This is a genomic window from Streptomyces sp. NPDC017529 (genome assembly GCF_044329785.1).
Lineage (GTDB): Bacteria > Actinomycetota > Actinomycetes > Streptomycetales > Streptomycetaceae > Streptomyces.
In genome coordinates this window covers 57,672-112,813 of sequence record NZ_JBIRJY010000017.1, presented here as the reverse complement: position 1 = coordinate 112,813, position 55,142 = coordinate 57,672, and the positions used below count along the sequence as shown (strand labels likewise).

At 72.1% G+C, this 55,142-nt stretch carries 56 protein-coding genes (1 of these 56 only partly in view); 22 read left to right on the top strand and 34 right to left on the bottom strand.

Translation table 11 applies throughout. From position 1 onward, the window contains the following. Window positions 1-254: 254 nt before the first annotated feature. From ACH4K4_RS30925 to ACH4K4_RS30910, 4 genes are all read right to left on the bottom strand, one after another. Window positions 255-635 carry a VOC family protein gene (locus tag ACH4K4_RS30925; RefSeq protein ID WP_398171797.1) on the bottom strand — a complete coding sequence of 127 codons (381 nt, stop codon included), beginning with the start codon at window positions 633-635 and terminating at the stop codon, window positions 255-257. 242 nt (window positions 636-877) lie between these two features. After that, the gene (locus tag ACH4K4_RS30920) at window positions 878-1,783 is read right to left on the bottom strand and encodes a glycoside hydrolase family 19 protein (RefSeq protein WP_398171824.1); all 906 of its coding nucleotides are present in this window, start codon (window positions 1,781-1,783) and stop codon (window positions 878-880) included. A 251-nt stretch (window positions 1,784-2,034) separates the two neighbouring features. Next, window positions 2,035-2,328 (bottom strand): hypothetical protein, encoded by a 294-nt coding sequence (locus ACH4K4_RS30915; RefSeq protein WP_398171796.1) that lies wholly within the window; start codon window positions 2,326-2,328, stop codon window positions 2,035-2,037. Then, on the bottom strand, window positions 2,325-3,014 hold the full coding sequence (locus ACH4K4_RS30910) for a TNT domain-containing protein (protein WP_398171795.1): 690 nt from the start codon (window positions 3,012-3,014) through the stop codon (window positions 2,325-2,327). The genes ACH4K4_RS30915 and ACH4K4_RS30910 overlap by 4 nt, the downstream gene beginning before the upstream one ends. Window positions 3,015-3,226: 212 nt before the next feature. On the opposite strand from ACH4K4_RS30910, the gene hypF reads away from it, so the two are divergent. Next, a complete protein-coding gene (hypF, locus tag ACH4K4_RS30905) occupies window positions 3,227-5,551 on the top strand; it encodes a carbamoyltransferase HypF (protein ID WP_398171794.1) in 2,325 nt (774 codons plus the stop codon). A 26-nt stretch (window positions 5,552-5,577) separates the two neighbouring features. Here hypF and hypE read toward each other — a convergent pair whose 3' ends face one another. The 14 genes from hypE to ACH4K4_RS30835 form a co-directional block, all read right to left on the bottom strand. After that, window positions 5,578-6,657 carry a hydrogenase expression/formation protein HypE gene (gene hypE / locus ACH4K4_RS30900; RefSeq protein ID WP_398171793.1) on the bottom strand — a complete coding sequence of 360 codons (1,080 nt, stop codon included), beginning with the start codon at window positions 6,655-6,657 and terminating at the stop codon, window positions 5,578-5,580. Further along, entirely contained in the window at window positions 6,654-7,781 is a 1,128-nt protein-coding gene (hypD, locus tag ACH4K4_RS30895) for a hydrogenase formation protein HypD (RefSeq protein ID WP_398171792.1), read from the bottom strand. The genes hypE and hypD overlap by 4 nt, the downstream gene beginning before the upstream one ends. After that, window positions 7,781-8,053, bottom strand: a complete 273-nt coding sequence (locus ACH4K4_RS30890) for a HypC/HybG/HupF family hydrogenase formation chaperone (RefSeq protein WP_398171791.1) — start codon at window positions 8,051-8,053, stop codon at window positions 7,781-7,783. Before ACH4K4_RS30890 ends, hypD begins: the two co-directional genes overlap by 1 nt. Beyond that, a complete protein-coding gene (locus ACH4K4_RS30885) occupies window positions 8,031-8,318 on the bottom strand; it encodes a hydrogenase maturation nickel metallochaperone HypA (protein ID WP_398171790.1) in 288 nt (95 codons plus the stop codon). The genes ACH4K4_RS30890 and ACH4K4_RS30885 overlap by 23 nt, the downstream gene beginning before the upstream one ends. Next, a complete protein-coding gene (locus ACH4K4_RS30880; RefSeq protein ID WP_398171823.1) occupies window positions 8,311-8,829 on the bottom strand; it encodes a hydrogenase maturation protease in 519 nt (172 codons plus the stop codon). The genes ACH4K4_RS30885 and ACH4K4_RS30880 overlap by 8 nt, the downstream gene beginning before the upstream one ends. Before the next feature lie 5 nt (window positions 8,830-8,834). After that, the gene (locus ACH4K4_RS30875; protein ID WP_398171789.1) at window positions 8,835-10,037 is read right to left on the bottom strand and encodes a hypothetical protein; all 1,203 of its coding nucleotides are present in this window, start codon (window positions 10,035-10,037) and stop codon (window positions 8,835-8,837) included. Further along, window positions 10,034-10,708, bottom strand: coding sequence for a DUF6084 family protein (locus tag ACH4K4_RS30870; RefSeq protein ID WP_398171788.1), 675 nt, complete (start codon window positions 10,706-10,708; stop codon window positions 10,034-10,036). Before ACH4K4_RS30870 ends, ACH4K4_RS30875 begins: the two co-directional genes overlap by 4 nt. Then, window positions 10,701-11,345 carry a DUF5947 family protein gene (locus ACH4K4_RS30865; protein ID WP_398171787.1) on the bottom strand — a complete coding sequence of 215 codons (645 nt, stop codon included), beginning with the start codon at window positions 11,343-11,345 and terminating at the stop codon, window positions 10,701-10,703. Before ACH4K4_RS30865 ends, ACH4K4_RS30870 begins: the two co-directional genes overlap by 8 nt. Next, window positions 11,342-11,881, bottom strand: coding sequence for a NifU family protein (locus ACH4K4_RS30860; protein WP_398171786.1), 540 nt, complete (start codon window positions 11,879-11,881; stop codon window positions 11,342-11,344). Before ACH4K4_RS30860 ends, ACH4K4_RS30865 begins: the two co-directional genes overlap by 4 nt. Window positions 11,882-11,884: 3 nt before the next feature. Next, the gene (locus tag ACH4K4_RS30855; RefSeq protein ID WP_398171785.1) at window positions 11,885-13,669 is read right to left on the bottom strand and encodes a nickel-dependent hydrogenase large subunit; all 1,785 of its coding nucleotides are present in this window, start codon (window positions 13,667-13,669) and stop codon (window positions 11,885-11,887) included. Continuing rightward, entirely contained in the window at window positions 13,662-14,699 is a 1,038-nt protein-coding gene (locus ACH4K4_RS30850) for a hydrogenase expression protein HypE (RefSeq protein ID WP_398171822.1), read from the bottom strand. Before ACH4K4_RS30850 ends, ACH4K4_RS30855 begins: the two co-directional genes overlap by 8 nt. A 68-nt stretch (window positions 14,700-14,767) precedes the next feature. Further along, on the bottom strand, window positions 14,768-15,478 hold the full coding sequence (locus tag ACH4K4_RS30845) for an SIS domain-containing protein (RefSeq protein ID WP_398171784.1): 711 nt from the start codon (window positions 15,476-15,478) through the stop codon (window positions 14,768-14,770). Continuing rightward, entirely contained in the window at window positions 15,471-16,358 is an 888-nt protein-coding gene (locus ACH4K4_RS30840) for an SIS domain-containing protein (RefSeq protein ID WP_398171783.1), read from the bottom strand. Before ACH4K4_RS30840 ends, ACH4K4_RS30845 begins: the two co-directional genes overlap by 8 nt. Before the next feature lie 50 nt (window positions 16,359-16,408). Continuing rightward, window positions 16,409-18,721 (bottom strand): SpoIIE family protein phosphatase, encoded by a 2,313-nt coding sequence (locus ACH4K4_RS30835; protein ID WP_398171782.1) that lies wholly within the window; start codon window positions 18,719-18,721, stop codon window positions 16,409-16,411. A gap of 332 nt (window positions 18,722-19,053) precedes the next feature. Here ACH4K4_RS30835 and ACH4K4_RS30830 point away from each other — a divergent pair, with 332 nt between their 5' ends. Both ACH4K4_RS30830 and ACH4K4_RS30825 read left to right on the top strand, forming a co-directional pair. Next, window positions 19,054-20,109 (top strand): NAD(P)-dependent alcohol dehydrogenase, encoded by a 1,056-nt coding sequence (locus ACH4K4_RS30830; RefSeq protein WP_398171781.1) that lies wholly within the window; start codon window positions 19,054-19,056, stop codon window positions 20,107-20,109. Window positions 20,110-20,148: 39 nt separating this feature from the next. Next, entirely contained in the window at window positions 20,149-20,949 is an 801-nt protein-coding gene (locus ACH4K4_RS30825; RefSeq protein ID WP_398171780.1) for a DeoR/GlpR family DNA-binding transcription regulator, read from the top strand. Between the two features lie 16 nt (window positions 20,950-20,965). Here ACH4K4_RS30825 and ACH4K4_RS30820 read toward each other — a convergent pair whose 3' ends face one another. Further along, window positions 20,966-21,304, bottom strand: coding sequence for a hypothetical protein (locus ACH4K4_RS30820; RefSeq protein ID WP_398171779.1), 339 nt, complete (start codon window positions 21,302-21,304; stop codon window positions 20,966-20,968). A 189-nt stretch (window positions 21,305-21,493) separates the two neighbouring features. Between ACH4K4_RS30820 and ACH4K4_RS30815 the strand changes: the two genes are divergently transcribed. Both ACH4K4_RS30815 and ACH4K4_RS30810 read left to right on the top strand, forming a co-directional pair. After that, window positions 21,494-21,634: a lasso RiPP family leader peptide-containing protein gene (locus tag ACH4K4_RS30815; RefSeq protein ID WP_398171778.1), complete on the top strand. Its 141-nt coding sequence runs from the start codon at window positions 21,494-21,496 to the stop codon at window positions 21,632-21,634. 6 nt (window positions 21,635-21,640) lie between these two features. Further along, window positions 21,641-23,476 carry an asparagine synthase-related protein gene (locus tag ACH4K4_RS30810; RefSeq protein WP_398171777.1) on the top strand — a complete coding sequence of 612 codons (1,836 nt, stop codon included), beginning with the start codon at window positions 21,641-21,643 and terminating at the stop codon, window positions 23,474-23,476. Window positions 23,477-23,516: 40 nt separating this feature from the next. On the opposite strand, the gene ACH4K4_RS30805 is transcribed toward ACH4K4_RS30810, so the two are convergent. Next, window positions 23,517-24,389 carry a serine protease gene (locus ACH4K4_RS30805; protein ID WP_398171776.1) on the bottom strand — a complete coding sequence of 291 codons (873 nt, stop codon included), beginning with the start codon at window positions 24,387-24,389 and terminating at the stop codon, window positions 23,517-23,519. A gap of 547 nt (window positions 24,390-24,936) precedes the next feature. Here ACH4K4_RS30805 and ACH4K4_RS30800 point away from each other — a divergent pair. The 3 genes from ACH4K4_RS30800 (at window position 24,937) to ACH4K4_RS30790 (ending at window position 26,972) form a co-directional block, all read left to right on the top strand. Next, window positions 24,937-26,028 (top strand): acyltransferase family protein, encoded by a 1,092-nt coding sequence (locus ACH4K4_RS30800; RefSeq protein ID WP_398171821.1) that lies wholly within the window; start codon window positions 24,937-24,939, stop codon window positions 26,026-26,028. 163 nt (window positions 26,029-26,191) lie between these two features. Then, window positions 26,192-26,515 (top strand): YkvA family protein, encoded by a 324-nt coding sequence (locus tag ACH4K4_RS30795; protein WP_398171775.1) that lies wholly within the window; start codon window positions 26,192-26,194, stop codon window positions 26,513-26,515. Next, window positions 26,412-26,972 (top strand): pentapeptide repeat-containing protein, encoded by a 561-nt coding sequence (locus ACH4K4_RS30790; RefSeq protein WP_398171774.1) that lies wholly within the window; start codon window positions 26,412-26,414, stop codon window positions 26,970-26,972. Before ACH4K4_RS30795 ends, ACH4K4_RS30790 begins: the two co-directional genes overlap by 104 nt. On the opposite strand, the gene ACH4K4_RS30785 is transcribed toward ACH4K4_RS30790, so the two are convergent. Both ACH4K4_RS30785 and ACH4K4_RS30780 read right to left on the bottom strand, forming a co-directional pair. After that, window positions 26,872-27,534: a hypothetical protein gene (locus ACH4K4_RS30785; RefSeq protein ID WP_398171773.1), complete on the bottom strand. Its 663-nt coding sequence runs from the start codon at window positions 27,532-27,534 to the stop codon at window positions 26,872-26,874. The genes ACH4K4_RS30790 and ACH4K4_RS30785 overlap by 101 nt on opposite strands. Window positions 27,535-27,596: 62 nt before the next feature. Further along, window positions 27,597-28,682: a LacI family DNA-binding transcriptional regulator gene (locus tag ACH4K4_RS30780; protein ID WP_398171772.1), complete on the bottom strand. Its 1,086-nt coding sequence runs from the start codon at window positions 28,680-28,682 to the stop codon at window positions 27,597-27,599. Window positions 28,683-28,863: 181 nt separating this feature from the next. Here ACH4K4_RS30780 and ACH4K4_RS30775 point away from each other — a divergent pair, with 181 nt between their 5' ends. From ACH4K4_RS30775 to ACH4K4_RS30740, 8 genes are all read left to right on the top strand, one after another. Then, complete coding sequence (locus tag ACH4K4_RS30775) at window positions 28,864-29,892, top strand: SIS domain-containing protein (RefSeq protein ID WP_398171771.1); 1,029 nt, start codon at window positions 28,864-28,866, stop codon at window positions 29,890-29,892. An 85-nt stretch (window positions 29,893-29,977) separates the two neighbouring features. Beyond that, on the top strand, window positions 29,978-30,811 hold the full coding sequence (locus ACH4K4_RS30770) for a PfkB family carbohydrate kinase (protein ID WP_398171770.1): 834 nt from the start codon (window positions 29,978-29,980) through the stop codon (window positions 30,809-30,811). Window positions 30,812-30,836: 25 nt separating this feature from the next. Then, window positions 30,837-32,177, top strand: coding sequence for an ABC transporter substrate-binding protein (locus ACH4K4_RS30765; RefSeq protein WP_398171769.1), 1,341 nt, complete (start codon window positions 30,837-30,839; stop codon window positions 32,175-32,177). A gap of 36 nt (window positions 32,178-32,213) precedes the next feature. Beyond that, window positions 32,214-33,095 carry a carbohydrate ABC transporter permease gene (locus tag ACH4K4_RS30760; RefSeq protein ID WP_398171768.1) on the top strand — a complete coding sequence of 294 codons (882 nt, stop codon included), beginning with the start codon at window positions 32,214-32,216 and terminating at the stop codon, window positions 33,093-33,095. Continuing rightward, window positions 33,092-33,988 (top strand): carbohydrate ABC transporter permease, encoded by an 897-nt coding sequence (locus tag ACH4K4_RS30755; protein ID WP_398171767.1) that lies wholly within the window; start codon window positions 33,092-33,094, stop codon window positions 33,986-33,988. The genes ACH4K4_RS30760 and ACH4K4_RS30755 overlap by 4 nt, the downstream gene beginning before the upstream one ends. A gap of 79 nt (window positions 33,989-34,067) precedes the next feature. Further along, the gene (locus tag ACH4K4_RS30750; protein WP_398171766.1) at window positions 34,068-35,657 is read left to right on the top strand and encodes an ATP-dependent DNA ligase; all 1,590 of its coding nucleotides are present in this window, start codon (window positions 34,068-34,070) and stop codon (window positions 35,655-35,657) included. Window positions 35,658-35,938: 281 nt separating this feature from the next. Next, the gene (locus tag ACH4K4_RS30745; RefSeq protein WP_398171765.1) at window positions 35,939-36,886 is read left to right on the top strand and encodes a nucleoside hydrolase; all 948 of its coding nucleotides are present in this window, start codon (window positions 35,939-35,941) and stop codon (window positions 36,884-36,886) included. Then, on the top strand, window positions 36,883-38,322 hold the full coding sequence (locus ACH4K4_RS30740) for an MFS transporter (RefSeq protein WP_398171764.1): 1,440 nt from the start codon (window positions 36,883-36,885) through the stop codon (window positions 38,320-38,322). The genes ACH4K4_RS30745 and ACH4K4_RS30740 overlap by 4 nt, the downstream gene beginning before the upstream one ends. Window positions 38,323-38,394: 72 nt before the next feature. Here ACH4K4_RS30740 and ACH4K4_RS30735 read toward each other — a convergent pair whose 3' ends face one another. Beyond that, a complete protein-coding gene (locus tag ACH4K4_RS30735; RefSeq protein WP_398171763.1) occupies window positions 38,395-39,183 on the bottom strand; it encodes an aminoglycoside adenylyltransferase domain-containing protein in 789 nt (262 codons plus the stop codon). Between the two features lie 199 nt (window positions 39,184-39,382). Then, window positions 39,383-40,816, bottom strand: coding sequence for a selenium-binding protein SBP56-related protein (locus ACH4K4_RS30730; protein ID WP_398171762.1), 1,434 nt, complete (start codon window positions 40,814-40,816; stop codon window positions 39,383-39,385). Between the two features lie 276 nt (window positions 40,817-41,092). Between ACH4K4_RS30730 and ACH4K4_RS30725 the strand changes: the two genes are divergently transcribed. Continuing rightward, window positions 41,093-41,659 carry a hypothetical protein gene (locus ACH4K4_RS30725; RefSeq protein WP_398171761.1) on the top strand — a complete coding sequence of 189 codons (567 nt, stop codon included), beginning with the start codon at window positions 41,093-41,095 and terminating at the stop codon, window positions 41,657-41,659. An 87-nt stretch (window positions 41,660-41,746) separates the two neighbouring features. Here the strand turns inward: ACH4K4_RS30725 and ACH4K4_RS30720 are convergent, their stop codons facing one another. After that, window positions 41,747-42,322, bottom strand: coding sequence for a TetR/AcrR family transcriptional regulator (locus tag ACH4K4_RS30720; protein WP_398171760.1), 576 nt, complete (start codon window positions 42,320-42,322; stop codon window positions 41,747-41,749). A gap of 163 nt (window positions 42,323-42,485) precedes the next feature. On the opposite strand from ACH4K4_RS30720, the gene ACH4K4_RS30715 reads away from it, so the two are divergent. Then, on the top strand, window positions 42,486-43,070 hold the full coding sequence (locus tag ACH4K4_RS30715) for a dihydrofolate reductase family protein (protein ID WP_398171759.1): 585 nt from the start codon (window positions 42,486-42,488) through the stop codon (window positions 43,068-43,070). A 49-nt stretch (window positions 43,071-43,119) separates the two neighbouring features. On the opposite strand, the gene ACH4K4_RS30710 is transcribed toward ACH4K4_RS30715, so the two are convergent. From ACH4K4_RS30710 to ACH4K4_RS30690, 5 genes are all read right to left on the bottom strand, one after another. Next, a complete protein-coding gene (locus ACH4K4_RS30710; RefSeq protein ID WP_398171758.1) occupies window positions 43,120-43,278 on the bottom strand; it encodes a hypothetical protein in 159 nt (52 codons plus the stop codon). 120 nt (window positions 43,279-43,398) lie between these two features. Beyond that, complete coding sequence (locus tag ACH4K4_RS30705) at window positions 43,399-44,364, bottom strand: cytochrome c oxidase assembly protein (protein ID WP_398171757.1); 966 nt, start codon at window positions 44,362-44,364, stop codon at window positions 43,399-43,401. A gap of 110 nt (window positions 44,365-44,474) precedes the next feature. Continuing rightward, the gene (locus ACH4K4_RS30700) at window positions 44,475-45,500 is read right to left on the bottom strand and encodes a 6-phosphofructokinase (RefSeq protein ID WP_398171756.1); all 1,026 of its coding nucleotides are present in this window, start codon (window positions 45,498-45,500) and stop codon (window positions 44,475-44,477) included. A 186-nt stretch (window positions 45,501-45,686) separates the two neighbouring features. Continuing rightward, window positions 45,687-46,415: a glutamine amidotransferase gene (locus ACH4K4_RS30695; protein ID WP_360129275.1), complete on the bottom strand. Its 729-nt coding sequence runs from the start codon at window positions 46,413-46,415 to the stop codon at window positions 45,687-45,689. Between the two features lie 37 nt (window positions 46,416-46,452). Next, window positions 46,453-47,691, bottom strand: coding sequence for a MurT ligase domain-containing protein (locus tag ACH4K4_RS30690; RefSeq protein ID WP_398171755.1), 1,239 nt, complete (start codon window positions 47,689-47,691; stop codon window positions 46,453-46,455). A 211-nt stretch (window positions 47,692-47,902) separates the two neighbouring features. On the opposite strand from ACH4K4_RS30690, the gene def reads away from it, so the two are divergent. Then, a complete protein-coding gene (gene def / locus ACH4K4_RS30685; RefSeq protein WP_398171754.1) occupies window positions 47,903-48,463 on the top strand; it encodes a peptide deformylase in 561 nt (186 codons plus the stop codon). Between the two features lie 16 nt (window positions 48,464-48,479). Here the strand turns inward: def and ACH4K4_RS30680 are convergent, their stop codons facing one another. Further along, window positions 48,480-49,208: a TetR family transcriptional regulator gene (locus ACH4K4_RS30680; RefSeq protein WP_398171753.1), complete on the bottom strand. Its 729-nt coding sequence runs from the start codon at window positions 49,206-49,208 to the stop codon at window positions 48,480-48,482. Between the two features lie 172 nt (window positions 49,209-49,380). On the opposite strand from ACH4K4_RS30680, the gene ACH4K4_RS30675 reads away from it, so the two are divergent. Next, window positions 49,381-50,607, top strand: a complete 1,227-nt coding sequence (locus ACH4K4_RS30675) for an acyl-CoA dehydrogenase family protein (RefSeq protein WP_398171752.1) — start codon at window positions 49,381-49,383, stop codon at window positions 50,605-50,607. 121 nt (window positions 50,608-50,728) lie between these two features. Here the strand turns inward: ACH4K4_RS30675 and ACH4K4_RS30670 are convergent, their stop codons facing one another. Then, window positions 50,729-50,926, bottom strand: coding sequence for a hypothetical protein (locus ACH4K4_RS30670; protein ID WP_398171751.1), 198 nt, complete (start codon window positions 50,924-50,926; stop codon window positions 50,729-50,731). A 79-nt stretch (window positions 50,927-51,005) separates the two neighbouring features. Between ACH4K4_RS30670 and ACH4K4_RS30665 the strand changes: the two genes are divergently transcribed. Beyond that, complete coding sequence (locus ACH4K4_RS30665) at window positions 51,006-51,506, top strand: hypothetical protein (RefSeq protein WP_398171750.1); 501 nt, start codon at window positions 51,006-51,008, stop codon at window positions 51,504-51,506. Between the two features lie 171 nt (window positions 51,507-51,677). Beyond that, entirely contained in the window at window positions 51,678-53,456 is a 1,779-nt protein-coding gene (gcl, locus tag ACH4K4_RS30660) for a glyoxylate carboligase (protein WP_398171749.1), read from the top strand. 73 nt (window positions 53,457-53,529) lie between these two features. Here gcl and ACH4K4_RS30655 read toward each other — a convergent pair whose 3' ends face one another. Together ACH4K4_RS30655 and ACH4K4_RS30650 are read right to left on the bottom strand one after the other, a co-directional pair. Further along, a complete protein-coding gene (locus tag ACH4K4_RS30655; RefSeq protein WP_398171748.1) occupies window positions 53,530-54,357 on the bottom strand; it encodes a S1 family peptidase in 828 nt (275 codons plus the stop codon). A 201-nt stretch (window positions 54,358-54,558) separates the two neighbouring features. Further along, a protein-coding gene (locus tag ACH4K4_RS30650) for a GNAT family N-acetyltransferase (RefSeq protein WP_398171747.1) crosses the window boundary here: on the bottom strand, window positions 54,559-55,142 show its 3' portion. The gene runs 13 nt beyond the window's last position; the window shows 584 of its 597 coding nt (coding positions 14-597); the start codon falls outside the window, past its right edge; it ends in the stop codon at window positions 54,559-54,561.

Here is a 55,142-nt window from a genome sequence, read left to right as displayed (position 1 = left end):
GATGGAACCCCCCGTTCCGTTCCCCCGTGGGTCGCGCCAAGTCCCCCGTTTGAGCGCGACGGTGACACCTTTACGGAAAGATACCCGCTGGAGCGAGATCCTTCCAGTATTCGAGGTGATTGAATGGTCAACCCGTACGGTGGGCCGACGCGTTTTTATGCGTTATTGACGAGGAGTTACGCCCTCCGCTCCCTGGTACGGGGGCTGGATCCCGTCCGCGGAGAAGCCACGGGCGCGGGCGTGGCCGACGCGTGTCAGAGCGGCGCGAGGCGGGCCTTGAGCAGGCAGAACTCGTTGCCTTCGGGGTCGGCCAGGACATGCCACTGCTCTTCGCCTGTCTGGCCGATGTCGGCCGGGCGCGCACCGAGCTTCAGCAGGCGTTCGAGTTCGGCGTCCTGGTCGCGGTCGGTGGCGTTGACGTCGATGTGCAGCCGGGACTTCCCCTGCTCCGGCTCGTCCCGGCGGCTGAGGAAGAGGGTCGGCTGCGCGCCGCCGAACCCTTCGCGCGGCCCGATCTCCAGCGAGCCGTCGTCCTCGCGACCGAGCACGACGAAGTCCAGGACCTCGCACCAGAACCGCGCCAGCGCCTCGGGGTCGCGGCAGCCGAGCACGAGTTCACTGATACGACATGCCATGAAGAAACCTGCTCTCATTCCGGGAACCGCCGGGGAGGCCACACGCGAACCCCATGGGCTCCCAGCAGTGCGAACAACCCCGCGACCGTACCGGAGGAGGTGAGCACGGGCGAAGCGATTTCGGTGCGGGCCCGTCCGCTCGGCCCGGAAGGCCGTCCACGACACCGGCCCCGGACCGCGACGAGGCGCGGTCCGGGGCCGGTGTCGTGCGGCAGTGCGGGGGCCTGCTCGGCCCCGCCGGCTCAGCAGCTCAGGTTGCCGCCCGTGGAAGTGCCCAGGATCTGGGTGAACTTCTTGAAGTTGTCGATGCGGCTCTGTACCTGGCCGGGGTTGTTCCCGTTGCACTCCAGGCTGCCGTTGATGCTGCGGATCGTCTCGCCGAAACCGCGGTCGTTGACGATCGCGTCGTGCGGCGTCATGGTGCCGGGGCCGCGCTGGGTGTTCCAGTACCACAGGCCCGTCTTCCAGGCCACGGCCGAGTCGGTCTGCACCAGGTTGGGGTTGTGCAGCAGGTCGATGCCGAGTGCGTCACCCGCCGCCTTGTAGTTGAAGTTCCAGCTCAGCTGGATCGGCCCGCGCCCGTAGTAGGCCGCCTGGCCGGCCGGGCAGCCGTACGGCTGGTTGCGGTCGCAGTAGTGCGGGTAGTTGGCGGTGTTCTGCTCCACGACGTGGACGAGGCCGCCCGTCTCGTGGCCGACGTTGGCGAGGAAGGCGGCGGCCTCCCGCTTCTTTATGGTGTCGCTGCCGGTGTTGGCGAAGCCGGGGTACGCGCTCAGTGCCGCCTTCAGCCCGTTGTAGGTGTAGAACGGGTTTCTGTTCGGGAACATCTGGTTGAACTGCGCCTCGCTCACCACGAAGCCCGAGGGGTTGGTGCCGCCGCCACAGTTGTACGGCTCCCAGAACCAGGTGCTGATGACCGGGTCGTAGCCCGGGTTGTCGTGCTTGGCGCGGTAGTACTGGCCGTTCGTGTACTTGACGATGTCGCCGGTGACATAGGGCTTACCGGCGGTCCAGACAGTGAAATTGCAGCTCGCGGCGGGGGTCGCGGTGCCAGGGGTGGGGGCCGCCGTGGCGGGCGGCGCCGCGACGGCGAGCGCCGTGGCGCAGGCGGCGGCCGAGAGCACGGCGGCGATACGCTGCTTGAGCAACACCTGATCACTCCTCAGTGCGGCGGGGACGCGGAAGATCGGCGACGGACGGTCCGGCGCGCGACGAGCCCCACGGACCGCGCTCCGATTCGCAAGCGCGATCGCGGGTGATAGGTACTCAACTCGCCTGGTCTGTACCAGTCAAGAGGCTCTGGGTCCAGATCGGGGAACGGACAGCAATCGGTCAGCCCAGCGGACGAAACGGGCGGTGGCGGGCCCCTGGAAGGGCCCGCCCGCGGCTGCCGGCGCGATCAGGTGAGCAGGCGCAAGAGGTGGGCGCAGGCCGCCGGTTCGTCCGGGTGCCGGGTGATGACGTGGTACGCGCCGCGCTCGTACGCGCCGGTCTCCCACGCCCCGTCCGGAGCCTGCCGCAGGAACAGGAAGTCCGGGGGCGTGGGGGACGGTTCGTGGACTCCCTCGATGCGGTAGTGGCCGTCGGCCACGCCTGCCGCGATCAGCGCGGCGCGTACGGCGCGGCGGTCCCCGGGTGCGTGCGTGGAGGGGGTGCCGGCCGGGCCCTGGCTGTCGGCTTCCGCGGCCGTCATGTGCTCACGGGCTTGAGGAAGCCGTGGTCCAGGAGCCACTTCACATTCAGCCGCTGTCCCTGGCCCGGGTCCAGGAACACCGGGTCCAGCTTGATCTGCTGCCCGCCACCGGGCTGCTCGAACCAGGGGGCGATGCTGCCCTGCCACACCCAGAACGGCTTGGCGACCTTGTACACGTGGTAGTCGCACGGCGCGGCCGCCTCGCGTGTGTTGAGGTTCTGCGGGGGCAGGGAACGTTCGGCGTACGGGTCGCCCGCCGGTGCCAGGTAGCCGCCGAACTCCGAGCCGAAGCGGTCCAGCCGCTGGCCGGGGCGCAGCTTCGTGGGTTCCTTGTCCACCGTGCCGTTGACCTCGCCGAAGCCGTCATTGGGCGGGTACTTCCAGCCGCCCGTGTCCGCCGGGCCCTCCCAGTACTTCTTCAGGAAGGCGGACGGCGACAGCTTTCCCGTCCTCTTGTAGTCCTTCAGCAGCGGCCCCACCGGCGCCTGCCGCTTCCCGGGCAGCCACTTCGGGCCGAGCCGCGCGTCACCCTGGAATTCCCCGGTGCAGGGCTCGTGCCGCGGTGCGGTCGCGGCGACGGCGGCGGATCGGTCGTCCGGCTGCGGCGTCGCGCTCGCGGCGGTCGGTGCCGCCGCCAGGCCGGCGGCGAGGCCGAGGGCGGCGAGTACGGTACGTATGCGGTTCACTCGGGAGTCCCTTCACGCGCTGATGTCCCCTCAGGACAGCGGAGCGCAGGGTAAACGTTTCGTCACCGGGTGCGCCACGGCCGCACCGGATTCCGGCCAGGCCGCACCCCTGGGCGCCCCACGCCCCGTGCCGTACCACCGAACCCCGGGCGCCGTCCCCCCATTGGGGAATCACCCCCGCTCACGGGCCGACGCGCGCCACAATCGCCAAGGTGGACAACCAGCACGTACGCGTCGGATTCCGGGTCGAAGGCATCGTCCAGGGCGTCGGGTTCCGGCCCTTCGTGCACGCGACGGCCGCACGGCTGGCCCTGTGCGGCCTCGTGGCCAACGATCCCGCCGGAGTGCTCATCGAGGTGCAGGGCCCGGCCGGTGCCGTGGCCCGCTTCCGAGGACTGCTGGAGAGCCAGGCGCCACCGCTCGCCGTGATCGAACGCATCACCGCCAGGCCGCTGCCCCTCGCCCCGGACGCCGCCCCGGGCTTCACCATCGAGACCAGCCGCGCCGGCGAGAGCGGCCTGCCCGCACACCCGGGCGCCCCGCCCCGCACCCTGGTCCCGCCCGACATCGCCACCTGCGCCGACTGCCTGCGCGAACTCCGCGACCCCGCCGACCGGCGCCACCGCTACCCGTTCATCAACTGCACCAACTGCGGCCCGCGCTACACCATCGTCCGCGACCTGCCCTACGACCGCGCCCGTACGACGATGGCCGGGTTCCCGATGTGTGCCGACTGCACGGCCGAGTACGAGGACCCGGCCGACCGGCGCTTCCACGCCCAGCCGCTGTGCTGCCCGGCCTGCGGCCCCCGCCTGCGGCTCGTCGACCCGGCCGGTACGCCCCTGCCCGGCGACCCGCCGGCCGTGGCGGCCGGACTGCTGCGCGACGGCCGCATCCTCGCGGTCAAGGGCCTCGGCGGCTACCACCTCGCCGTGGACGCCACGCACGAACACGCGGTCCGCACGCTGCGCGCCCGCAAGCACCGGGAGGACAAGCCGTTCGCGGTCCTGGCGCCCGACCTGGCGGCGGCCGAGCTGCTGTGCGTGCTCGACGCGCCGGCGCGGGCCCTGCTCACCGGCCCCCAGCGCCCCGTCGTCCTGACGCCGCGCCGCCCCGGCACGCCGGTCGCCGCCGCCGTCGCCCCGGGCTGCCGCGACCTCGGCCTCGTCCTCCCGTACACGCCGGTGCACCGGCTGCTCGCCGACGAACTGGCCGGGCCGTACGTGCTGACCAGCGGCAACGTCTCCGACGAGCCCATCGTCCACCGCGAGGAGGACGCCTTCGCGCGGCTCGGCGGCATCGCCGACGCCTTCCTCACCCACGACCGTCCGATCCACCACCGTGCCGACGACTCCGTCGTCCGCGTGTACGCGGGCCGGACCGTACCGGTACGGCGGGCGCGCGGCTACGCCCCGCAGCCGCTGCCGCTCCCCGTCCCCGCGCCCCGCCCGGTGCTCGCCTGCGGCGCCCAGCTGAAGAACACCTTCTGCCTGGCCCGCGACCACCACGCCTTCGTCTCCCCGCACATCGGCGACCTCGCGAACGCCGGGACGCTGGACGCGTACACCACCGGCATCGACCGGTTCGCGCGCGTCCACGCCGTCGAGCCCGCACTCGTCGCCCACGACCTGCACCCCGAGTACCTCTCCACCAAGTACGCGCACGACCTCGCCGACGCCACCGGCGCCGCCCTCGTCGGCGTCCAGCACCACCACGCGCACATCGCCTCCTGCCTGGCCGACAACGGCGCGTCCGGGCCGGTCATCGGCGTGGCCTTCGACGGGCTCGGCCACGGCACCGACGGCACCCTGTGGGGCGGCGAGTTCCTCGTCGCCGACCTGCTGGGCTTCCGCCGCGCGGGCCACCTCGAACCCGTACCGCTGCCGGGCGGACCGGCTGCCGTACGGGAACCATGGCGGATGGCCGTGGCCTACCTGGATGCCTGCGCGGCGGGCGGCACCGGTCCGTACGGCGACGACCTGCCGGTACGGCACCGGCACGGCGACCGCTGGAACGCGGTGCGGGCCCTGGCGAGGTCGGGCCTCGGCTCCCCGCCCACCTCCAGCGCGGGACGGCTGTTCGACGCGGTCGCGGCGCTCCTCTCGATCCGCGACACCGCGCACTACGAGGGCCAGGCGGCGGTCGAACTGGAACGCCACGCCGACCCGGCGGTCCGCGGCACCTACCCCGTCCGCGTCGACGCGGGGCTGGTACGCACCACCGACCTCGTCCGCGCGGTGACCGAGGAGGTACGGGCGGGCACTCCCACCGAAGTCGTCGCGGCCCGCTTCCACCACAGCGTCGCCCGCCTGATCTTCGACTCCTGCCGCGCTCTGCGCGAGACCACCGGGCTGACCACCGTCGCCCTCTCCGGCGGCGTCTTCCAGAACGGCTTCCTCCTGGACCGCACCGTCCCCCCGCTCCGGCGCGCCGGCTTCGAAGTCCTCACCCACCGCCGCGTACCCCCCAACGACGGCGGCATCAGCCTCGGCCAGGCCGCGGTCGCGGCGGCCCGGGACGCGGCGGGCGAGGTCTGAGGAGCCGGTCCCGGTTCCGCCACGCCTCAGCAGATCCGCGGCAACGGGTCCCCGATCAGCATGTCCACGATCCGCGTCCCCCCGAACTCCGTGTTCACCAGCACCAAGGAGGCCGGCTCCGCCACCACCCGGCCCACGACGGCGGCGTGTTCCCCGAGCGGGTGGCCGCGCAGCGCCGCCAGCGCCGCGTCGGCGCACGCCCCGTCCACCACGACGGCCATCCGGCCCTCGCAGGCGATGTAGAGGGGATCGATGCCCAGCAGCTCCGCCGCGCCCCGGACCGCGTCGCGTACGGGGACGGCCGGCTCGTCCAGCACCACCGCGACGTCCGAGGCGCGCGCGATCTCGTTGAGGACGGTGGCCACGCCTCCCCGCGTGGCGTCGCGCAGGCACCGCACGCCCTCGCCGCAGGCGTCCAGCAGCGCCGCCACCAGGGACGCCAGCGGCGCCGTGTCCGAGACGACGTCGCTTTCGATGCCCAGTTCGCCGCGCGCCAGCATGACGGTGGTGCCGTGGTCGCCGACCGGCCCCGACACCAGGACCGCGTCGCCGGGGCGTGCTTGGCCGGCGCCCAGGGTGAGCGGGTGCTCCACCGCGCCGACGCCCGCCGTGTTGACGTAGAGCCCGTCCGCCTTGCCGCGCTCCACCACCTTCGTGTCGCCGGTGACGACCTGGACGCCGGCCGCGCCGGCCGCCCGCGCCATGGAGCCGGCGATCCGGACCAGGTCCGCGACGGGGAAGCCCTCCTCCAGGATGAAGCCGGCGGACAGGTACAGCGGGCGGGCCCCGGCCATCGCCAGGTCGTTGACGGTTCCGTTGACCGCCAGGTCGCCGATGTCCCCGCCGGGGAAGAACAGCGGCGCGACCACGTACGAGTCGGTGGTGAAGGCCAGCCGGGCGCCGCACGCGGGAAACACCGCCTGGTCCTCCAGCGGCGCGAGCAGCGGGTTGTCGAACGCTTCGAGGAAGACCGCCTCGACCAGCGTCTGGGTGGCCTTGCCCCCGGCGCCGTGTGCCAGCGTCACGCGTTCGTCGCGGATCCGGGCCTTGCGGCGGCGGGCCCGCTCGATGCGTCGCAGGACGCGTTCCTCCTGTTCGGTGGTCATGTCCGGGCCGCCTCCCGTACCGCGGACCGGGTGAACCGGCCGAAGTTGTAGTACGCGGCGCACGCGCCCTCGGAGGAGACCATGCACGTGCCGATCGGCGTCTCGGGCGTGCAGGCGGTGCCGAAGACCTTGCACTGCCAGGGTTTGAGCACGCCCTTGAGCACCTCACCGCACTGGCAGGACTTGGGGTCGGCGACCCGCACTCCGGGGATGTCGAAGACCCGTTCCGCGTCGTGGGCGGCGAAGGCGTCGCGCAGCCGCAGCGCCGAGTGGGAGATGAAGCCGAGGCCGCGCCACTCGAAGTACGGCCGCAGTTCCATGACGTCGCTCAGCGCCCGCAGCGCCTTGGCGTTGCCGTCCCAGGGCACGACCCGGGCGTACTGGTTCTCCACCTCGCACCGCCCTTCGGCGAGTTGGCGCAGCAGCATGTACACGGACTGGAGGATGTCGAGCGGTTCAAAACCGGCGACGACGAGCGGTTTGCCGTAGCCGGCCGGGATGAACTCGAACGGCCGGCAGCCGATGACGGCCGATACGTGGCCGGGGCCGATGAAACCGTCCAGGCGCAGGTCGGGCGAGTCCAGGATCGCCTTCACGGCCGGGATGATCGTGACGTGGTTGCAGAAGACCGAGAAGTTGGGCAGCTGCTCGGCGGCCGCGCGCAGCAGCGTGACCGCGGTGGACGGCGTGGTCGTCTCGAAGCCGATGGCCATGAAGACGACCCGCTTGTCCGGGTTTTGCCGGGCGATGCGCAGCGCGTCGAGCGGGGAGTACACCATGCGGATGTCCGCCCCGGCGGCCTTGGCGTCGAGGAACGAGGCGCTGCCGCCGGGCACCCGCATCATGTCGCCGAACGACGTCATGACGGTGTCCGGCTGCCGGGCGATGTGCAGCGCGTCGTCGACCCGGCCCATCGGGATCACGCAGACCGGGCAGCCGGGGCCGTGCACCAGCGTGACCTGGTCCGGCAGGTAGTCCTCGATGCCGTGCTTGTAGATGGTGTGGGTGTGCCCGCCGCACACCTCCATGAACGTGTACGTGCGGCCCGGCTCGCACAGCTCGGCGATCTTGGTGGCGAGGGCCCGCGCCGTGCCGGCGTCGCGGTACTCGTCGACGTAACGCATCAGTCGGTTCCCGATTCTCGCAGTGCGGCGATCTCGTCTTCGTACGCCTGGCCGATGCTTTCGAGGAAGTCCAGGGCGGCCCGCGCCTCGGCTTCGTCGATCTTGGACATGGCGAATCCGACGTGGATGAGGACCCAGTCGCCGGGCCCCACCCGTTCCTCCTCCAGGAGGGCGATGTTGACGGCCCGGCGGACGCCGCTGACGTCCACCCTGGCCAGGTCGGGCTGCCCGTCGAGCAGCTCGACGATCTCACCGGGAATCCCGAGGCACACGGTCACCTCCCGGGCCCGCCGCGTGGTTCTCCCCGGCGACCCGGAGGGACACCAGGGTGAACTCGTCCCCGGGCACCGTGATCAGCTCGACCGACGCGCCGTCGGCGACGGTGCCCGCCGCCACCAGCTCGAACCCCTGGGCCAGGGCCGCTTCCACCACCGCGTGCCGCTCGCCGACGCGCACGGTCAGGCCGGTGACCCGCCGTCCCCGGGCCCGCTGCTCCACGGCCTGGAGGATTCCTTCGCACAGTCCGACCTCATGCATGACTACCGTCCGTTCCCTTGTCCGCCGCGGCGGTGCCGCGGTCCATGCGCTGTTCCAGCAGTTCGCGTACGAGCCGTGCGGCCTCGTCAACCGCTCCCCTGACCGGCGGGCTCAGCCCCATCTCTTCCTCCAGGACGGCCGGTTCGCAGCCCACCACGAGCACCCACGGCAGCCGTACGCCCAGCCGCCGGAGCACCCTGAGGACCGTCTCCGGGTCCATGTCGTGGGCGTCCATGGCAGGCGTGGCCGCGTCCCGGCACCCGGGCAGCTCCTCGGCGCCCGCTTCGGGTTCGAGGACGTACAGGGTGCCCGGCGGGCCGTCGCGCCGCATCGCGTCGACGAGGACCAGGCCCTCGTAGTCGTTCATCAGCTCGTACGCGAGGTGCACTCCGCGGATGCCGAAGTCGGCGGCCCGCGCGCCGTCGGGCAGTGGCGCGGCGGCCAGCCGCTGGGCCACCGCCACGCCGAACCCGTCGTCGCCGAGGAAGACGTTGCCCACGCCCGCGACCATCACCTTCACAGCAGTTCCACCTCGTCGGGAGCGAAGTACCGGAAGCGGCCGACCGCCTCGTGCAGGTCGGCGCCGAGATCGTCGTCGAGCGTCACCGCCAGGTACGTCGCGCCGTCGACGTCCCGGAGAACCGCCGACACGCGCGCCGTACGGCCGTGCAGGAACATGTCCTGCGCGTCGGTCCGCCGTCCGCCGCCGGGCCGCAGCCGTACGCGGGAGCCCCGCGCGGCCCAGCCGCCGAGGACCTGGACGCGGTCGCTGTCCGGGTCCGGCGCGTCCCGCGGCCTGCGGACCGCTCCGTGCAGCCGCTCCAGCGTGTCCGGCGCGATGGTGTCCGCATGGTCGACGATCGCCGCCGCCCGCTCGTCGGTGGCCCTGGCCTGCCGCTTCTCCTCGTCGGTCAGGGTCATCGTGCGCAGCGTCAGCAACTCGTCGATCTCCGTGCCGTCGTGGAAGTCGGCGGGGCTCTCCTCGGCGATGCGGGGGCGGTCGCCGAGGATGATCGGGGCGCAGAGCAGGGTGGAGTCGTCGATGAGTGCGGGCCAGGTGTGCAGGTTCTCGCACCCGGCGGCCGCGCCCGCGGCCCACTGCGGCGGGTCGGTGGGGGACAGGAACCGTCCGCCGGTGACCGCCAGCAGCGTGTGGGTGCCGATGAGCGCGCCGCACAGCATGTCCGCGCGGTCCCCGCCGCCGCTCGCCGCCGGCCGCGTGTGGTTCTCCGCGCGCACCCGCACCTTGAGCAGGCCGTACGGACCGGGCACCGCCTCCGTGCTGATCCGCAGCGTGCCGCGCAGCGGCCAGCGCCTGCGGCCTGCTTCCGCGCCGCCCGGCACCGTGAACGGGCAGCTCGCGGTCGCCCCCGGCACCAGGTCCGCGTGCGTGTCGATCTCGCGTACGACGCCTTCGTCCCAGGGCGGGTCGCCGGGACCGCGCGAGTACCGCCGCTGGACCTGGAGGAACCTGAGCCGGACGGCGAGCGCCGTGCCGTTGCCGCGCCCCGGGTCCACCAGGCAGTCGGCTTGCGCGTACGAGGTCTCCGACGCGTCCGCGCCCGGGGGCGCCAGCACGCCGAACTGCCAGCGCAGCCGGTTTTTGGGCGCGGACGCCCGGTAGGGGTAGAGGATGTAGCCCTCGAAGAGCACGGCGTCCGCCACCGCGCGCGCCCGCTCGAACCCGGCAGGCTGCCCGCCGGCCGCCTCGGCGCTCACCGCATGCCTCCGCCACGGTGCTGCTCCCGTGCCACGCCCCCGCCGACCGGTCTCCTCCGCGCCCGGTCGAGGAGTTCACCGACCGTCTCCTCCCATGTGGTCAGCTGCCGTTCGTGCTTGAAGTCGCGTAGCGCGTCCAGGGTTTCGCGGCGCAGCCGCAGCCAGCCGCTGCCCGGGAAGTACAGGTCCATCACCTCGCGCCACACGGCCGCGGGCAGGTCCGCCGTGCACTCCTGGTCCCACGGGACCATCTCGACCTTTCCCTCGGTGAAGACCGTGCCGCTGAACAGCATCAGCACCGGCACCCCGCCGCCCTCCAGCGCGTGGAAGTACTGCCCGCACGCCACTTCCAGGTCGTACGAGCACGGCACCGGCACGTCGATCTCCGTACCCCCGCGGAAGCCGGGCACCATCGCTGTCACGGTGGCCAGCTGCAACGGCTGCTGGGTGGCGGCCCAGCGGCCCGGCGTCCCGAAGAGGTCGGCCAGCCGCTCCTGTTCGAGCGGGGAGTACGCGCGCAGGTGCGGCTGGATGCGCAACTGGCAGCGGAGCGCGACGGCCCGTACGTCCAGGCCCGTGCGTTCCTCGACGCGCAGCCGGAAGACGAGGGTGGGCGCCGCCGCGTACGGCTCGGGACGTACACCGGAACAGGCGAAGGCGAAGTCACCCACGGCCGCCCCCTTCCGCCGCGGGCCCCGAACCGGCGGAGCGGGCGCGCAAGCCGGCGAAGAACGCGTCCAGTTCGCCGCGCACCCGCTCCCCGCCGTCGAAGCCCCGCCAGTGCAGCCGCATCCGGCCGACCAGGTCGTAACAGGTGTCGATGGGGACGAGATGGCATTCGACCAGCTCGCCGGTGCGGCGCAGGAGCAGCGCCTCCACGTCGTCGGCGAGGTCGGCCACGTCCGGGTTGACGGCCATCACCCGCTTCCAGGCGGCGTCCGGCAGCAGCGACTCGGTGGCGCCGCCGGGGCTCGGGTAGAACACCACGTAACGGTCCAGGCGGGAGTTGCGGAAGCAGAAGGCCATGCCGACCGGCAGTTGCAGGTCCTCCCACTGCGCGGTACTGAGCGCGAAGCCGCGTACGTGGCGGTGGCGGTCGGGCACGCCGCGGTAGCGGCCGTGGGCCGCGCCGCGGTGGGTCAGCAGCACGCGGCACGCCCGGCAGACGCACAGCAGACCGCGGTCGTCCAGGTCGACCACGTGCCCGTGGCCGGTGCCGAGGCCGGCGGAGCACAGTTCGCAGCGGGGCTCGGGCGGCCCGCCGGCGGCGGGTTCGCGGAAGCGGCGCAGGCCGTGGCCGTTGGTCACGCACGCGCTCCCGGGCCCGTCGGTACGGGACACCGCGGTGGCGGCCCCGACCCGATCTGGAGCAGCGGCAGCTGCGGCGGGGTGCTCTCCACGCGTACGCCGGTGACCTCGGGCGCCACGGCCCGGACGGCCCGCTCGACGGCGTACTCCACGGTGGTGGCCGAGGAGGCGCAGCCGTCGCACGCGCCGAGCAGCCGGATCCGGGCCAGGCCCGCGGCGTCGACGCCGAGCAGCTCGACGTCACCGGCGTGCGAGCCCAGGAACGGGCGCACCTGGTCCAGCGCGTCGGCCACCCGGTCCTCGGTGCTGCGCGGATGCAGGTCGTGCAGGATCAGCAGGCTGCTCACCAGGTCGTCGGCGGCCAGCACCGCGACCTGGTCGCCGGGCAGCAGCTCGGTGATCCTGGCCAGCCCGTCGCCGTACAGCCGCATCAGCAGCCGTACCAGCTCCTCCACCTGTTCGCCGATCCGCGGTGTGGTGGCGAGCTGGGCGATCAGCTGCTCCACGCGCGCCTCGGTCTGTCGTAGCTCGTCCATGATTCAGCTCTCCGTGCCGTAGACGGTGGGGGACAGCGACTTCTTCAGCACCCGGCCGCCGCCCAGGAACATGTGCACCCCGCAGGGCATGCACGGGTCGAAGCTGCGGACGGCGCGCATGATGTCGATCCCCTTGAACTTCTCCGGCGGGTTCTCCTCGAAGATCGGCGTGTTCTGGACGGCGTCCTCGAAGGGGCCCGGCGTGCCGTGGACGTCACGGACGCTGCCGTTCCAGGGCGTCGGCGGGTAGGGGTGGTAGTTGGCGATCCGCCCGTCCCTGATCACCATGTGGTGGGACAGCGCGCCGCGCACGGCCTCGCTGAAACCGCAGCTCGCGGCGTTGTCCGGCACGGTGAACGGCGACCAGGTGTCGGTGCGCCCGGCCCGCACCTCGGCGAGCGCCCGCTCTGCGAAGTGCAGGGCGGCAGCGGCCGCGTACGCCTGGAAGTAGGTACGAGCGCGGTTGCGTTCGATGGCGTTGCTCAGCGGCTGGCCTCGGTGCATGGGGATGCGCCACTCGAAGGTGGTCTCCGGTTTGGTGGCGGTGCGCGGCAGGTTGATCAGGACGCTGTGCCCGGTGGCCTTGATGTGCCCGGTGTCCACCAGGCCGGACAGCGCCGTGGACCAGAGCCGGGCGAGCGGCCCGCCGCCGGTGTCCAGCGCGAGGTGGTCGGTGCCGTCGAACCACCGCGGCGACATCACCCAGCTGTACTTGTCGTCGAAGTCGCGCTTCTGCGGGCGCGGAATGGTGTGCTGGTTCCACGGGTGCCGGTGGTCGACCGGGTTGCCCAGCGGGTCCTCGGTGACGAACGGCTCCCGGTCCTGCCAGTCCTCGTAGAACGAACTGCCCAGCAGGATGCGGATGCCGAGGTTGATGTCCACCAGGTCGTTGGTGACCAGCCTGCCGTCGACGATCACGCCGGGCGTGACGAACGCCTTGCGGCCCCAGTCGCCCATCGTGCGGTAGTCGTAGTCGCAGTGCTCCGGGTCGTTGAACCCGCCCCAGCAGGCGAGCAGCACCCGGCGCCGGCCGACCTCCTCGTACCCCGGCAGGGCCTGGTACATGAAGTCGAACAGGTCGTCGTGCATCGGCACGACCTTCTTCATGAACTCCACATAGCGCATCAGCCGGGTCAGGTAGTCGGTGAACAGCTGGACCGTGGCGACCGTGCCGACGCCGCCCGGGTACAGCGTCGAGGGGTGTACGTGCCGCCCCTCCATCAGGCAGAACATCTCCCGCGTGGAACGGCTGACCTGAAGGGCCTCCCGGTAGAACTCGCCCTCCAGCGGGTTCAGCGACCGCATGACGGCGCCGATCGTCCGGTAGCCGTGCTGTCCGGCGTGCGGGGCTTCGGTGCGCTCGGCCAGCTCCCACACGCCCGGGTTGGTCTCGCGGACCATCCGCTCGCAGTAGTCCACCCCGACCAGGTTCTCCTGGAAGAGGTTGTGGTCGAACATGAACTCGGCGGCCTCGCCCAGGTTCAGGATCCACTCGCCCAGCGCCGGCGGCCGCGCTCCGTAGGCCATGTTCTGCGCGTACACCGAGCAGGTGGCGTGGTTGTCGCCGCAGATGCCGCAGATCCGGCTGGTGATGAAGTGCGCGTCGCGCGGGTCCTTGCCCTGCATGAAGATGCTGTAGCCGCGGAAGACCGAGGAGGTGCTGTAGCACTCCGCGACCCGGCCGCGCCCGAAGTCGATCTTCGTGTGGATGCCGAGGCTGCCGACGATGCGCGTGATCGGGTCCCACGCCATCTCGACCAGTTCGCCGTCGTCCGTTCCCTCACCCATGGTGCCCCTCTCGCCAGGAAGGCTCGTATCCGGTGGTCAGCGCGTCGCCCTTGCGACGCCACGCCGGTTCCTTCTCGACGTTGTGCAGGGTGATCGCACGCAGCGTGCGGACCAGGCTCGCGTACAGCCCGCCGGCCGGCTCGGAGACCTTCACCCCCGCCGGTTCGTCCATGAACGGCATGAACTTGTCGGGGAAGCCCGGCATGGTGCACGCGATGCAGATGCCGCCGACGTTGGGGCAGCCGCCGATGCCGTTGATCCAGCCCCGCCGGGGCACGTTGCACTTGACCACCGGGCCCCAGCAGCCGATCTTCACCAGGCACCGGTCGGAGGCGAAGCCGCCCGCGAACTCGCCCTGTTCGTAGTAGCCCGCCCGGTGGCAGCTCTCGTGCACGGTCTGCCCGAACAGCCACGTGGGCCGCAGGTTTTCGTCGAGCGGGATCACCGGCGCCTGCCCGGTGATCTGGTAGAGCAGGTAGACGAGCGTCTCGGAGAGGTTGTCGGGCTGCACCGGGCAGCCCGGTACGCACACGATCGGCACCCCGGTCCGCGACCGCCAGCCGTGGCCCAGGTAGTCCGGTACGCCCATGGCGCCGGTCGGGTTGCCGGCCATGGCGTGGATGCCGCCGTACGCGGCGCAGGTGCCGGCCGCCAGCACCACCCCGGCCTCGGGCGCGAGCCGGTCCAGCCACGCGGACGTGGTGATCGGCTGGCCGGTGGCCGGGTCGTTGCCGAACCCGCTCCAGTACCCCTCCTCCTTGATCGCCTCGTTCGGCACGGAGCCCTCGACGACCAGGATGAACGGGCCCAGCTCGCCCCTGGCGCCCCGGTGGAACCACTCGATGAAGGAGTCGGCGCCGCGCTGCGGGCCGCATTCGTAGTCGAGCATCGGCCAGTGCATCGCCAGCCGCGGCAGCCCCGGCAGGGCGCCCAGCACGATCTCCTCGATGCTCGGCTGGGTGGCCGCCGTGAGCGCGACCGACTCACCGTCGCAGCTCAGCCCCGCGTTCAGCCACAGCAGGTGGACCAGCGGTTCCCCGGCACGCCCGGCGGGTTCCGGAGGCGGCCCCGCGTGGTCGTCCGAGCCGACGGCGGCGGTCACAGCACACCACCCCGCTCCTTCCGGACGACCCGCAGCGCGCGCTGGGTCAGCTCCCACAGCGCGTGGTACACGGTCGTCTGCGCTTCCTGGATGCGGTGGACCGAGGGGGACGGGATGACGAACAGGTGGCCGAGTACGTCGAGTCCGGCCAGCCGGCCGCCGTCGTGGCCCGCCAGTGCCACCGTCAGCATGCCGCACCGGGCGGCCTCCTCCAGCGCCCGGACGACGTTGGCGGACCCACCGCTGGTCGACAGCCCGACCGCGATGTCGCCGCGCCGCCCGAACGCGGCGAGCTGACGCGCGAAGACCACGTCGAAGCCGACGTCGTTGGACAGCGCCGTGACCACCGCGGCGTCGCTGGTCAGCGACAGCGCGGGCAGCGGTACGGCATCGGGCACCGGCCCGGCGGGCGGGTGCAGGAAGGTGGTGGCCAGGCCCTGGGCGTCCGTGGCGCTGCCGCCGTTGCCGAAGGCGAACAGCCGGCCGCCGGCCGCGAAGCGCTCCGCCATCTGCTCGGCGCAGGCGGCGATCCGCGGCGCGCAGTTGGCGGCGACCTCCCGCCGGAGCGCGGTGATCTCGGCGACCTTCTCCCGCGTCGAACGCGCCACCTCGTCGGCCAGGTCGGTGGCGGGCTCCGTAGCGGCCGGCACCCGCTTCTCGTACAGGAACGGGTACAACTCCCGTACGGCGTCCGGGACCTCAGTCATCCGCGCCTCCCGGCTGCGGCGGCGCGGCGGTGTCGCCGGCCAGGGCGATGGCCTCCCCGGCGTGGACGAGGACGGTGGCGCCGGGGACGGCGTCGACGAGCGCGACGCTGATCTCCACGCCGTCGCCGGCCGGGTCTTCCGCGCCGCCTCCCGCTTCCTCCTCGCGGGCCAGCGCCATGCCACCCGGGAGCAGCCGCAGCACCCGCATCGGACGCGCCTCGTCCGAGCACGTCACGCACACGTCGTCCAGGCAGTCCGGAACACCGGGCCGCGCCGCCTCCGCAGCGCTCCCCGTGCCCAGCCGGTCGAGGAAGACGTGCGTCAGCTCCCACACCAGGTGGTACGCCGTCACATGCACCTCCTTGACGACCAGCGGGTCCGTGCCGCCGAGCACCAGGACGTGGTCGGCGGGCGGCGCGTCGGCGCGGGCACCGCCGCACAGCGCGACGGTGAGCAGCCCCGACTCCCGCGCCTGGGCCAGCGCCCGGCGCACATTGGGGCAGCGGCCGTCCGGCGAGACGCCGAGCGCGATGTCCCCGGCGGCGGCGAACGCCCGCAGCTGGTGGGCGAAGACCTCGTCGAAGCCCTGCCGGGCGCCGACGCCGCTGAGCGTCGCCGAGTCGTTGCCGAGGGCCAGCGCCGGCAGCGCCCGCTTGCCCACCACGACCGGATGCATGAACTCGACGGCGATGTGGCTCGCGTCCACGCCGGACTCGCCGTTGCCGAACACGATCAGCTTGCCGCCGCCCGCGAACCGCCCCGCCACGTCCCGGCACGCCGCCGCCACCCGGCCGGCCGCCCCGGCGAGATCGCGGGTGGCCGGGACACGGCGGGAGAAGGCGTGGCGTACGGCCGTCTCGTCGACGTCCGGGCCGCTCATCGGCGTGCTCCCGGCGGGCCGCCGTGCGGCAGGTTGACGGGCATCGTCGCTCAACTCCCTACGTGGAGGACGATGACGCAGGTGTCGTCCTCCGGATTGGTGTGCAGGACGGACAGCAGGGTCTGCAGGTGTTCCTCGGGGCTGCCGCAGGCGCCCTGTCGCGCGGCGGACAGCAGCAGGTCCTCCCGGTCGCCGGCCCGGTCGGCGCGGCGCTCGACCAGGCCGTCGGTGTAGAGGACCAGACGGTCACCGACGTGCAGGGGAAGCGCTTTGAGCGCGTAGCCGGGATCCAGGCTGGCGCCCAGCGTGGTCCCGTCGTCGTTGCTCAGCTCGGTGGCCCGGCCGCCGCGTACCAGGACGGGCGGCGGGTGCCCGGCGCGGGCCCAGGACAGGGTGCGCCGCTCCGGGTCGAAGTGGCCGACGACGGCGGTCGCCGTCAGCGACTCGTCGTGGCCGTGGAAGGCGACCAGGTTCAGGCAGTCGAGGATCTGGGCCGCGTCGGCGCCGGTGTGCGCGATGCCGAGCAGCGCGTTGCGCAACTGCGCCATGCCCGCCGCGGCCTGGAGGCCGTGCCCGAGCACGTCCCCGATGGCGATCAGCACCCGGCCGTCGGGCAGCGGCGCGGCCTCGAACCAGTCGCCGCCCACCCGGGCGCAGTTCTCGGCGGGTTGGTAGCGGACGGCCGCCCGCAGCCCGGGGAGCGTGGTGTGCACCCGCGGCAGCAGCGCCAGTTGCAGTTCCTCCGCCATCCGCAGCTGCCGCCGTTCGACCTCTCGGCGGGACGCCTCCAGCTCCGCCTCCATGCGCCGGACCGCGGAGATCTCCTGGACGACGCTGCGCAACGCCACCAGGTTGCCCAGGCTGTCGCGGTGCAGTTCGGCGTTGACGCTCACGTGGCGCAACCCCTCGGCGGCGCGCGTACGGACCTCGAACCACACCGGTTTGGGGTTGCGGGCCAGCGACTGCACGGCGCGCACGACGGCCGGCAGGTCCTCCTCGACGACGTATCCGGGCAGGGCTTCCAGCGGCAACGGTCCGTTCAGCGGGTCGGTTTCGAGGATGTCGTACATCCTCCGCGACCAGGTGACGTCGCCGGTGACCAGGTTCCACTCCGCCCAGCCCAGGTTGGCCAGCCGCTCGGCGTCGTCGATCCGGGCCGTCATCCGCGCCTGCTCGTCATGGAACTGCCAGCTCACCAGCAGGCCGCCGCCCACCCGCTGGGCGCGCACGCTCAGCACGGCCGGGTGCAGCACGCCGTGGAACGGCTCCTCGTACGAGAACGGGCCCCGGTCCAGCGGCACGCCGGTCTCCAGGACCGTCACATAGGCGTCGAAGATCCCGGACAGGACCATCCCGGGGAAGGCGTCCAGCAGGCGGCTGCCGGTGATCTGCTCGGGCGTGCGGCCCAGGAGGTCCGTGGCGTGCGCGTTGCAGCGGTCGATGGTGAACTCTACGACCCGGCCGAGCGGACCGCGCACCGGGAAGAGCAGCGCGGCCGGTACGGGGATCGCGTCGATGACCGCGCCCAGCCAGGCGGCCCGTACGCCGTCGTCCGGCAGCCCCAGGGCGGCCAGGCAGCGCAGCCGTTGCCCGGCGGAGTCGGTCAGCGCCTCCAGCCGGCCGCGGGCCGTGGCGGTGGACGGCGGGGGAGCGGACCAGATGACGCTCACCACGCACACCACGGTGCTGGGCCCGGTGCCGGAGTCGCGCGCCCCGAGGGGGCGCGGCGCGTTCGGCGCGTCGCTCCTGGCCGACACCCAGGTCAGGGTGCGGCCGCCGGCCTCGTCGTCGAGCCATACCTGCTGGTCCGCTTCGGCCATGCGGGCCAGCGGGAGTATGCAGTGCAGGGGCACTTGCGACCAGTCGCTGACGGTCCGCGCGGCGGAGCCGGCGACGCCGCTCATCCGCAGGACGCCCTCCATGTCCAGGACTGCCAGCAGCACCGCGGCGGCGTCCCAGGGCCGGACCCGTTCGTGCAGCCGGTGCGCCAGCTCCGCCGGGCTGCGGGCGGTGGCCAGGTCCACGGCTCCGTCGGGCGGTCCGTATCCGAGGGGGACCGTTACCTCACGGCAGTGGGCCCGTACGGACCGGCCTCCGGTGCCCAGGGCCGGGCCGCCGGCGGATCCGGGCGGGCCGGCCCCGGGGACGTCCGCGGCGGCGCCCGCCTGGGCGCCCACTCCGGGAACGCCCACCAGTCCGCTCGCGCAGGCCCGCGCCTGGGGCTCGTCGCACCCGAGGTGTTTGATCAGGAGTTCCGCGACGCGTGCGGTGGTCAGCACGGGCCGGGCCGTGGAGGTGTCCTCCGCCAAGGGGCGGCCCTCCTCCGGCCGGGCACCGGCGATACCGCTCTCGCACCGGACCATGGCACCTCGTCGCTTCTTCGAAGGCACCTGCGCCCGCCCCACACGTTCTCCGGATGTCGCACGGGTGTCGTACACACACGACCGGTCGGGAGGGCCTGCCTCATGTTGGCTGATATCTATCAGTGCCTACTCGATCACGGTGGGGAGTGGCCGTTAATGTCCAATGCCTTTGTTGCGACATGCTCACGCGCCTGAAGGTGAGCGGTGGTTGTCCGGAATTGATCAGCGAGGTGCCACGCCCGACGGGTGGCGCACCTTCGCTCTCATCACGCATTATGTGTGAGGAAGGCCGGAAAGATCTGATACCAAGGAACGGGAGCCGTGACCGGAGAATGACCGCCAACGCCCTGCCCGCACACATCCCGGACACCATGCGCGCCGCCGTCCTGCACGCGCCCAAGGACCTGCGGACCGAGGAACGGCCCGTCCCGCGCCCCGGGCCCGGACAGGTCCTGGTCCGTGTCGAAGCGGTCGGCATCTGCGGCTCCGACGTGCACTACTACGAGCACGGGCGGATCGGCGACTTCGTCGTCCGCGCCCCGATGGTCCTCGGGCACGAGCCCGGCGGCACCGTCGTCGCCCTCGGCCCCGGCGCGACCCGGCACCGGCCGGGGCAGCTCGTCTCCCTCGAACCCGGTGTGCCGTGCGGGACCTGTGCGCAGTGCCGCCACGGCCGCTACAACCTCTGCCCCGAGGTGTCCTTCTACGCCACCCCGCCGGTCGACGGCGCCCTGTGCGAGTACGTCGCCATCGACGAGGACTTCGCCCACGCCGTCCCCGGCACGCTGACCGCCGAGACCGCGGCCCTGCTGGAGCCGCTGTCCGTCGGCGTGTGGGCGGCGCGCAAGGGGCGGATCGGGCCCGGCTCGCGGGTGCTGGTCACCGGCGCGGGCCCCATCGGCCTGGTCGCCGTCCAGACGGCCCGCGCGTTCGGCGCCACCGAGGTGGTCGTCACCGACATCGCGCCGCAACGGCTCGACCTGGCACGGCAGTTGGGCGCCACCGGCACGGTGGACGTCCGCGGCACCCGGCTCGCCGCGACCGGCTACGCCCCCGACGTCCTCCTGGAGTGCTCCGGCGTCCCGGCCGTCGCCGACGAGGCGATCAGGACCGTCGGGCGGGCGGGACGGGCGGTGCTGGTGGGGATGGGCGGGGACACCGTGCCGCTGCCGCTGGCCCATGTGCAAAACTTCGAGATCGAGGTCACCGGCACCTTCCGGTACGCCAACACCTGGCCGACCGCCATCGCCCTGGCCGCCTCCGGGGAGGTGCGGCTCGACCGGCTGGTCACCCACCGGTACGGCCTGGAGGAGGCCGGGCAGGCGCTCACCGCCGCGGCCCGCGACCGTACGACGATCAAGCCCCTGGTGTGTCCGCTGCCCGGCTGACCACCCGCGGCGAGGACCAGAGAGGGAAAGGGACGCCGGATGCCCGCCAAGGCACGGCCCTCGCAGGCCGCCGTCGAACAGCGGCGGCAGTCCGTCCTGCGGTACGTCGCCGACCACGGGGACCTGCGCATCGACACGCTCGCCGCCCGCTTCGACGTCAGCCTCATGACGATGCACCGCGACCTCGACGACCTCGCCGGGCGCCACCTGCTCCGCAAGGAGCGTGGGCGCGCCGTCGCCTTCCCCGCGCTCACCATGGAGACCGCCACCCGCTTCCGGGAGGACACGGGCCTGCCCGCCAAGACCGCCCTGTGCGCCGCGGTGGCCGGGCGCGTCGCCCCGGGCAGCACCGTGCTGATGGACGACTCCACCACCCTCTACCCGCTGGCCGGCATGCTGGCCCGGCACGAGCGGCTCACGGTGGTCACCAACTCCGTCGGCCTCGCCCGGCGCCTGGGAGCGGCGCCCGGCGTGGACGTCACCCTGCTCGGCGGCCGGTACCGGAGCGAGTTCGACTCCTGCACGGGACCGGAGGTCACCCGCGCCCTCGCCCGGATCCACGCCGATCTGCTGCTGACGTCCGCCACCGCCGTACTCGACGGGCGGCTCTTCCACCCGCTGAGCGAGTACGTCGAGGTCAAGGAGGCCATGCTGGGCTCGGCCGGCGAAGCCGTGCTCCTCGCCGACCACACGAAGTTCGGCAAACGGGCCACCTACGCGTACGGCACCGCCGCCCGCTACCGGACGGTCGTCACCGACACCGCCACCCCCGCCGCCGAGCTGGCCGCCCTGCGCGCCACCGGCACCGACGTGCGGACCGTCGAACCGGCCGCGGACTGAGCCGCGCGGCCACGCGTCACGTGCCGGCGGGCGGCAGGGCGGCGACCGTGTCGAGAAGGCCGTTGACGTCGCTCAGGGCCGCCTGCCCGTCGTCGGTGCCGGCCTGCCGCGGGTCGTCCAGGAAGTCGGCGGTGCAGGCCATCAGCTGGTACATGGCGCCGATGGGTTTCAGGCCGTAGGAGGCATCCAGGAGGTAGCGCGTGATGATGCGGGCGGTGAGCAGGCCGCCGTTGTCGTCGCGGGCGAGGACCAGGGCGAGCGCGAGGTTGCGGTCGGCGTCGTCCGGCTGCCAGGAACCACCGAGGTCACGGGCGAGGGCGGTGGCCTGGGAACGGATGTCGGATGCCGCGTTCATGGTCCGACCGTGCCACACCGCCGGGCCGCGCGCTTCGAATGGGCCCGCGGACGCGTCACCCCACCGGGTGAAGACGGCGGCCGTCCGGCGTACGGCGGTGCCCTTCCGGGCAGGCCATTGGCCGCGTGGGCCCGGCGGCCCTGAAACGGTCAGGGCGGCGCGGGGCCGGTATGCGGAAAGGGGAGTTCTGTGGGACCGGACGAGACCTATGAGCCGCCCGTCGTGCAGGAGATCGGCGGCTTCACCGAGCTGACGTTGGGCTCGAACACCGGCACCTTCTTCGAAGGCGGCTACGCCCCCTGGTACTGGCAGATCCCGCCGGCGGGCTGACGGACCTTGACCGCCGAGGTGTGGTTCGCGGTCTTCCCCGACGGCGGCCGCGGGCCGGCCGCGGCGCGGCTGCTGCGCGCCCGGGCGACCGCGGTGGTCAACCACCACTCCGGACGCCCGTGGCTGATGGGCAGCTGGCCGGCCGGTCTGGTGGTGGTCGCCGCCGCGGGAAGCGCGCGGATGGCGGTGATCGGGCGGTGCCCGGTCACCGCCGAAGCGCTCGCGGACCGGCTGCGCGCACTCCGGGACGTCTCCGACACCGAGCGGGCGCTCGCCGGGCTGCCGGGCAGCTTCCACGCGGTCACCTCGGCGGGCGGCCGGGTCCGGGTGCGCGGCAGCGCCTCGGCGGTACGGCGCGTCTTCCACGCCCGGGTGGCCGGCGTGACGGTGGCGGCCTGCCGCGCCGACACCCTGGCGGCGGCGGTCGGCGCGGGCGTGGACGAGCGGCAGGTGGCACTCCACCTCCTGGCGACGCCCCCGCCGTACCCGCTCGGCGACGGTCACGGCATCTGGCGCGGCGTCGAGTCCGTGGCCGCCGGGCACTGCCTGCTGCTGGACGAGGACGGGCGGGCCACCACCCGGCGGTGGTGGACACCGCCGGAACCCGAGCTCACGGCGGGCCACGGGGCGGACGCGGTACGCCGCGCGCTCACCGCAGCGGTGGACTCCTGCACCGCCGGCCGCGAGACGGTGAGCGCGGACCTCTCCGGCGGCATGGACTCCACCAGCCTGTGCTTCCTCGCGGACCGCGGCCCGGCCCGCCTGGTCACCTTCGGCTGGGAGAGCGTGGACCCGGCGAACGACGACGCCGCCTGGGCCGCGCGGGCGGCCGCCCGACTGCCCGGCGCAGAACACGTACGGCCCGAACGGGCCCGCGTGCCCTTGCTGTTCAGCGGCATGACCGATCCGAAAGCGGTCTCGGACGAGCCGGGCGTCTGGGCCCGTGACAGCGCCCGGCTCGCCATGCTCGCCGGCCACCTGACCGGGCGGGGGTCGGGGCTGCACCTGTCGGGCGGTGGCGGTGACGAGCTGTTCGGCGACCTGCCGCCGTACCTGCACGACGTCCTGCGCAGCCACCCCTGGGCGGCGCTCGGCCGCGTACGCCGGGACCGGGCCGTCCGGCGCGGGCCGCTGTGGCCGCAGCTGCGCGGCCTGGCGGACCGCAGCGCCTTCCACCGGTGGCTGACCGCCTGGGCCGACCACCTCACCCAGGACGCGGCGCGGCCCGCACCCGCCCGCTACACGTCCGGCACGGCCTGGGGCATGCTGTCGCCGATGCCGCCCTGGGCCACCCAGGAGGCGGTACGGGCGGCACAGGACCTGCTGCGCGCGTCGGCCGCCGAGGACCCCGAGCCGCTCGCAGAACGGCGCGGCCGGCACGCCGCGCTGAGTGCCGTGCAGACGTGCGGCCGCGCTTTCCGGCAGGTCGACCAGGTGACGTCCGGCCTCGGACTGCCGTACGCCGCGCCCTTCCTCGACGACGGTGTGATCGAGGCCGCGCTGTCCGTACGGGTCGCCGAGCGCGGCGCGCCGGGACGCTACAAGCCGGTGCTCGCCGAAGCCATGCGGGGCGTCGTCCCCGACCTGCTCCTGGCCCGGTGCACCAAGGGCGAGTACACCGCCGACTTCTACTCCGCCCTGCGCCGGAACCGGTCCGCCCTCGCGGAACTGTTCAACGCATCCCGTCTGGCCGAGGCAGGCCTCCTGGACACCACGGCCCTCGGCGCCGGTCTCGGCCGGCCCCAGCTGTCCGCTGACGTGCTGCGCGCCCTCGACAACACGCTGGCCTGCGAGGTGTGGCTGCGTTTGGTGCCCGGCGGGCCGGTGTCCGGCGCGGGTTGACGCCGCCGGCGAGCACGGCGCGTGCTCGCCGGCGGGTGTCTCAGCCCTTGGGCAGGACGCAGCCGGGCCGCTCCAGGTCGAGCTTGTTGCCGGTGCCGAAGCACTTGGGTATCTCGTATGTCTCCTGCGCGTAGCCGATGCCGCGGCGCACCGTCACCTGGCCGTTGGCGTCGACCTCACAGGGGTTGTTCAGGGTGCAGCGCTGGCCGCTCTCGTTGATCGTGTTGTTGACGGCCGCCACCTTGCCGGAGGCGACGTCGATCACCGGCGAACCCGAGGTGCCGCCGATGACCTTGCAGGGGGCGGTGTAGCGGACCGAGTCCTTCCAGGTCCAGTTCCCTTCCTTCAACCGGTAGGCGAATCCGTCCACGTTGCAGTTGTAGGTCTTCTTCCAGTAACCGGAGACGACACTGATCGCGGCGCCCTTGACCGGGTGGGTGGTGGCGACGTCCAGCGCCTTGATGCCGTAGCGCTGCTTGATCTGGGCGTAGGTGGAGGAGAGTTCGTAGAGCGAGACGTCGGTGTCGGTCATGGTCGCGTAGACGACCTTGGTGGCGCGGACCGCGCCGAGGTTGCCCGCCGAGGCGCTGAGCACGGTGAAGCTGCGGCTGGAGGGCTGGTCGACGACGACCTCGCCCGCCCCGGGCATGCCGCTCTCCAGGCAGTGCCCGTTGGACATGACCAGTGCGGGGTCGTTGTCGGTCGAAGTGGGCATGCGCACGATCGAGCCCGAGCAGTTGCTGAGCGCCACCGTGCCGGCGAAGCTCACGGCTCTGGGAGCCGCTGCCTTGGCCGCCGCCGGGTGTCCGGTGGCGTCCGGGGTGGTGGCGGCACCGGCGGTTCCGGCGGTGCCCACGAGCGCCGCGGTACCCAGGACGGCCGTGGCCAGGGCACCGACGAGAGGGCTTTTCATGTGGGGGTCCTCTCACAATCCGTAGCCGAAGGTCCTTCGGCTTTGACGTGCGCATTGTTGGGGCTGCTGGGGCTCCTGGCAACAACTTCGCCGTAACCGGCGGGAAGTCGGCCGCGTGCGGCATGGCGGGCGGGGCGGCCACCGACGGCCTGCGGCGGTCCGCCGCCGGGCGGGAGGCGTCGTGCGGGTGAGCGGCCGCCGCCTCGGTGAGGGGCCGGCCCCGGGGCACCGGTCCGCTTTTTCATGCATTTCTTAGAAACGGCAGCGGTGCACCACAACCGCCCCCTTGCCGACCTGCACCGCCGTCGACTGTCGCGAACATCACGGATGTTGTGGACACGAGGCAGGTGAGGTGTCGTACCCTAAACTCCGCGATCCGTTCGCGCATTTTCCACGGTTTACCGCAAAATTCGGACAGAATGCCGCCGCACCGTCGTTAAGGACCCGGATGCTTTACGCCGCGCCCAAACACCCTCCCGTGCCACAGGAGGGAGTGCGGCGGCCCAGACTCAGGGTCCTCGACGGGCTGAGACTGCTGGCGGCCCTGATGGTCCTGGCGTATCACTACATCACCCTGCGCGACGGCTGGGGCGAGGACCCGGACACGTTCTCCCCGGTCGTGTACCACCTGTCGGAGTACGGGTGGCTGGGCGTTGAAGTGTTCTTCTTGATCAGCGGATTCGTCATCTGTATGAGCACCTGGGGGCGTTCCCTCGGCGATTTCGTGACCTCCCGTGTTTCCCGCCTCTATCCCGCCTATTGGATTGCCGTACTGCTCACGGCGGCCGTCCTGACGGTGTGGCCGAACGTCCGCAGCGCGGACAACTGGGAAACGGTGCTGACGAACCTCACGATGCTTCAGCAGGGGCTCGGCGTGCCCGATGTCGACGACGCCTATTGGACGTTGTTCATCGAGCTGAAGTTCTACCTGCTGTTCGCGATCGTGGTGTTCCGCGGGGTCACCTACCGCCGGTGCGTGCTCTTCTGCGGCCTGTGGACCGTGGCCGGGGTGGTGGCGCTGAAGTCCAACAGCGACCTGCTCTCGGTGTGGGCCATCGCGCCGTACTCCCCGTACTTCATCGCGGGCATCGCCTTCTACCTCATGCACCGCTTCAAGCCCACCGCCCTGCTGTGGGCCATTGTCGCGGTCTCCTTCCTGCTGGCCCAGCACTATCTGCGCGGCCGGCTGGTGATGAACCTCGGCGCGAAGGCGGACATGGCGCAGGGATGGCCGGTGCGGCTGGCCGTTCTGGTGGCTTTCGCCCTGATGGCCGCCATTGCCCTCGGATGGTTCGACAGACTCCAATGGCGCTGGTTGTCCACGGCCGGAACGCTCACCTATCCGCTCTACCTGCTCCACATGTACGTGGGTTTCACCCTCATCGACCTGCTGCGCGACCGGGTGCCCGCGGGCGTGCTCCTGCCGGGCATCGTCGTTCTCATGCTGTTCCTCTCCTGGCTGGTGCACCGGTTCGTGGAACGGCCGCTGGGCAAGAAACTGCGCAATGCCATGCAGAAGAGCTTCGAGGAGATGCGGTACCGGTCGAGAACGGAAAAGACGGCCGCGCCGGTGGAAAAGCAGAGAGAAATCGTACGGGAACGGGAGGAGCGGAAGCCGGATCCGGAATTGCTGCACTGACGGTAGCGGCTGCCGGCGAGGCTCCGGGGAAACTCTGGCCCCAGCCGTCCCGCACGCCGTTTCGCCTCGCCTGATCGCTCGTTGAAGTGCGTGCCGCCGGCACCGGTAGGAGAATTCCGGTGCCGGTCGGCATTTCACGCGTGACGGAGGGAAGACGTCAGAGATGAGCGGTGAGATGTGGGCGATCGTGGTGATCGTGGCGGTCCTGCTGGGCGCGATGGTCGTCGCGGCGATCGTGCTGCTGGTCAAGGTGGTCCGGGCGCGCAGCGCCCTGCGTGACGCGGGCGTACCGCTGGAGAACAAGGTCGCGTACTGGGGAGCCCTGCTCTATCTGATCTCCCCGGTCGACCTGTTGCCCGATCCGGTCCTGCTCGACGACATCGGTGTGCTCCTCTTGGCGCTGCGCTCGCTGCAAGCGGCGGCCGACGCCTCGGGGGTGCGCAAGGGGAAGCGGTCCTCCTCGCGGGAGGTCGAGGCGGGTACGTGAGCCCTGCCGCGCCGCGACTGTCCGGGGGCTACGGGCGCTGCGCGGCTTCGCACTCGTCCATGCGGGCCAGGATCTCGGCGTTCCTGGCCAGGTCCGGAGGCAGCCTGGTCGAGCGGTGGAGGTTCGCCCGCAGGAGCTGGTCCACGGCCAGGTAGCCGTGCTCCGGCAGCGGGTACGTCCGCAGACCGGTGCTGCCGAGGCCGACTTCGCGCAGCTCGGCCTGCTGGAGGTGCGCTTCCGGGGCACGGACCTCGCCGGCGCGGACTTCCGGGAAGCGGATCTGAGCGGGGGCGCGCTGCGGGGCGCGGACCTGTCCGGTGCCGACTTCCGTGAGGCGAACCTGCGCCATGCCGACTTCACAGTTCATGGCGCAGGTCCGCCCGGCGGAAGTCGATGCCGCGCAGGTCCACGTGCTCGCGGGGCAGGTTCCGCACCGGGCGGTCGGAGATCACGGTGAGGGCGGTGTGGATGTCCTCGGGCAGCGGGCGCGTGCCGCGAGGCTCGGCCCGGCCCGAGTGCCGGCCCTCCCGGTCCCCGGCGTCGCACGGCTGCCCGCCACCTCCGTCGCCGGGGGTCGGGTGGTGTGTACGCACGTACGCGGCCAGCACGTTCACCACCGTGAGGTGGTCCTTCCGGGAGTCGTGCATGATGCGCTGGAGCGCGTAGATGCCGCCCAGCCGCTCGGTCGGGTTCTCCGAGCCGAGCAGCTTGATCGCCTCCACGTAGCGGTCGGTGACCTGCCCCTCGCGCGCGATCTCCGCCTGCTCCTGGTCCTTCTCCCGCGTGTGCTGCAACGTGCGGTGGGTGTAGAAGAGACCGGCCGCGGCGATGAACCCGGCCCCGAGGGCGACCAGGGCGGTACGGAACCCGGTGATGACGACGCCGTCGGCCGGCTGGAGTTCGCGGGTGCGCAAGTGGGCGCCGTCGATCCACCACGGCCCGTGCCACAGCAGCAGGGTGTAACCGGCGGAGACGGCGGCCAGAAGCGCGAGCAGGAGGCAGCGCTTGACCGGCTTCATGCCGCACATCATGCCCGCGGCGGCCCGTTGGCGCCCCGCGTCCCCGGAGACTCACGCCACCCCTACGCGCGCTCCGACTTCCCCTTCGCCGCCCGCGCCACCGACTCGCGTGCGATGAACTCCGTGGGCAGTGTGGTGTGTTCGGGGTGGTGGGTGCCGCCCTGTACGCGGGCGACCAGGGCGTGCACGGCCTTGGCGCCCAGTTCCTGTACGGGCTGGGCGACCACGCTGATCCGGGGGCGTACGGCGCGGGCCCAGTCGGTGTCGTCGAAGGTGATCACGGACAGGTCCTCCGGCACGCGCAGCCCCAGCTCCCGGGCCGCGGACAGCACGCCCAGCGCGATCAGGCTGTCGGTCGCGAAGACGGCGGTGGGCGGTGCGGGGGAGTCCAGCAGGTCCGTGGCGAGCACGGCCGGGTCCTCGCCGTGGAAGGCGCCGGTGCGCAGGTAGTCGCCGGTGTCGGCGATGCCCGCCTCCCGCAGCGCGGCGCGGTAGCCCGCTATGCGGGCCAGGCCCGTGGAGCCGGGGTCCACCGGGTCGTCGGCGTCGTCGTTGCCCACCAGGCTGACCAGGGCGATGCGCCGGTGTCCCATGGCGATCAGGCGGCGTACGGCGTCCTGGGCGGCGCCGTGGTTGTCGACGGCGACGGAGTCCATGTCGAGGCGGGGCACGCGCCGGTCGAGGAGGACGACCGGGCAGCCGCCGGTGTGGGCGGCGGTGAGGTGGCCGGTGTCGGTCGTGGAGGCGGGGGCGACGATCAGGCCGTCGACGTGCTTGTCGCGCAGCATCTTCACGGCGGCCCGCTCGGCCGACGGGTCCTCGTCGGTGTTGGCCAGCAGGACCTGGTAGCCGGCCGCGCGGGCGGCGTCGGTGATGCCGCGGGTGACGCCGGCGAAGAACGGGTTCTGAATGTCGGCGATCACCGCGCCCAGGGTGTGCGTCCGCCCGGTGATCATGGACCGGGCGAGCTGGTTGGCGCGGTAGCCCAGTTTCTCGGCGGCGGCTCGTACGCGCTCGCGGGCCTCGGGGCTGACGGAGCCGTAGTCGGCGAGGGCCCGGGAGGCGGTGGAGCGGGAGACGCCCGCCTCGCGGGCGACGTCGGGGATCGTGGCGGGCCGGTGCGGGCCGGTGCGTCGGTTCGTCGTCATGGCGTCGCCAGGCTATCGGCTGTGCAGGGGTATTGACGCCCTGCGGACGGCGGTGGGAAGGTTCCCAACAATCCCGCTGGGAACGTTCCCAATCTCGCCTCGGCAAGCTCTCCCCGCTCGCCTTGGGAACGTTCTCATCTCGCCGTTGGGAACGTTCCCAACCTGCTCGGAGAGGACCCGCGTGACCACCGCGACCCTGCCCCTCAAGCCCATCACCGAGGACTTCAAGGAGGCCGTGGCCTTCGCACTGGGCCAGAACGAGACGGCCCGCGCCTTCGTGGACGACGTCGTCGGCGCCGGACTGCGCAACGTCTTCCTGGTCGGCTGCGGAGGTTCGCTCACCGCCTCCTACCCGGCGCACTTCCTCCTGGAGACCCGCGCGGGCTTCCCGGTCTTCCACATGAACAGCGACGAGTTCAACCTGCGCAAGCCCGCGCTGCTCGGCGAGGGGTCACTCGTCCTCGTCTCCTCGCACACCGGCACCACCAAGGAGACCGTCGCCGCCGCCCGCTACGCCCGCTCCACCGGCGCCAGGGTCGCCGCCCTCACCCGTGACGCCGACAGCGCGCTGGCGCAGGCCGCCGACATCGCCTTCACCTACCGCAGCGAGGACACCGTCGTCGCCCCGAAGGGCGTGCTCTTCGGGCAGCTCGCGTACGCGCTGCTGGAGAAGACCGGCGCCGCAGGCGATTACGCGACGATCCGCAAGGCGTACGAAGCGCTGCCCGACGCCCTGTACACCGCGCAGGAGGAGGGGGAGGCGCTCGCCCACTCCATCGCCACCGCGCTCGCCGACGAACCGGTGACCTACGTGCTCTCGGCGGGCCCCAACTACGGCGCCGGGTACGGCTTCACCATGTGCTACCTGATGGAGATGCAGTGGAAGCACGGCGGCAGCTACCACGCCGGTGAGTTCTTCCACGGCGCCTTCGAGGTCGTCACCGAGGACCAGCCGGTGATCCTCTTCCTCGGCGAGGACGCCACCCGCCCGATGGCCGAGCGCACCAAGACGTTCCTGGACACGTACACCCGCAAGGCCCACTACGTCGACTCCCGGATCTTCACGCTGCCCGGCGTGCCGGAGGAGGTGCGCGGCGACATCACCCCCATCGCGCTGGACGTCTTCGGTACCCGGCTGGCCCGCCACTACGAGTCCGTACGCGGCCACGACCTCGACAAGCGCCGCTACATGTTCCAGGTCGAGTACTGAGTCCGCGCCGCCGCGTTCGCCCGGCCCGGTGCCCGTCGGAGCACCGGGCCGGCCCCCACCGGAGCCAACTGGAGGAAAGAGCGGTATGCGCATCTGCGGACTCGGCGACAACGTCGTCGATCGCTACCCCGGGCGCGGGCTGATGTACCCCGGCGGCAACGCCCTCAACGTCGCGGTGCACGCCGCGCGGTGCGGTGCCGAGGCCGCGTACCTCGGCGTCACCGGCAGCGACGCGGCCGGCCGGCACGTACGGGCGGCGCTGGCGGCCGAGGGCGTTTCGACGCAACGGGCCCGTATCGCCGAAGGGCCCAACGCCTACGCCACCGTCCACCTCGACGACGAGGGCAACCGGACCTTCGGCGCCTGCGACGAGACGATTTCCCTGTTCACGCCGGACGACGCCGACCTGCGCTGGCTGCGCGGGTTCGACCTGGTGCACACCGGCGACTGCAGCGGCATGGAGGAGCAACTGCCGCGGCTCGCCGCCGCCTGCCCGGTCAGCTTCGACTTCTCGGACCGGCACTGGAGTTACGCCGCGCCCCTGCTCCCCTTCGTGCACTGCGCCGTCGTCTCCCGGCCCGACGCCGGAGCGGACGAGGCCGCCGGGCTGCTGGCCGCCGCGCACCGGCTCGGCGCGAAGCTGGCCGTGGTGACGCGGGGCGCCCGGGGCGCGGTGCTGTCGTACGAGGGCACCGCGCACCACCAGCCGGTCGTGCCCGTCCGCGCCACCGACACCCTCGGCGCCGGCGACTCCTTCATCGCGGCGCTGCACCTCGCCCTCCACCAGGGGCGCCCGCTCGCCGACGCGGCGGGCTACGCCGCCACGTACGCGGCAGCCGTGTGCACCCTGCCCGGTGCCTTCGGCCACCCCCTCGCCCTCGAAGACCCGCAGCCCCGCACAGCGTCCCGATGTCCGTGACCCCCTCCCCGCCAGGAGAAAGCCGATGCGCCGCGCTCCCGCCGCCGTCGCCGGCCGCCTGCTCGTCGCCCTGCTGGCCCTCGTGGCCGGCGGGTGCGGGCAGGCCCCCGTCCGCGTCACCCCGAACGACTTCGCCCTCGACGGGCCCCCGCGCGGGCACCTCACCATCCTGGAGAAGTGGGCCGACCCGGAGTACGCCCCGTACTTCAAGGAGGTGGTCCGCGACTACGAGCGCCGGAACCCGGGCGTCACCATCGACCTCCAGGCCGTCGGCGACCAGCCGTACAAGGACCGCATCGCGGTCCTGGCGGCCTCCCGCGAGCTGCCCGACATCTTTTTCTCCTGGCCCGGCCGGTACGCGCGCAAGTTCGCCGACGGCAAGCTGGCCGCCGACCTGTCGGCACCGCTCAAGAACACCGGCTGGGGCCGCACCTTCGAAGCCGACGCGCTCGGCGCGTTCACCTTCGACGGGCGCACGTACGGGGTGCCGCTGGACGTGGACGCCAAGGTCTTCGCGTACAACACCGAGATCTTCGCCAAGGCCGGGGTGCGGCGGGCACCGCGTACCTTCCCGGAGCTGCTGACGGCCTGCGACCGCATCTCCGAAGCGGGCTACACGCCCCTCGCGTTCGGCAACCAGTACGGCTGGCCCGCCGGGCACCTGCTCACCCAGTTCAACGCCATGGAAGTGCCGGCCGCCGTACTGGCCAGGGACTACGACGGCGACGGAGGCGGCAGCGCCTTCACCCACCCCGGCTACGAGCGCGCGTTCAAGGACCTCGGGCAGCTCGCGTCACGCTGCATGGGGCCGTCGGGCACGAGCATGAGCCACGAGTCCGCACAGACCCGGCTGCTGTACGGCAAGGCCGCGATGCAGTACCTGGAGACCCTGGAATTCTCCTACTTGAGCACCAAGGGAGGCGCCCCGGTGCAGTTCGCGAAGAGCTGGGACTTCTTCACCATGCCCGCCATACCGGGCGCGGCGGGCTCGCCCCGCGCCGTCGCCGGGGGAGCGGACGGCCTGCTCGTCGCCAACTCTTCCCCCAACAAGCCGCTGGCCGTCGACTTCCTCAAGTACCTCACCAGCCGCTACCAGGCCCGCAAGATGGTGCGCGACCTGGGCTGGCTGAGCGCGGTCAAGGGCACGGCGGACGACGGGCGGTTGAAGGGGCTGCCCAAGGCGCAGCGCACGCTCGCGGGCAAGGACATGGCGCTCTGGCTCGACACCCGCGCCGACGACAAGATCGTCAACCCGTACCTCTCGGCGGCCGAAGCCGTCCTGGGCGGCCGGACGACCGCCGCCGAGGCGGTGCGCCAGATACGCGAGGGCGCGCGGCAGGCCCACCGCTTCCGCGTCCGTGACTGACCCCGTACGTCGCCCCCCGAAGGAGGTGCCGCCGCCATGCAGCGACGCCGATGGAGCCATGCCCTGTACGCCGCCCCCGCTCTCGCCCTGATCGCCCTGTTCGTCTACTACCCGATCGTGGAGAACATCCGGCTCAGCCTCTTCAAGTTCAGCGTCTTCCAGCCCGGCATGCGCTACGTCGGCCTGGAGAACTACCGGCAGGCCCTCCAGGACCCCGTCTTCTGGAAGGCCCTCGCCAACAACCTCTGTTACGCCGTTACGTCGGTGGTCTTCCAGGTCGGCGCGGCGCTCGTGCTGGCCGCGATCCTGGAGGCGGTCATCGGACGGCGGCTGCGCGGACTGCTGCGTACGGTCTACTTCATCCCCGCGGCCGTCTCCATGACGGTCGCCGGCCTGCTCTTCCAGTTCCTCTACCAACCCGACGCGGGACTCGTCAACAGCGCGCTGGACACCCTGGGCCTCGGCCGGTTCGCACACGACTGGCTCGGCGACCCGGTCACCTCCATCTGGGGTGTCGTGAACATGAGCCAGTGGCAGTCCTTCGGATACACCACCATGCTGCTGACCGTCGCCGTCCAGCGCATCCCGCGCGAACTGTACGAGGCGGCGACGGTGGACGGCGCGGGCCGTATCCGCACCTTCTTCGCCGTCACCGTCCCGATGGTCCGCGAGATGACGACCCTGCTGGTCATCCTCACCGTCTCCGGTGCCTTCCTGGTCTTCAACGAGGTGATGGTGATGACCGGCGGCGGCCCCTCCAACTCCAGCCAGACGCTGGGCACCTGGCTGTACGCCAGCGCCTTCACCGGGGACGACATGGGGTACGCCGCGGCCATCGGCACCGTCATGTTCGCCATCACCTTCGTGGCCGGCGCCGTCCAGCTCCTCCACTCGCGCCGGAAGGCGGTAGCGGCATGACCCTCACCCTGCACAAGCCCGCTCCGGCGGACGCCCCGCCGGCCACCACCGGCGAGCGCCGCGGGCCCGCCCGTTCCGGCTCGGTCGTACTGCGCGTGCTCACGTACTGCGGCCTCGCCGCGCTCGCCGTCGCCGTCGTCTACCCGCTGTGCTGGATGGCCCTGTCCGGCCTCAAGACGAACGGCGAGATCTTCTCCGACCCCTGGGGCCTGCCCGCGCACCCCGACTGGGGGACGTACGCCGACGCCTGGCAGCAAGGAGTGCTGGGCTACCTGCTCAACAGCGCGCTCGTCACCGCCGCCAGCGTCGTCGCGGTCGTCCTGGTCAGCGCCTGGGCCGCGTACGGGCTCACGCGGCTGGCCGTCCCGTGCTCCCAGCCGGCCCTGCTGCTCGTCCTCGGAGCCATGATGCTCTCGCCGACCGTGGCGCTGGTCCCGCTGACGCAGCTCCTCCAGGCACTGCACATCTACGACACCTACTGGGCGCTCATCGTCCTCTACACCGCCTTCAAGGTGCCCTTCACCACCTTCCTCATCCGCGCCTACCTGCTGGGCCAGCCCGTGGAGGTGGAAGAGGCGGCCCTGATCGACGGGGCGAGCCGGTGGCAGACCTTCTGGCGCGTCGTCGTCCCGATGGCCCGCCCGATCCTGGTCTCCGCCGCCCTCCTCCAGGCGCTCTTCTCGTGGAACGAGTACGCCTTCGCGCTCGTCTTCATCACCGACGACCACCTCAAGACGCTGCCCGTGGGCCTCGCGGACCTGGCGGGGCGGCTCAACTCCGACTGGCCGGTGCTCTTCGCGGGCCTGACGATCGCCGCGGTGCCGATGATCGTGATCTTCCTGGCCGCGCAGCGGCACTTCGTCCGCGGCCTGTCCGAGGGCATCGGAAAGTGAGCGGGGGAGGGGCCCGGGGCCGGCGGCCCCGGTGATCGTCCGGGGGGCGCGTGCGGCGCCGCCGGTGCAGGATGGCCCCATGCTGCTGGCCCGTCTCGCACGCGTGTCCGGGGAGGTCGCCGCCACCTCGGCGCGCTCCCAGAAGATCAAGCTGCTGGCCGAACTGTTCCGCCAGGCCGGTCCGGACGATGCGCCGATCGCCATCGCCTACCTGGCCGGGCGGCTGCCGCAGGGCCGCATCGGGGTCGGCTGGAGCGTTCTGCGGGACCCCGTACCGGCGGCGGACACCGCCACCCTGACGGTACGCGGCACCGACGCGGCGCTGACCGCCCTGTCGTCCGTCGCGGGCCCCGGATCCCAGGCCGAGCGGCGCCGCCTCGTACAGGAGCTGCTGGGCGCGGCGACCGAGGAGGAGCAGCGGTTCCTCGTCGGCCTGCTGACCGGCGAGGTACGGCAGGGCGCGCTGGACGCCATCGCCGCCGAAGGGATCGCCGCGGCGGCGGAGGCGCCCGTCGCGGACGTACGGCGGGCCGTCATGCTGGCCGGATCGCTGGAAGAGGTGGCACGCCCCCTGCTCGCGGAAGGGCCGACGGCGCTGGCGGGCTTCCGGCTCACCGTGCGGCGGCCGATCGGCCCGATGCTGGCGCACAGCGCGAAATCCGTCGCCGAGGCGATCGACAAGGCCGGCGCGTGCGCCGTGGAGGAGAAACTCGACGGCATCCGGGTGCAGGTGCACCGCGACGGTAGCGAGGTACGCATCTACACCCGCACCCTCGACGACGTCACCGACCGGCTGCCCGAGATCACCGAGGCCGCGCTCGCGCTCCCGGAGCCGTGCTTCGTCCTGGACGGCGAGGCGATCGCGCTCGGCGGCGACGGGCGCCCGGTGCCGTTCCAGCAGATCGCGGGCCGGTTCGGTTCGCGGGTGGACGTAGCGGCCGCCCGCGCCGCGCTGCCGCTGTCCCCGGTCTTCTTCGACGTCCTCGCGGTGGGGGACCGGGACCTCCTGGACCTGCCGGGCGACCGGCGGCACGCGGAGCTGGTCCGCCTGGTGCCCGAGGAGCAGCGGGTGCGCCGGACGGTGGTCGGTGACCCGGCCGATCCGGCGGCGCGCCGGGCCGCCGAGGACTTCTGGGCCGAGACGCTGCGGCGGGGCCACGAAGGGGTCATGGTCAAAGCGCTGGACGCGCCGTACAGCGCGGGCCGCCGCGGTGCCGCCTGGCTGAAGGTGAAGCCGGTGCACACGCTCGACCTGGTGGTGCTGGCCGCGGAGTGGGGACACGGCCGCCGTACGGGCAAGCTCTCCAACCTCCACCTCGGCGCGCGCGGCCCGGACGGCACGTTCGTGATGCTGGGCAAGACCTTCAAGGGCCTCACCGACGCCCTGCTGACCTGGCAGACGGAACGTTTGCGCGAGCTGGCGGTGGACGAGAGCGGCTACGTCGTGACCGTACGCCCCGAACTCGTCGTCGAGATCGCCTACGACGGCCTCCAGACCTCGACCCGCTACCCGGCGGGCGTGACCCTGCGCTTCGCCCGGGTGCTGCGCTACCGCGACGACAAGACGGCCGCGGAGGCGGACACGGTGGAAACGGTCCTGGCGGCACACGCGCGCCCCGGCCCGCCCGCCGTGCCGGTGGACCCGCCTGCCCCGGACGCGACGGGCTGACGCCCCGGAGCACCCGGATGCCCTCGGCGGCCGTCCGCTCTGGCACTATGACGGGACAGGGCCTCGATCGCTGGTCACAGCCCTGCCATGACGGCACCGCCGCCATGAAATCGATTTCCCGATCCGTGTCGAAGGGGAGGTGTCCGGTGGCACCAGCCGCGGTGGGCCTCACCCGCCCGGTCGGCCGAGCGCCGTCCGTCCGTGCTCTCCGGTAACAGCCCTTCTGCTGTGCACCCAAAGATCCACTTCAACACCTTCAGCTGAGCAAAGGGGCTCTTCCGTTGGCCAGAAAGATCATTCTCGACTGCGACCCCGGGCACGACGACGCGATCGCCATGCTCCTGGCGTACGGCAATCCCGACATCGACCTCGTCGCCGTCACGACCGTGGTCGGCAACCAGACCCTGGAGAAGGTCACCCGCAACGCGCTGTCCGTGGCCCGGATCGCCGGCATCACCGGCGTGCCCTTCGCGGCCGGTTCCCCGCGGCCCCTCGTACGGACCATCGAGAACGCACCGGAGATCCACGGCGACACCGGGCTGGACGGCCCGGACCTGCCCGAGCCGAACTTCGAGCTCGACCGCCGGCACGCCGTCGACCTCATCATCGACACGGTGATGTCGCACGAACCGGGCGAAATCACCATCGTGCCGACCGCCGGCCTGACCAATATCGCCCTGGCCGTGCGCAAGGAGCCCCGCATCGCCGAGCGCGTCCGCGAGGTCGTGCTGATGGGCGGCGGGTACCACGAGGGCAACTGGAGCGCGGTCGCCGAGTTCAACATCGTCATCGACCCGCACGCCGCGCACATCGTCTTCAACGAGAGCTGGCCCGTCACCATGGTCGGCCTGGACCTCACCCACCAGGCGCTGGCCACCCCCGAGGTCACCAAGAAGATCGCCGCCGTCGGCACCAAGCCCGCCACGTTCGTCCTGGAACTGCTGGACTTCTTCCGCGACGCCTACCGGGAGAACCAGGGCTTCGAGCACCCGCCGGTGCACGACCCCTGCGCCGTCGCCTACGTCATCGACCCGGACGTCATGACCGTGCGCAAGGCCCCCGTGGACATCGAGCTGACCGGCGGCCTGACCATGGGCATGACCGTCACCGACTTCCGCTGGCCCATCCCCGAGGACTGCCACACCCAGGTCGCCGTCAAGCTGGATCACGAACGGTTCTGGAACCTCGTCGTGGACGCCCTTGAGCGCATCGGCGACGTCGAGGCATGAGCGCGCCGCACACCGCACGGGCCGCCGAGACGGCGGGTCCGGGGCGCACCGTACGGATCGGCGTGCTGGTCACCGCGCTGCTGACGGCCTGCGTCGCCTTCCAGCTCAACGCCAGCATGCTCAGCCCCGCGCTCAAGAGCATCGAGGACAGCCTCGGCGCCACCTCGGCCGAGATCGGGCTCACCCAGACCGCGTTCTTCACCTCGGCGGCCCTGTTCTCGCTGTTCCTGCCGCGGCTCGGCGACATCGTCGGCCGCCGCAAGGTGCTCGCCGGGATGATGGCCCTGATGGTCGTCGGGTGCGTCGTGGCGGCGCTGGCGCAGAGCGTGCCGATGCTGTTCGTCGGCCGCGTCATCCAGGGCGTGTCGGGACCGACCGTACCGCTGTGCCTGATCATGCTGCGGGTCGAGGTCACCGAGCCGAAGCGGTACGGCACACTGCTCGGCGTGATCACCGCGGTCAACGGCGGCATCGCCGGCGTCGACTCCCTGGCCGGCGGCTACCTCGCCGACCGGCACGGATTCGCGGCGGTCTTCTGGGCCATGGCCGTCGTCGCCGCGATCGCCGCCGCCCTCGTCGCCGTCATGGCGCCGGAGTCGAAGGCACCCGACAGCCACCGGATGGACTGGCCGGGCGTCCTGCTGCTGGTGGTGTCGGTCGGCTCGATGCTCGTCGCGCTCAACGAGGCGGGCAAGCTGGCCGCCGCGAACTGGCCGCTCATCGCGGTCCTCGTGGTCGTGGCGGCGGCCGCGTTCTGGCTGTTCTGGCGCACCGAGGACCGCTCCGGGCACCCCCTGGTCGCGACAAGGCACCTGCGGCAGCGCTCGACCTGGGCGACGCTGCTGACCACCATGCTGACGATGACGGGCGTCTTCGCCGTCATGAACGGGCTCATCCCCGCCTTCGCGCAGGACGCGCAGGCCGGGCTCGGCATGTCGGCCGAGCAGTCCGCGTGGTGGACGCTGACGCCGTACGCCATCGCCGGTCTGGCCATGGGCCCGATCGCCGGACGGCTCGCGGCGACCTTCGGGTACGGCCGGGTCCTGCGGCTCGGGCTCGTCGGCGCGGCGGCGACCGTCGTGCTGATGATCGTCACGCTCTCCGCCCACTCGCGGGGACTGCTGCTGGCCGCCTCCATCCTGGTGGGCATCACCTACGCGGGCGTGGCGAACATCGTGCTCAACGGGCTCGGCATCGTCCTGTCGCCCAAGGAGAACCCGGGCTTCCTGCCCGGCCTGAACGCCGGCGCCTTCAACCTGGGCTCCGGCCTCAGCTTCGCCGCCCTGTACGCCGTCAAGACCGCCGTCCCGGCCGACGACCCGGCGTCCGCCTCCGGCTACACCGCCGGCATGATCGCCGGCGTCGTCATCATGGCCGCCGCCCTCGCGACGTCGTTCCTGATCCCGAAGCCGGTGGAGGCCGAAGCGCACGAGTGAGCGCCGCGGCACGCCTCCGGACGGCCCGGCCCCGCACACGCGGGCCGGGCCGTCCGTCTGCTCCCCGCCAGGTCAACGGCCCGCCGTGGCGTCGCCGACCACCATGGCGACGAAGTCCGCCACCGCCCTGCGGCGGGCGAAGGGGCTGCCCGGGCGGGGGACGCCCGCCGGCGGCTCCACCACGCCGGACCGGTGGAGGCGCAGCGCCTCCGCGATCACGGGGCGCCACTCCGCGCCGAACGTCTCCAGGGCGTACCGGCCCGCCCCGCCCTTGGACGTGATCTCGCCGGTCGCGAGCGTGTAGTGCAGACGGCTGACCCCGAGGACACCCCAGGCGGTCGCCCAGCCGTGCAGGGCCAGCACGCCCCTGAGCGACAGCGGCTCGCGGTGCGCGGCCTGCCAGCGCCGCCAGTAGCCGTCGAGGTTGCCGAGCGTCCACTCGCGCAAGGCGGCCGGGTCCACGCCGACGTCGAAACCGCCAGGCGCGGGACCACGCACCGGAACGGCGTTGGCCGCGAGGACCGACCACGTCACCGGATTGACCTCGAAACCGCCGCCGGCGTGAAACCGTCCCTGCAACGTGTGCGGAGCGCCCGGGCAGGAGGCGAAGCCGCCGGCGAGGTCGTCCCACGTGACGTGGACACCGTCGAAGTGCGGTCTCCGGTGGCGCTTGCGCGTTTCGGCGTGGGCCTGCTCCAAAGCCGCGATGTCCGCCGCGGAAGGGCGTCGCGCGGAAACGGCCACGAAATCGACGTCGCTGCGCCCCGGCCGGAAATCCCCCAACGCGACGGACCCCGTCAGATACAGCCCTTCGACGAGCCCGGGACGCCACCGGTCCGCACTCGTGAGGAATGTGCCCACTACCCCTTCCACCGAAGAATGCACCGTCCGGTCCCCTCCGCTTGCCGATTCGGATACGTGCCTTCTTGCTGGCACGCGCCCAGGGGGCAGCCGGTTCCGGCATGCGGCGGGTGCGTTCACGGAAACGGCCCTTGCACAGCGGCACCCGGTGACGTTCGTGGCGTTCGTCATGATGCGGCGGCGGAATGCCGAGGCCCGGTCAGCGGTGGCAGTACGAGTCGGACGACGCGTCGCCGCCCTGTAGGCGGGTCTGGTGGACGCGCAGGCCCTGGAAGTCCTCGCCGTGCGGGAAGAAGCGGGGGTCGGTGGTGAGGCCGCCGTGTTCGGGGTCGGCGTCGAGTTTGGCGAGCCAGGGGTGGATGCCGCCGGGGTAGAACTGGTCGTCCCACGAGCCGTACAGGGAATTGGTGAGGTACACCCGGCGCCCGTCGCGGCTGAGTTCGACCATCTGCGGGCCGCCGGTCAGGGGCAGTCCCGGCACCGCCGGGTGGGGCTGCCGGGCGGTGATGCCGCCGAGGCGGACGGACGCGGTGCGGCGGGGGTGGAAGGGGTCGCTGACGTCGTACTGGAACAGTTCGCCGGTGCCCCAGGCCGACACGTACAGCCAGCGGTCGTCCACCGACAGGTTGATGTCGGTGACCAGCGGCGGCACCGCGCCGAACGGCTTGAGTACCGGCGGCAGTTCGTCCTCCTTGGCGGGCTCCGCCGGGATGGTGACGACCTTGCGCGCGGCGAACCGGCCGTCGTCCTCGCGGTGCCACAGCCACACCGACGCCGACAGGTCCGCCACGCTCACCACCACGCCGGCGAAGCCCCACGTCGCACCGGGGTCGTGGGCCGGCCGCAGTTCCAGGACCATCTGGTGTTCGTCGCCCAGGTCGACGCGTTGCAGGTGGCGGCCGGTGTCCAGTTCCCAGAAGTGCAGCGCGTGGCCGTACGAGCGGCCGAGCAGCAGCTCGGGGTCGACGCCGTTCTCGACCATCGACGGGGTGCCCCACTCGCTGGTCACGGCGACGTTCCGGTTCAGGTGCCACCAGACGTCGTAGGCCAGGCGCTGCGGGCCGCGGTCCGTCTCCCAGGGGCGCAGTACGTCGAAGGTCTCGTGGTCCAGGAGCGCCACGCCGCCCGGGCCGTCGTTCCCGTGCGCGCCGCCGAGGCAGGACAGCAGGACGCCGCCGGGCCCGCAGTGCAGCGTGTGCGGCCGTGAGTAGCCGGCCCGGTCGGCCAGTTCGGCGGGTTCGATCACCTTGACCAGGCGGGGGCGGGCCGGGTCCGGGTGGGTGTCGAAGACGTGCAGCCGGGAGGAGCGGAGTCCCGGCGTCAGTAAGTAGCGTCGTTCCGGGGCGTGGTGGCCTTCGTGGGCGAGCGCGCTGGAGCAGGCGTTCCAGCCGAAGTGGTGCAGTTCGTCGCCCAGGCCTGGTACTTCGGCGAGGTGCAGCACCCGTCCGTACGAGTACGACCGGGGGTCGGCGTCGACCACGATCAGCGCGTCGGGGCGCTGGGCGGCGCGGTCGAAGCCGACGAGGTAGGCGAGCTTTTCCGGGGGAGCGGCGATGGCTTCGGCGGGGGTCCGGTAGAGGGTGGGGTCGAGGTGCGCGGCGTGTTCAGAAGCAGCGTGATCAGAAGTAGTCATCTTCTGGCTCCCCTTGACTCTTCGCGGTTCCGTGGCCGGCCCCGGGACCGCCGTGGGGGCGAGCCTCGCACAGGGTGTTTTCGCCGCCAAGGGCGCGCCGCCACCGGACGGCTGGGGGCAGCGGCCGAAAGTCGTTGCCCGGCTGCCGGATTGTCATACCCGTACGCGATGATCGCAGTACGGTCCGGCCGGATCCGACCGGCGGGACCGCGCGCAGAACGAACCACCGGGCATCCGGTGGGACGCACCATGCAACCAGATACGGGGTACTACTCAATGCGACGATTGGGCACTGGACTGACCGCACTCGCGCTGGCAGGCGCGGTGGTGGCCGCGACGGCGGTGTCGGCCACGGCCGCACCGGCCGCCGCGCCCCCGGCGAAGTGCGACACGGGCGGCTGGGGGAGCGCCCCGAAGTCCGCCGCGGCCAACGACTACAAGCCGCTGACGAAGGTCAGGGCCGGGCAGCACGCCTGCTACGACCGGCTGGTCTTCGAGGTCCCGTCCGCCGGCGGCAAGCCGGTCGGCTACCGGGTCGGCTACGTCGACGCCCTGCACCAGGACGGCTCGGGCGACCGCATTCCGGTCGGCGGCGGCGCGATCCTGGAGATCCGGGTGGCGGCGCCGAGCTACGACCCGGAGACGGGCAAGGCGACATACCCGGCCAAGGCCGGCAAGCCGCTCCCGGGTGTCGACATCAGGGGCTTCAAGACCTTCAAGGACACCCGCTTCGCGGCCAGCTTCGAAGGCGACACGCAGATAGGCCTGGGCGTGCGCAAGCGCCTTCCGTTCCGCGTCGTCCAGCAGAAGAACCAGCTCGTCGTGGATGTCGCCCACTCCTGACGGGTGACTGGCCCGTAAGGGCGCGCAGGCGGGTCGCGACCGGTTCGAACCCGGTTCGCGACCCGCCGTACGGTCACGGCCGCCCCGTCACGCCTCCGGCACGATGTGCGTGACCACCGTCTCCACCAGTTTGTCCAGCTCGGTGTCGGAGAGGACGCCGGGCAGGGTGAAGTGCTCCAGCAGCACCCCTGTCATGGCGAGGTAGAGGGCCAGCACGGTTTCCGCGTCGCCGGGCAGCCCGGCGTCCAGGTGGAACTGGACGCTCTCCTCGAAGGCGGTGCGCACGGCGCTGGTCAGTTCGGCCTGGAGGGCCGGACGGCGGGTGGCCTCCAGGCGCAGCTCCAGCATCGCCAGATAGCCGGTGCGCTCGTCGCTCATCCGCCGCACCAGCCACCGCATCAGCTCGGTGACCAGTTCCCGGCTGGGCGCCGGGCGCATCGCCTCGCCGACCTTGACCGGGTCGGGCGTCATCCGTACGTGGATGCGGCTGCCGGCCTGGGTGAACAGGTCGTCCCTGCTCGCGAAGTAGTTGGACGCGGTGCCGACCGGGACGCCGGCCTGGGCGTCGACCGCGCGGAAGGTGAGCCCGCGGGCCCCTTCCCGCGCCAGTACCTCGATGGCGGCATCGACGAGGGCGGTCCTGCGCTCCGGGTTCCTGGCCATCCGTTTCGCTCCTCAAAAGGCCTTCTCGTAAGGGCTTGCTTAACCACTACACCTGAAGCACTATAGGCGAAGTGGTTGCGCCGTGGAACACACTCGCGCCCCACCACCCCTATCCCAGGCCCGTGATGCGCCCACCGCATCGCCCGCGGAAAAGAGGACCACCTTGCGAAAGCTCACCTACTTCGTGGCCTGCTCGATCGACGGCTTCATCGGCGACCCGAACGGTGACGCCTCGTCGATGTACCAGTTCGTGACCGAGGAGTTCCTGGACTTCCTCAAGACGGAATACCCGGAGACCGTCTCGGTCGAAGGCCGCAACGCCCTCAACTTCCACGACGCGCCGAACCAGCGGTTCGACACGGTGGTCCAGGGGCGCGCCAGCTACCAGCTGGCGCTCGACACCGGCATCACCAGCCCGTACGGCCACCTGCGCGAGTACGTGGCCACCCGGAGCCTCAAGGAGTCGCCCGACCCGAACGTGCACCTGATCTCCGACGACCTGGTCGGCGCGGTCCGCGCCCTCAAGGCGGAGGACGGCGACCTGGGCATCTGGCTCTGCGGCGGCTCCCGCCTGGCCGGCGAGCTGCTCGACGAGGTCGACGAGCTGGTGATCAAGACCTACCCGCAGGTCTACGGCACCGGCATGCCGATGTTCGGCTCGGACTTCGCCGTCACGGACTTCGCCCTCGACTCGGTCCGCGCCTTCGACAACGGCGTCCTGGTCAGGAAGTACACCCGCAAGCGGTGACCGCCGGGCGGGTGACGCGCCGGGCCCGGGCGGACCCCGCGGCGTGCGCTCAGGACGGCCGTGCCGCGACGATCCCGATCGTGACCAGGGCCAGTACCACCCAGGCGAACCACAACCACCCGCTGCCGCCCAGCGCCGCGGTGTAGGCCGTCGCCACGACCAGTCCGCCCACCGTGCACGCCGCCATCGCCTTGCCGGATCCGGGCATCCCCGCACCTCCTCATGGCGGCCCGGTGGCGCAACGCCACGGGCCGCGGCCTTGGGGACATCGTCCCCGGCCGCGGCCCGTACCGCCAGCTCTCGTGCGCGACCTTCGGTCAGCGGCCCGTCACCCCGCGCGCCCTCCCTGGCCACGCGCCTGGAGAGAGGCGAGGTACGCGTTGTACGCGGCCAACTCCTGGTCGCCGTCCCGCGCCGCCGCGCGGTCCTTGCGCTGGTTCTGCCGCTCCTCGGACTTGTACCACTGGTAGAGGAGGGCGACGAGGACCAGCACCGAGGGGATCTCGCTGAAGGCCCAGGCGATGCCGCCCGCCGCGCTCTGGTCGCCCAGCGCGTCGATCCCCAGGGACGCCGGCGGGTTCTCGAACGTCTTGATCATCGTCTCGGTGCCCATCATCAGCGCGATGCCGAAGAACGCGTGGAAGGGCATGCCCGCGAACAGCTCCAGCATCCGCATCACGTAGCCCGGCCGGTGCGGTCCGGGGTCCACGCCCATGATCGGCCAGAAGAAGACCAGGCCCACCGCCAGGAAGTGCACCATCATCGCGATGTGCCCGGCCCTGGACTGCATCAGGAAGTCGAAGAGCGGCGTGAAGTACAGCGCGTACAGGCTCGCGATGAACATCGGGATGGTGAACGCCGCGTGCGTGATCACCCGCATGTACCGGCTGTGCAGCAGCGCCACCAGCAGCTCGCGCGGTCCCTTGCGGCCGCGCCCGGCGGCGGGCAGCGCCCGCAGCGTCAGCGTCACCGGCGCGCCGAGCAGCAGCAGGATCGGCGACAGCATGCTGATCACCATGTGCTGCACCATGTGCACACTGAACATGACCATGCCGTAGTCGTTGAGCTTGGTGCACATCACCAGGGCCACGGTCAGTACGCCGACGACCCAGGCCACCGTCCGGCCCACCGGCCAGTGGTCACCGCGCCGCCGCAGCCGCAGCACCGCCCAGCCGTACAGCGCCAACCCCAGCAGGCAGCCGATCAGGAAGAACGGGTCTCCGCCGAACTCCATGCCACGCCCCAGCGTGAACGGCGGCAGATCCATGTTCATGCCGTGCCCGCCGTGATCCATCCGCTCGCTCCTGATTCGTACCGATACTCCGCGACCAGACTAGAACCGCCCCCGGCCAGAGCCACGGCCGGGGGCGGTCCGGAGCGTCGTACGGCGCGCCTCGGGGACGGCTACAGCACGCACTCGGCCTCGGCGTAGCGCTCCTCGGGCACCGTCTTGAGCGTCTCCACGGCCTCGGCCAGCGGCACCAGCGTGATGTCCGTCCCCCGCAGCGCCGTCATCATCCCGAACGCCCCGCGGTGCGCCGCCTCCACCGCGTGCCACCCGAAGCGGGTCGCCAGCACCCGGTCGTACGCGGTCGGCGTGCCGCCCCGCTGCACATGCCCCAGGATCACCGCGCGGGCCTCCTTGCCGAGCCGCCGCTCCAGCTCCAGCGACAGCTGCCGCGCGACACCGGCGAACCGCTCGTGCCCGTAGACGTCGGTGCCGCCCGAGTCGAAGGCCATCGTGCCCTCGCGCGGCTTGGCGCCCTCGGCGACCACCACGATCGCGAACTTCTTGCCCGCCTCGAAACGCTCACCGACCTTGCGGGACAACTCCGCCACGTCGAAGGGGCGTTCCGGTACGACGATGGCGTGCGCGCCGGCGGCCATCCCCGAGTGCAGCGCGATCCACCCGGTGTGCCGGCCCATGACCTCGACGATCAGCACCCGCTGGTGCGACTCCGCGGTGGTCTTCAGCCGGTCCAGCGCGTCGGTGGCCACGCCCACCGCCGTGTCGAAGCCGAAGGTGACATCGGTCGCGGCGATGTCGTTGTCGATGGTCTTGGGCACGCCGACGATCGGCAGGCCGGCGTCGGACAGCAGCCGGGCCGCCTTCAGCGTGCCCTCGCCGCCGATCGGGATGATCGCGTCCAGGCCCAGCTCGGCCACATGGCCGCGGGCCAGCTCCACGCCGTCCCGCAGGTGCGCGGGCTGCACCCGCGACGACCCGAGGATGGTGCCGCCGCGCGCCAGGATGCCGCCGACGGCATCCAGGTCCAGCTTGCGGTAGTCGCACTCCAGGAGGCCCTTCCAGCCGTCCCGGAAACCGATGACCTCGTCGCCGTGGTCGGCGGTGGCACGGTGGACGACGGACCGGATGACGGCGTTCAGCCCGGGGCAGTCGCCTCCGGAGGTGAGCACACCAATACGCATTGCTTCGAAGACCCTCTGCACATCAGAGTCCGTCTGCCGCACCCCGGCCGGGCGCGGGCACGGACTCTCAACCGGACGCCCGGACCCCGTCGTCCGGTTGGATTGCGCTCACCCTACAAGCGCGAGGCGTCCGGCACACCCACGCCCGCAGTGCGGACACTGCGGGCGTGGCCGAGTGGAGAATCGTTACGCGGGCTGGGTGGCCGCGGCGATGCGTTCCTGCCGCAGCGCCTCGTACCAGCGGTCGTCGGCCGGCGGCAGCGCGTTGACGTCCAGCGCCAGCTTGATCAGCAGGTCCGCGATGTGCGGGTTGCGCGCCAGCACCGGACCGTGCATGTACGTACCGAAAACGGTGTCGTTGTACGCGCCCTCGTAGCCGTCGCCGACGCCGTTGCCCTTGCCGAGACGGATCCGGGCGAACGGGCGGGCCGTCTGCCCCAGGTGCGTCACGCCCTGGTGGTTCTCGAACCCGGTCAGCGGCGGCAGGTTCAGCTGCGGGTCGATGTCGCCCAGTACGTCACCGACGCACCGCTCGCCCTCGCCGCGGGTGCTCACCACGTCCAGCAGCCCCAGGCCCTGCTCCCGCTCCCCGAGGTCGTTGATGAACTCGTGGCCCAGGATCTGGTAGCCGGCGCACACCGAGAAGACGATCGCGCCGTTGGAGACCGCGCGGTTCAGGCCGCCGTCGCGGCGCAGCCGCTCGGCCGCCAGCCGCTGCGGCCGGTCCTCGCCGCCGCCGATCAGGTAGATGTCACCGGAGGTGGGAATCTGCTGGTCGGAGCGGACGTCGAGGCGCTGCACGTCCAGTCCGCGCTGGCGCGCCCGGCGCTCCACCACCAGGGCGTTGCCCTGGTCACCGTACGTGCTCAGCAGGTCCGGGTAGATCCACACCAGGCGCAGGCTGTTGTCACTCATGCTCGCTCGTCCTTGTCGTGAAGGTCGCTGGTTCACGTCAGTTGCCCACGCGCCGGCGGAGGTCCTGGAAGGCCGTGTAGTTGGCGATGACCTCGATACGGCCCGGAGGAGCCGCCTGCACCGCCTCGTCCACCGTGTCGCACACCCGGAAGTCCAGGTTCGCGACCTCCAGGCGGACCGCCATGTCCAGCTTGCGGTCACCGATCACGAAGATCGGGTGCCCGGCCAGCCGGGTGTAGTCGACGTCCCACAGCCAGGAGGTGTCCGTGCCGTCCGCGCCGCGCGCGTTCACCGAGAGAATCACCGGCGTCGGCGGCGGGTCGATCAGCGAGAACGTCTCCAGCCAGCCCGCCGGGTTCTTCGCCAGCAGCAGCCGCAGCTCGCGCTCCATGAACGAGACCACGTCGTAGCGGCCCGCGACCGCCTGGACGGAGTACATCCGCTCCAGGGCGACCTGCGGCGGCACGCCGAACGCCGCGGCGACCGCCGCCGACGTCGTCGCGTTCGCCTTGTTCGCGCGGCCCGGCAGCTGGAGCCGGATCGGCCAGGCGCTGCCGTGCGGGTCCAGCACATGATCACCGGAGAGCGCCCAGCTCGGCGTCGGCCGGCGGAATCCGCACTCGGCGCAGAACCAGTCGTCGCCGGGGCGCTGCATCACGCCACCGCACGACGGGCAGGACCAGGCATCGTCCTTCCACTCCTGGCCCGCCGCGACCCACACCACGTTCGCCGACGACGAGGCCGCCCACACGATCAGCGGGTCGTCGCAGTTGGCGATGATCAGCGCCTTGGAACCGGCCAGCCCCTCCCGCCAGTGCTCGGCCAGCATGCGGGTCTCCGCCGCCCGGTCGAGCTGGTCGCGCGAGAGGTTCAGCAGCGCTATGGCCTTGGGCGTCACGTCCCGGGCCACACCCGACAGGTACTTCTCGTCCACCTCGATGACGCCGTAGCGGGCGTCCGAGCCGCCGGCCAGGGCGGAGGTGATGCCCGCCGGCATGTTGGCGCCGAGCGCGTTGGAGACCACCGGGCCGCTGGCCCGCAGCGCCTCCGCGATCAGCCGGGTCGTCGTCGTCTTGCCGTTGGTGGCCGACACCAGCACCACGTCCAGGTGCCGGGCGAGCCGGGCCAGCAGGTCGGGGTCGAGCTTGAGCGCCACCTTGCCGCCGATCACCGATCCGCTGCCGCGGCCTGCCGCCCGCGACACCGCCGCCGCGGCCCTGCCCGCCGTCACGGCCAGCTTGGCCCGCGGCGACAGCGGCTCCGTGTTGCCTGCCATCGTCCTTGATCCTCCTTGCATCCGGCGCCCTCCCGCCCTTAGGGCTGCCGGTGGAACGCCTCCTCCGGAGCCGATGACCGGCCGGAGGCTTCGGTCGGGGATCAGCCTATCGAGATCCGGCGGCGGCCCCGAATCCCGCTACCCGTGGCGCGACCTCCGCAACCCGCGACGACCTGCGTCGTCACACGTTCCAGAACGTACGCTTACCCCCATGCGTTCCCGCTCGATCCCCGGCAGCTCCGGCCGCCCGCGCCCCGTGCGACTCCTCGGCGACCCCGCCCTGACCGGCGCCTGCCAGGAGGTCACCGCCTTCGACGCCGGGCTCGCCGGACTCGTCGAGGACATGTTCGCGACGATGTACGCGGCCCGCGGCGTCGGCCTGGCGGCCAACCAGATCGGCGTTCCGCTGCGGGTGTTCGTCTACGACTGCCCGGACGACGAGGACCGCCGGCACCTCGGACACCTCGTCAACCCGCGCCTGGTGGAGGCCGACGGCGTCCTCGTCCGCGGTCCCGAGGGCTGCCTGTCGGTGCCCGGCGTCGAGGCCGGCACGCCGCGGTACGACCACGCCGTGGTGGAGGGGTTCAGCGTGACGGGCGAGCCGCGCACCGTCTCCGGCACCGGCTTCTTCGCCCGCTGCCTCCAGCACGAGTGCGACCACCTTCAGGGCGGCCTCTACCTCGACCACCTCACCGGCCTGCGCCGCCGCCGCGCCCTGCGGGCCGCGGCCCGCGCGCCGTGGGCGGGCCGTAAGCGGGCGGCGGGGGAGTAGCGGCCGGGCCCCGGGTTCAGAACCCCGGCCCGCCCAGCCGGTCGCCGGCCGCTGCCAGCCGGCCCCACAGCAGGTCGGCCAGGTGCTGTACCAACTGCGCTCGCGGGCAGGGGCGTTCCCGCAGCCACCAGTCGCCGGCCGCGTGCATCATGCCGACTATGCCGTGACCCCAGACCCGGGCCAGTTCCTCGCCGCCGGGGCCCAGGTCCAGCCGTTCGCCTATCACCTTCGCCAGTTCCTCGCCGAGCCGGCGCAGCAGCGGGGCGGAGTGCCGGCCGACGTCGAATCCGCCGTCCTTGTCGGCGGCCTGCCCTTCGTCGGCCGGATGCATCAGGAACCGGTAGACCTGCGGCCGGGCCTCGATCGCGCTCAGGTACGTGTCGAGCGTGGCCTCGACGCGGTCCCGGCGCGGTACGGGGGAGTCGAGCGCGGCGCGCAGCCCGTCCAGCAGCGCGTCGGTGTGCCGTACGGCCAGCGCCCGGTACAGCCCGCCCTTGTCGCCGAAGTGCCGGTAGAGGATCGGCTTGGTGATGCCCGCCTCCGCCGCGATGGCGTTCATCGAGGCGTCCGGGCCGTCGCGCAGCACCACCCGGTCCGCGGCCTCCAGAAGCTCGCGGCGCCGCCGCTCGGTGGCCGTCTGCTGCCGCCTTACCGTGTGCCGCGCGTCCGTCGCGGCGCCGTGCTCCGAGGCAGGCTGCTCCACCGCTGTGGCCTGGTGCCGGCCGTCGTGCTGGGTGTTTTCCATGTCCCACTCCCCGCCCTTGTGAATCCGTGACGCTCGCGCAACGTAACACCCGCACTGCGGGGTGATTGGGGGCCCGGAGGAGTTGACATCCCTTACTGGCGGGTAACAGACTCAAGTTACCGCAAGTAACATTCCTGGGGATGTCACCCGGGAACGCAGCGCTGGAGGGGTCATGGCCGAGTTCACCATGGAGCTCAACGACGAGCAGAAGGAGGTCAGGGACTGGATCCACGGCTTCGCGGCCGACGTCATGCGCCCCGCGGCCGCCGAGTGGGACGAACGCGAGGAGACCCCCTGGCCGGTGATCCAGGAAGCCGCCAAGATCGGCCTGTACTCCCTCGACTTCTACGCCCGGCAGTTCTTCGACCCGACCGGCCTCGGCATCCCCATGGCCATGGAGGAACTGTTCTGGGGCGACGCCGGGATCGGCCTGTCGATCGTCGGCACCGGCCTGGCCGCCGTCGGCGTACTGGCCAACGGCACCGAGGAGCAGATCGGCACCTGGATCCCGCAGATGTACGGCGACGCCGCCGACGTGAAGGTCGCCGCCTTCTGCTCCTCCGAACCCGACGCCGGCTCCGACGTCTCCGCCATGCGCACCCGCGCCGTCTACGACGAGGCCAAGGACGAATGGGTGCTCAACGGCACCAAGACCTGGGCTACCAACGGCGGCATCGCCAACGTCCACGTCGTCGTGGCGGTCGTCGACCCCGGCCTCGGGCCCAAGGGCCACGCCTCCTTCATCGTCCCGCCGGGGACCCCCGGGCTGACCCAGGGCCAGAAGTTCAAGAAGCACGGCATCCGCGCCTCGCACACCGCCGAGGTCGTCCTGGAGGACGTACGCGTCCCCGGCCACTGCCTGCTCGGCGGCAAGGAGAAGCTGGACGAGCGCCTGGCCAGGGCTCGCGAGCGGGCGCGGGGCAACGGCGAGCGTGTGAAGAACGCCGCCATGGCCACCTTCGAGGCGTCCCGCCCGGCGGTCGGCGCCCAGGCCGTCGGCATCGCCCGCGCCGCGTACGAGGTCGCCCTCGACTACGCCAAGACGCGCGTGCAGTTCGGCCGCCCGATCATCGACAACCAGGGCGTCGCCTTCCAGCTGGCCGACATGCGCACCCAGATCGACGCCGCCCGCCTCCTGGTCTGGCGCGCCTCCTGGATGGCCACCGCCGGCAAGCCGTTCACCTCCGCCGAGGGCTCCATGTCCAAGCTGTTCGCGGGCGAGACCGCGAAGAAGGTGACCGCCCAGGCCATGCAGATCCTCGGGGGCAACGGGTACACCCGCGAGTACCCGGTCGAGCGGATGCACCGCGACGCCGCCATTTACACGATCTTCGAAGGGACCAGCGAGATCCAGCGGCTGGTCATCGCCAGGACGGTGTCCGGGATGCCGATCCGGTAGGGCCCGGCACACCGGCCGAAACGGCCCGGCGCGGGTTCCGGACCCGCCGCGGTCCCCGCCACCCGGGCGGCGGTCTCCCGCGCGGACAGCCGACGGCTGAGCGGGGAGCGTGCCCGCCCGGTCAGGCGGCGGTCTCCTGTCGTGGCACCACCTTGAACACGTCGCCGTGCGCGGCGTACACCACGTGTACGTCCTCCCCGGCGGCGCGCAGCACCTCCACCACCGCGTCCAGCATCGGCAGCGACCGGGCGCTGCCCGCGGGCAGCTGGCGCGGTAACGACACGGCGGGCACGCGGAGCGGTTCCTCAACGACGTTCATGACACCTGTCCCCTCTCGGCACGGACCATCCCCCGTCGGCACCACCGCGCCGTCGGCGTAGCCAGCTTCGGGCACGGCGATGAACAGAAACTCAACGGCCCGCGTACCGACGTCAATCGGCGCAGACCGCCGCCAGTTCGTCGGTGCCGGGCGGTGGCCCGCGCGGTCGCGGTCGCGGGCCCGCGCGGACGTCCCGCACGCTCTGGTCGACACCGACCAGCTGGACCAGGTGCACCCCTGGCCGCCGCCCGGCCTCGGGGCGAGCGAGCTGTCCCGCCGCAATCTCGCGGCGCTCTGGGCCAACTTCGCCGGCGTGGGTCACACCCGGCTGATCCTGACCGGCGTGTTCGTCGCGCCGGCGCGGGAGTCGGAGTGGATCGCCGAGGCCGTACCGGGCGCCGGGATCACGGCCGTACAGCTGACTGCCGACGTGGCCACCCTGGAACACCGGGTCCGCCGCCGCGAGATCGGCACCGGCTGCGCCGGTGAGCACCGTGCCGCCCTCAGGCCGCGTTGCCGCCCCACGCCCTCCCGCCGACCGTCGGCCCGGCGGGCGTCTCACTCCGTAGCGATCCCTTGACGGCTGGAAGGCTGCGCTCTACTTTCATCCGTACTTCCGCAGAGTAAAACTTATGTTCCGTAATGCGGAATAACGCGGAATCATGCTCGTCATCCGAACCGCCAGCAGTGCAGCTCACGCTTCCGCCCCCGGGCCGGAGCGCGATCCGACAGGCCGACGCAGGAGTACTCGATGCCTCGAATGACCGCCGCTCGTGCGGCTGTGGAGATCCTCAAGCGCGAAGGCGTGACCAACGCGTTCGGCGTGCCGGGCGCCGCGATCAACCCGTTCTACGCGGCCCTCCGCGCCGGCGGCGGCATCCACCACACGCTCGCCCGCCACGTCGAGGGCGCCTCCCACATGGCCGAGGGCTACACCCGTACCAAGCCCGGCAACATCGGCGTCTGCGTCGGCACCTCGGGCCCCGCCGGCACCGACATGATCACCGGCCTGTACTCCGCCATCGGCGACTCGATCCCGATCCTGTGCATCACCGGCCAGGCACCGACCGCGGTGATCCACAAGGAGGACTTCCAGGCCGTCGACATCGCCAAGATCGCCGCCCCGGTCACCAAGGCCGCGACCACCGTCCTGGAGGCCGCCCAGGTTCCCGGCGTCTTCCAGCAGGCGTTCCACCTGATGCGCTCGGGGCGGCCGGGTCCCGTCCTGATCGACCTGCCGATCGACGTGCAGCTGACGGAGATCGAGTTCGACCCGGAGACGTACGAGCCGCTGCCGGTGCACCGGCCGAAGGCGACGCGCAAGCAGGCCGAGAAGGCCCTCGCCATGCTGAACGCGGCCGAGCGCCCGCTGCTCGTCGCGGGCGGCGGCATCATCAACGCCGACGCCTCGGACCTGCTGGTCGAGTTCGCCGAGCTGACCGGCGTCCCCGTCGTCCCCACCCTGATGGGCTGGGGCGGCATCCCCGACGACCACCGTCTCAACGCGGGCATGGTCGGCCTCCAGACCTCGCACCGCTACGGCAACGCGACCTTCCTGGAGTCGGACTTCGTCCTCGGCATCGGCAACCGCTGGGCCAACCGCCACACGGGCAAGCTGGACGTCTACACCCAGGGCCGCACCTTCGTGCACGTCGACATCGAGCCCACCCAGATCGGCAAGATCTTCGCCCCGGACTACGGCATCGCCTCGGACGCCAAGGCGGCGCTGGAACTGTTCGTCGAGGTCGCCAAGGAGCTGAAGGCCGCCGGCGTACTGCCGGACCGCGGCGAGTGGGCCGCCTCGGCACAGCACCGCAAGGCCACGCTCCAGCGCCGTACGCACTTCGACGACGTGCCGCTCAAGCCGCAGCGGGTGTACGAGGAGATGAACCGCGCGTTCGGCCCCGAGACCCGGTACGTCACCACCATCGGCCTCTCGCAGATCGCGGGCGCGCAGATGCTGCACGTCTACAAGCCGCGCCACTGGATCAACTGCGGCCAGGCCGGGCCGCTGGGCTGGACCATCCCGGCCGCGCTGGGCGTCGCCACCGCCGACCCCGAGGGCAGCGTCGTCGCGCTCTCCGGCGACTACGACTTCCAGTTCATGCTGGAAGAGCTGGCGGTCGGCGCCCAGCACAACATCCCGTACGTGCACGTGCTGGTCAACAACTCCTACCTCGGCCTGATCCGCCAGGCTCAGCGCAACTTCGACATGGATTACCAGGTCACGCTGGAGTTCGAGAACATCAACGCCCCCGAGCTGGGCGTCTACGGCGTGGACCACGTCAAGGTCGCCGAGGGGCTCGGCTGCAAGGCCATCCGCGTCACCGAGCCGGACCGGCTGCTGCCCGCCTTCGAGGAGGCCAAGAAGCTGGCCGCCGAGCACCGGGTCCCGGTCGTCGTCGAGGCCATCCTGGAGCGGGTCACCAACATCGCGATGAGCGGCACCGACATCGGCAGCGTCAACGAGTTCGAGGAACTGGCCACCGAACCGGGCCACGCGCCGACCGCCGTCGTGCCGATGGGCTGAGGGAGCCGGGGCGCCGCTGCTGGAGCGGCCTGGAGTACAGGCCCGGCGACGGCCCCAGCGTCGGCGTCCCGGATCAGCCGTTGCGGTTCATCGTCTTGTGGATCCAGCCCGTGTAGGCGGGCGCGCTGGTGTAGAGCCCCGGGCCCTCGCTGCATCGCACGCCCGGGACCCCTGGGCCCGAGGTGACGCCGACGAGTTCCCAGCGTCCCTTCCGGCCCCGCTGGAGCTGGGGGCCGCCCGAATCGCCGTGGCATGCCATGGCCTTCGGCGCCTGGCTGATCGTGCACAGGCGGGTGCTGCTCGCGTAGCCCGGCGCGCACTCGGAGACCGTTCCCCTACGCGTGTCGAGCTCCTGGAGCCGGTTGGGGAAGACCCACTTGGTGGGGTCGGAGGCGGTGTCGTCGATGGTGCCGAAGCCCAGGATCCGGGTCGGAGTGCCGGGCCGTCCCGGCTTGTCGGCGATGCGGACGGGCTTCTCGGAGACCGGGCGGTTCAGGCGGATCAGGGCGACGTCGTCGCGGTTGGGACCGGCGTCCTCGCCGTTCTTGTAGCCCGGATGGGACACCGTCTTCGCGATGGACCGGACCGTGCCCCCGGACTTCTTCCGCTCACTGCCGATCCGGACGGTGCCGTCCAGGGTGACGAGCCTCGGGTCCACGCAGTGGGCCGCTGTGAGCACCCACTTCGAGTCGATCAACGACCCCCCGCAGAAACCCTGGAAGGCGGGATTGTCCACACCCGTCACCGGGATCGACACCATGGACGGGTAACGCTGCGTGGAATCCTTCCCGTTGACGATGGCTTCGGCGCTGCCGGACATCATGGCGGCGCACGCCGCTCCCGCCAGGGCCACCGCGGCGGTGCGCGCCACCGTGCGGCGCGAGGACTTCAGGCTGAACACGGGTTCTCCGATCGGACGAGCTGGTGCGACACGCTCAGCCTCCGCCATCAAGCGGAACAGATCCATCCGGTCAGCGGGCCTGTCCGGGGCCCGGCCAGCGGGCCCATCCGGGGTAGGGAAAACCCCAGGGCGACACGTTCCGCGTCCGGCCGACATCCGCGAGAACGGTGTCGAGGTCGCGCAGGCCCGCATCGAGCATGTTCAGGGCGTCGGCCAGTCGTCGCCCGCGACCCGGGCGTGCATGTGCTCGTCGTGCCAGCCGTCGGAGTGCAGCAGCGCGCTGCGCAGGGTGCCTTCGAGCTGGAAGCCGGCCTTCTCCGCCACCCGGCAGGACGCCGGGTTGGCCACCGAGTGCGCGAGCCGCAGCCGGTGCAGACCGAGATCCTCCAACGCCCACCGGCTGATACGGAGCGTCGCCGCCACCGCGAGTCCGCGTCCCCGCGCGACCGGGAGCAGCCAGTAGAGGAACTCCGCGCTGCCGCCCTTGAGGTGCATGTCCGCGAGTCCGGCCAAACCCACCGCCTCGCCGCCGTCCCGGCCGGCGATCGCCCAGATGGCGGCCTGCTCGTCGTGCCAACGCCGGTGCCAGTGCGCGATCTTCTCCCGCGCCCCCTCAAGGGAGACCTGCTCGGGCCTGTTCCACTGCCGGATCGCCGGATCCTGGCAGGCGGCGACCAACACGTGCGCGTCGGAGGGGCGCCATGGGCGCAACTCGGCGTCCGGAGAGAGCGGGAGGGCGGGCTGCTCGCTGTCGCGCAGCCGGCCGGCGGGGACGACGGGCGGTA

Bases quoted from the DNA above. Each gene is read 5' to 3' on its own strand.
- ACH4K4_RS30740 (WP_398171764.1), top strand. From the start codon at position 36,883: ATGAGCGCGCCGCACACCGCACGGGCCGCCGAGACGGCGGGTCCGGGG.
- ACH4K4_RS30795 (WP_398171775.1), top strand. From the start codon at position 26,192: ATGAGCGGTGAGATGTGGGCGATCGTGGTGATCGTGGCGGTCCTGCTG.
- ACH4K4_RS30700 (WP_398171756.1), bottom strand. From the start codon at position 45,500: ATGCGTATTGGTGTGCTCACCTCCGGAGGCGACTGCCCCGGGCTGAAC.
- ACH4K4_RS30695 (WP_360129275.1), bottom strand. From the start codon at position 46,415: ATGAGTGACAACAGCCTGCGCCTGGTGTGGATCTACCCGGACCTGCTG.
- gcl (WP_398171749.1), top strand. From the start codon at position 51,678: ATGCCTCGAATGACCGCCGCTCGTGCGGCTGTGGAGATCCTCAAGCGC.
- ACH4K4_RS30800 (WP_398171821.1), top strand. From the start codon at position 24,937: ATGGTCCTGGCGTATCACTACATCACCCTGCGCGACGGCTGGGGCGAG.
- ACH4K4_RS30705 (WP_398171757.1), bottom strand. From the start codon at position 44,364: ATGGATCACGGCGGGCACGGCATGAACATGGATCTGCCGCCGTTCACG.
- ACH4K4_RS30710 (WP_398171758.1), bottom strand. From the start codon at position 43,278: ATGCCCGGATCCGGCAAGGCGATGGCGGCGTGCACGGTGGGCGGACTG.
- ACH4K4_RS30690 (WP_398171755.1), bottom strand. From the start codon at position 47,691: ATGGCAGGCAACACGGAGCCGCTGTCGCCGCGGGCCAAGCTGGCCGTG.
- ACH4K4_RS30860 (WP_398171786.1), bottom strand. From the start codon at position 11,881: ATGGACGAGCTACGACAGACCGAGGCGCGCGTGGAGCAGCTGATCGCC.
- ACH4K4_RS30855 (WP_398171785.1), bottom strand. From the start codon at position 13,669: ATGGGTGAGGGAACGGACGACGGCGAACTGGTCGAGATGGCGTGGGAC.
- ACH4K4_RS30885 (WP_398171790.1), bottom strand. From the start codon at position 8,318: ATGCATGAGGTCGGACTGTGCGAAGGAATCCTCCAGGCCGTGGAGCAG.
- ACH4K4_RS30785 (WP_398171773.1), bottom strand. From the start codon at position 27,534: ATGAAGCCGGTCAAGCGCTGCCTCCTGCTCGCGCTTCTGGCCGCCGTC.
- ACH4K4_RS30675 (WP_398171752.1), top strand. From the start codon at position 49,381: ATGGCCGAGTTCACCATGGAGCTCAACGACGAGCAGAAGGAGGTCAGG.
- ACH4K4_RS30730 (WP_398171762.1), bottom strand. From the start codon at position 40,816: ATGACTACTTCTGATCACGCTGCTTCTGAACACGCCGCGCACCTCGAC.
- ACH4K4_RS30840 (WP_398171783.1), bottom strand. From the start codon at position 16,358: ATGAGCGGCCCGGACGTCGACGAGACGGCCGTACGCCACGCCTTCTCC.
- ACH4K4_RS30805 (WP_398171776.1), bottom strand. From the start codon at position 24,389: ATGAAAAGCCCTCTCGTCGGTGCCCTGGCCACGGCCGTCCTGGGTACC.
- ACH4K4_RS30770 (WP_398171770.1), top strand. From the start codon at position 29,978: ATGCGCATCTGCGGACTCGGCGACAACGTCGTCGATCGCTACCCCGGG.
- ACH4K4_RS30835 (WP_398171782.1), bottom strand. From the start codon at position 18,721: ATGGTCCGGTGCGAGAGCGGTATCGCCGGTGCCCGGCCGGAGGAGGGC.
- ACH4K4_RS30725 (WP_398171761.1), top strand. From the start codon at position 41,093: ATGCGACGATTGGGCACTGGACTGACCGCACTCGCGCTGGCAGGCGCG.
- ACH4K4_RS30680 (WP_398171753.1), bottom strand. From the start codon at position 49,208: ATGGAAAACACCCAGCACGACGGCCGGCACCAGGCCACAGCGGTGGAG.
- ACH4K4_RS30925 (WP_398171797.1), bottom strand. From the start codon at position 635: ATGGCATGTCGTATCAGTGAACTCGTGCTCGGCTGCCGCGACCCCGAG.
- ACH4K4_RS30825 (WP_398171780.1), top strand. From the start codon at position 20,149: ATGCCCGCCAAGGCACGGCCCTCGCAGGCCGCCGTCGAACAGCGGCGG.
- ACH4K4_RS30670 (WP_398171751.1), bottom strand. From the start codon at position 50,926: ATGAACGTCGTTGAGGAACCGCTCCGCGTGCCCGCCGTGTCGTTACCG.
- ACH4K4_RS30820 (WP_398171779.1), bottom strand. From the start codon at position 21,304: ATGAACGCGGCATCCGACATCCGTTCCCAGGCCACCGCCCTCGCCCGT.
- ACH4K4_RS30720 (WP_398171760.1), bottom strand. From the start codon at position 42,322: ATGGCCAGGAACCCGGAGCGCAGGACCGCCCTCGTCGATGCCGCCATC.
- ACH4K4_RS30760 (WP_398171768.1), top strand. From the start codon at position 32,214: ATGCAGCGACGCCGATGGAGCCATGCCCTGTACGCCGCCCCCGCTCTC.
- ACH4K4_RS30830 (WP_398171781.1), top strand. From the start codon at position 19,054: ATGACCGCCAACGCCCTGCCCGCACACATCCCGGACACCATGCGCGCC.
- hypD (WP_398171792.1), bottom strand. From the start codon at position 7,781: ATGCGTTACGTCGACGAGTACCGCGACGCCGGCACGGCGCGGGCCCTC.
- ACH4K4_RS30765 (WP_398171769.1), top strand. From the start codon at position 30,837: ATGCGCCGCGCTCCCGCCGCCGTCGCCGGCCGCCTGCTCGTCGCCCTG.
- ACH4K4_RS30780 (WP_398171772.1), bottom strand. From the start codon at position 28,682: ATGACGACGAACCGACGCACCGGCCCGCACCGGCCCGCCACGATCCCC.
- ACH4K4_RS30755 (WP_398171767.1), top strand. From the start codon at position 33,092: ATGACCCTCACCCTGCACAAGCCCGCTCCGGCGGACGCCCCGCCGGCC.
- hypE (WP_398171793.1), bottom strand. From the start codon at position 6,657: ATGACCACCGAACAGGAGGAACGCGTCCTGCGACGCATCGAGCGGGCC.
- ACH4K4_RS30915 (WP_398171796.1), bottom strand. From the start codon at position 2,328: ATGACGGCCGCGGAAGCCGACAGCCAGGGCCCGGCCGGCACCCCCTCC.
- ACH4K4_RS30665 (WP_398171750.1), top strand. From the start codon at position 51,006: ATGAACAGAAACTCAACGGCCCGCGTACCGACGTCAATCGGCGCAGAC.
- def (WP_398171754.1), top strand. From the start codon at position 47,903: ATGCGTTCCCGCTCGATCCCCGGCAGCTCCGGCCGCCCGCGCCCCGTG.
- ACH4K4_RS30845 (WP_398171784.1), bottom strand. From the start codon at position 15,478: ATGACTGAGGTCCCGGACGCCGTACGGGAGTTGTACCCGTTCCTGTAC.
- ACH4K4_RS30750 (WP_398171766.1), top strand. From the start codon at position 34,068: ATGCTGCTGGCCCGTCTCGCACGCGTGTCCGGGGAGGTCGCCGCCACC.
- ACH4K4_RS30880 (WP_398171823.1), bottom strand. From the start codon at position 8,829: ATGGTCGCGGGCGTGGGCAACGTCTTCCTCGGCGACGACGGGTTCGGC.